Source organism: Agrobacterium bohemicum (assembly GCF_001562555.1).
GTDB lineage: Bacteria > Pseudomonadota > Alphaproteobacteria > Rhizobiales > Rhizobiaceae > Agrobacterium > Agrobacterium bohemicum.
In genome coordinates this window covers 57,135-114,805 of sequence record NZ_KQ961037.1, presented here as the reverse complement: position 1 = coordinate 114,805, position 57,671 = coordinate 57,135, and the positions used below count along the sequence as shown (strand labels likewise).

General features: G+C 56.0%; 48 protein-coding genes and 3 pseudogenes (2 of these 51 cut by a window edge). 17 read left to right on the top strand and 34 right to left on the bottom strand.

The features are described from left to right. A protein-coding gene (locus ATO67_RS20960; RefSeq protein ID WP_067653599.1) for an amino acid ABC transporter ATP-binding protein crosses the window boundary here: on the top strand, positions 1-674 show its 3' portion. Its footprint begins 58 nt before the window's first position; 674 of the gene's 732 nt are visible here — the last part of the coding sequence; the start codon falls outside the window, past its left edge; it ends in the stop codon at positions 672-674. Positions 675-930: 256 nt separating this feature from the next. On the opposite strand, the gene ATO67_RS20955 is transcribed toward ATO67_RS20960, so the two are convergent. From ATO67_RS20955 to ATO67_RS20925, 7 genes are all read right to left on the bottom strand, one after another. Then, a complete protein-coding gene (locus tag ATO67_RS20955) occupies positions 931-2,760 on the bottom strand; it encodes an ABC transporter ATP-binding protein (protein ID WP_067653597.1) in 1,830 nt (609 codons plus the stop codon). Between the two features lie 16 nt (positions 2,761-2,776). Continuing rightward, entirely contained in the window at positions 2,777-3,535 is a 759-nt protein-coding gene (locus tag ATO67_RS20950) for a DUF1028 domain-containing protein (RefSeq protein WP_067653595.1), read from the bottom strand. 4 nt (positions 3,536-3,539) lie between these two features. Continuing rightward, on the bottom strand, positions 3,540-5,324 hold the full coding sequence (locus ATO67_RS20945) for a gamma-glutamyltransferase family protein (protein ID WP_067653593.1): 1,785 nt from the start codon (positions 5,322-5,324) through the stop codon (positions 3,540-3,542). Between the two features lie 20 nt (positions 5,325-5,344). Further along, a complete protein-coding gene (locus ATO67_RS20940) occupies positions 5,345-6,220 on the bottom strand; it encodes an ABC transporter permease (RefSeq protein WP_067653591.1) in 876 nt (291 codons plus the stop codon). Further along, positions 6,217-7,164 (bottom strand): ABC transporter permease, encoded by a 948-nt coding sequence (locus ATO67_RS20935; protein ID WP_067653589.1) that lies wholly within the window; start codon positions 7,162-7,164, stop codon positions 6,217-6,219. Before ATO67_RS20935 ends, ATO67_RS20940 begins: the two co-directional genes overlap by 4 nt. Positions 7,165-7,250: 86 nt before the next feature. Next, positions 7,251-8,714 carry an ABC transporter substrate-binding protein gene (locus ATO67_RS20930; protein ID WP_425352243.1) on the bottom strand — a complete coding sequence of 488 codons (1,464 nt, stop codon included), beginning with the start codon at positions 8,712-8,714 and terminating at the stop codon, positions 7,251-7,253. A gap of 119 nt (positions 8,715-8,833) precedes the next feature. Then, a complete protein-coding gene (locus tag ATO67_RS20925) occupies positions 8,834-9,583 on the bottom strand; it encodes a FadR/GntR family transcriptional regulator (RefSeq protein WP_245304055.1) in 750 nt (249 codons plus the stop codon). A 114-nt stretch (positions 9,584-9,697) separates the two neighbouring features. On the opposite strand from ATO67_RS20925, the pseudogene ATO67_RS23625 reads away from it, so the two are divergent. Further along, positions 9,698-9,951: pseudogene (locus ATO67_RS23625) on the top strand (hypothetical protein); the annotation flags it as partial. Between the two features lie 55 nt (positions 9,952-10,006). Here the strand turns inward: ATO67_RS23625 and pglB are convergent. The 7 genes from pglB to ATO67_RS20890 all read right to left on the bottom strand — a co-directional run bounded on the left by pglB (position 10,007) and on the right by ATO67_RS20890 (position 17,618). After that, positions 10,007-11,350, bottom strand: a complete 1,344-nt coding sequence (gene pglB / locus ATO67_RS20920; protein WP_067653585.1) for a polygalacturonase PglB — start codon at positions 11,348-11,350, stop codon at positions 10,007-10,009. A gap of 63 nt (positions 11,351-11,413) precedes the next feature. Beyond that, positions 11,414-12,385, bottom strand: a complete 972-nt coding sequence (locus ATO67_RS20915) for a mannonate dehydratase (protein ID WP_067653582.1) — start codon at positions 12,383-12,385, stop codon at positions 11,414-11,416. A 33-nt stretch (positions 12,386-12,418) separates the two neighbouring features. Beyond that, positions 12,419-13,312, bottom strand: coding sequence for an SMP-30/gluconolactonase/LRE family protein (locus ATO67_RS20910; RefSeq protein ID WP_082760373.1), 894 nt, complete (start codon positions 13,310-13,312; stop codon positions 12,419-12,421). A gap of 24 nt (positions 13,313-13,336) precedes the next feature. Then, positions 13,337-14,422, bottom strand: coding sequence for an ABC transporter ATP-binding protein (locus tag ATO67_RS20905; RefSeq protein WP_067653578.1), 1,086 nt, complete (start codon positions 14,420-14,422; stop codon positions 13,337-13,339). Positions 14,423-14,461: 39 nt separating this feature from the next. After that, positions 14,462-15,301: a carbohydrate ABC transporter permease gene (locus tag ATO67_RS20900; protein WP_067653576.1), complete on the bottom strand. Its 840-nt coding sequence runs from the start codon at positions 15,299-15,301 to the stop codon at positions 14,462-14,464. Between the two features lie 10 nt (positions 15,302-15,311). After that, the gene (locus ATO67_RS20895; RefSeq protein WP_082760372.1) at positions 15,312-16,253 is read right to left on the bottom strand and encodes a carbohydrate ABC transporter permease; all 942 of its coding nucleotides are present in this window, start codon (positions 16,251-16,253) and stop codon (positions 15,312-15,314) included. A 66-nt stretch (positions 16,254-16,319) separates the two neighbouring features. Further along, the gene (locus ATO67_RS20890; RefSeq protein WP_067653574.1) at positions 16,320-17,618 is read right to left on the bottom strand and encodes an ABC transporter substrate-binding protein; all 1,299 of its coding nucleotides are present in this window, start codon (positions 17,616-17,618) and stop codon (positions 16,320-16,322) included. Positions 17,619-18,004: 386 nt separating this feature from the next. Between ATO67_RS20890 and ATO67_RS22645 the strand changes: the two are divergent. Then, positions 18,005-18,669, top strand: a pseudogene (locus ATO67_RS22645) (IS3 family transposase); the annotation flags it as partial. 160 nt (positions 18,670-18,829) lie between these two features. On the opposite strand, the gene uxuA reads toward ATO67_RS22645, so the two are convergent. From uxuA to ATO67_RS20850, 6 genes are read right to left on the bottom strand one after another with little or no spacing between them, the layout of a single operon-like run. Next, complete coding sequence (uxuA, locus tag ATO67_RS20875; RefSeq protein ID WP_067653572.1) at positions 18,830-20,065, bottom strand: mannonate dehydratase; 1,236 nt, start codon at positions 20,063-20,065, stop codon at positions 18,830-18,832. A gap of 24 nt (positions 20,066-20,089) precedes the next feature. Next, positions 20,090-20,791: a cyclase family protein gene (locus ATO67_RS20870; protein ID WP_245304056.1), complete on the bottom strand. Its 702-nt coding sequence runs from the start codon at positions 20,789-20,791 to the stop codon at positions 20,090-20,092. Positions 20,792-20,831: 40 nt separating this feature from the next. Then, entirely contained in the window at positions 20,832-21,767 is a 936-nt protein-coding gene (locus ATO67_RS20865) for an ABC transporter permease (protein ID WP_067653569.1), read from the bottom strand. After that, complete coding sequence (locus ATO67_RS20860; protein WP_067653567.1) at positions 21,764-22,729, bottom strand: ABC transporter permease; 966 nt, start codon at positions 22,727-22,729, stop codon at positions 21,764-21,766. Before ATO67_RS20860 ends, ATO67_RS20865 begins: the two co-directional genes overlap by 4 nt. Further along, positions 22,722-24,182, bottom strand: coding sequence for a sugar ABC transporter ATP-binding protein (locus ATO67_RS20855; RefSeq protein ID WP_082760370.1), 1,461 nt, complete (start codon positions 24,180-24,182; stop codon positions 22,722-22,724). The genes ATO67_RS20860 and ATO67_RS20855 overlap by 8 nt, the downstream gene beginning before the upstream one ends. Positions 24,183-24,194: 12 nt before the next feature. Continuing rightward, complete coding sequence (locus ATO67_RS20850; RefSeq protein ID WP_067653565.1) at positions 24,195-25,271, bottom strand: ABC transporter substrate-binding protein; 1,077 nt, start codon at positions 25,269-25,271, stop codon at positions 24,195-24,197. A gap of 209 nt (positions 25,272-25,480) precedes the next feature. On the opposite strand from ATO67_RS20850, the gene ATO67_RS20845 reads away from it, so the two are divergent. Continuing rightward, positions 25,481-26,221, top strand: a complete 741-nt coding sequence (locus ATO67_RS20845) for a GntR family transcriptional regulator (protein ID WP_067653644.1) — start codon at positions 25,481-25,483, stop codon at positions 26,219-26,221. 152 nt (positions 26,222-26,373) lie between these two features. Next, positions 26,374-26,890: pseudogene (locus ATO67_RS23810) on the top strand (ABC transporter permease); the annotation flags it as partial. Between the two features lie 579 nt (positions 26,891-27,469). Here ATO67_RS23810 and ATO67_RS20830 read toward each other — a convergent pair. Next, positions 27,470-27,781, bottom strand: a complete 312-nt coding sequence (locus tag ATO67_RS20830) for an ArsR/SmtB family transcription factor (RefSeq protein WP_067653559.1) — start codon at positions 27,779-27,781, stop codon at positions 27,470-27,472. Positions 27,782-27,879: 98 nt separating this feature from the next. On the opposite strand from ATO67_RS20830, the gene ATO67_RS20825 reads away from it, so the two are divergent. The 3 genes from ATO67_RS20825 to ATO67_RS20810 all read left to right on the top strand — a co-directional run bounded on the left by ATO67_RS20825 (position 27,880) and on the right by ATO67_RS20810 (position 30,898). Next, entirely contained in the window at positions 27,880-28,971 is a 1,092-nt protein-coding gene (locus ATO67_RS20825; protein WP_067653557.1) for an NADH:flavin oxidoreductase/NADH oxidase, read from the top strand. Positions 28,972-29,333: 362 nt separating this feature from the next. Next, positions 29,334-30,527 (top strand): TadE/TadG family type IV pilus assembly protein, encoded by a 1,194-nt coding sequence (locus tag ATO67_RS20815; protein WP_106404999.1) that lies wholly within the window; start codon positions 29,334-29,336, stop codon positions 30,525-30,527. A 137-nt stretch (positions 30,528-30,664) separates the two neighbouring features. Beyond that, positions 30,665-30,898 (top strand): hypothetical protein, encoded by a 234-nt coding sequence (locus ATO67_RS20810; protein ID WP_067653551.1) that lies wholly within the window; start codon positions 30,665-30,667, stop codon positions 30,896-30,898. Positions 30,899-30,981: 83 nt separating this feature from the next. Here ATO67_RS20810 and ATO67_RS20805 read toward each other — a convergent pair whose 3' ends face one another. After that, on the bottom strand, positions 30,982-31,332 hold the full coding sequence (locus tag ATO67_RS20805) for an HNH endonuclease (RefSeq protein WP_067653549.1): 351 nt from the start codon (positions 31,330-31,332) through the stop codon (positions 30,982-30,984). 242 nt (positions 31,333-31,574) lie between these two features. On the opposite strand from ATO67_RS20805, the gene ATO67_RS20800 reads away from it, so the two are divergent. Further along, positions 31,575-31,874, top strand: coding sequence for a hypothetical protein (locus tag ATO67_RS20800; RefSeq protein WP_067653547.1), 300 nt, complete (start codon positions 31,575-31,577; stop codon positions 31,872-31,874). Positions 31,875-31,925: 51 nt separating this feature from the next. On the opposite strand, the gene ATO67_RS22630 is transcribed toward ATO67_RS20800, so the two are convergent. The 3 genes from ATO67_RS22630 to ATO67_RS20790 are packed head-to-tail and all read right to left on the bottom strand — an operon-like array spanning position 31,926 to position 34,442. After that, positions 31,926-32,036 carry a DUF2474 family protein gene (locus tag ATO67_RS22630; RefSeq protein ID WP_082760367.1) on the bottom strand — a complete coding sequence of 37 codons (111 nt, stop codon included), beginning with the start codon at positions 32,034-32,036 and terminating at the stop codon, positions 31,926-31,928. Beyond that, positions 32,036-33,040 carry a cytochrome d ubiquinol oxidase subunit II gene (gene cydB, locus ATO67_RS20795; RefSeq protein WP_067653545.1) on the bottom strand — a complete coding sequence of 335 codons (1,005 nt, stop codon included), beginning with the start codon at positions 33,038-33,040 and terminating at the stop codon, positions 32,036-32,038. The genes ATO67_RS22630 and cydB overlap by 1 nt, the downstream gene beginning before the upstream one ends. After that, entirely contained in the window at positions 33,030-34,442 is a 1,413-nt protein-coding gene (locus ATO67_RS20790; RefSeq protein ID WP_106405001.1) for a cytochrome ubiquinol oxidase subunit I, read from the bottom strand. Before ATO67_RS20790 ends, cydB begins: the two co-directional genes overlap by 11 nt. Positions 34,443-35,040: 598 nt before the next feature. On the opposite strand from ATO67_RS20790, the gene hglS reads away from it, so the two are divergent. From hglS to ATO67_RS20760, 5 genes are all read left to right on the top strand, one after another. Beyond that, on the top strand, positions 35,041-36,420 hold the full coding sequence (gene hglS, locus ATO67_RS20780) for a 2-oxoadipate dioxygenase/decarboxylase HglS (RefSeq protein ID WP_067653539.1): 1,380 nt from the start codon (positions 35,041-35,043) through the stop codon (positions 36,418-36,420). Between the two features lie 11 nt (positions 36,421-36,431). After that, complete coding sequence (locus ATO67_RS20775; RefSeq protein ID WP_067653537.1) at positions 36,432-37,850, top strand: FAD-binding oxidoreductase; 1,419 nt, start codon at positions 36,432-36,434, stop codon at positions 37,848-37,850. Positions 37,851-37,890: 40 nt separating this feature from the next. After that, on the top strand, positions 37,891-39,420 hold the full coding sequence (gene amaB, locus ATO67_RS20770) for an L-piperidine-6-carboxylate dehydrogenase (RefSeq protein WP_067653535.1): 1,530 nt from the start codon (positions 37,891-37,893) through the stop codon (positions 39,418-39,420). A gap of 129 nt (positions 39,421-39,549) precedes the next feature. After that, on the top strand, positions 39,550-40,029 hold the full coding sequence (locus ATO67_RS20765; protein WP_342585731.1) for a ribonuclease H family protein: 480 nt from the start codon (positions 39,550-39,552) through the stop codon (positions 40,027-40,029). A 137-nt stretch (positions 40,030-40,166) separates the two neighbouring features. Further along, on the top strand, positions 40,167-40,592 hold the full coding sequence (locus ATO67_RS20760; RefSeq protein WP_067653533.1) for a (R)-mandelonitrile lyase: 426 nt from the start codon (positions 40,167-40,169) through the stop codon (positions 40,590-40,592). Positions 40,593-40,723: 131 nt separating this feature from the next. On the opposite strand, the gene ATO67_RS20755 is transcribed toward ATO67_RS20760, so the two are convergent. The 5 genes from ATO67_RS20755 to ATO67_RS20735 form a co-directional block, all read right to left on the bottom strand. Beyond that, positions 40,724-41,644, bottom strand: a complete 921-nt coding sequence (locus ATO67_RS20755) for an SMP-30/gluconolactonase/LRE family protein (RefSeq protein WP_067653531.1) — start codon at positions 41,642-41,644, stop codon at positions 40,724-40,726. Between the two features lie 29 nt (positions 41,645-41,673). Next, positions 41,674-42,621 (bottom strand): ABC transporter permease, encoded by a 948-nt coding sequence (locus ATO67_RS20750; protein WP_067653529.1) that lies wholly within the window; start codon positions 42,619-42,621, stop codon positions 41,674-41,676. Further along, positions 42,618-43,559, bottom strand: a complete 942-nt coding sequence (locus ATO67_RS20745) for an ABC transporter permease (protein WP_067653527.1) — start codon at positions 43,557-43,559, stop codon at positions 42,618-42,620. Before ATO67_RS20745 ends, ATO67_RS20750 begins: the two co-directional genes overlap by 4 nt. Further along, a complete protein-coding gene (locus tag ATO67_RS20740; protein ID WP_067653525.1) occupies positions 43,556-45,019 on the bottom strand; it encodes an ATP-binding cassette domain-containing protein in 1,464 nt (487 codons plus the stop codon). Before ATO67_RS20740 ends, ATO67_RS20745 begins: the two co-directional genes overlap by 4 nt. Positions 45,020-45,120: 101 nt before the next feature. After that, positions 45,121-46,137 (bottom strand): ABC transporter substrate-binding protein, encoded by a 1,017-nt coding sequence (locus ATO67_RS20735; protein ID WP_067653523.1) that lies wholly within the window; start codon positions 46,135-46,137, stop codon positions 45,121-45,123. 293 nt (positions 46,138-46,430) lie between these two features. Here ATO67_RS20735 and ATO67_RS20730 point away from each other — a divergent pair, with 293 nt between their 5' ends. From ATO67_RS20730 to ATO67_RS20720, 3 genes are all read left to right on the top strand, one after another. Continuing rightward, positions 46,431-47,663 carry a GAF domain-containing sensor histidine kinase gene (locus ATO67_RS20730; RefSeq protein ID WP_067653521.1) on the top strand — a complete coding sequence of 411 codons (1,233 nt, stop codon included), beginning with the start codon at positions 46,431-46,433 and terminating at the stop codon, positions 47,661-47,663. 1 nt (position 47,664) lies between these two features. Next, a complete protein-coding gene (locus tag ATO67_RS20725; RefSeq protein ID WP_067653519.1) occupies positions 47,665-48,387 on the top strand; it encodes a response regulator transcription factor in 723 nt (240 codons plus the stop codon). Positions 48,388-49,166: 779 nt separating this feature from the next. Next, positions 49,167-51,512, top strand: a complete 2,346-nt coding sequence (locus tag ATO67_RS20720) for a methyl-accepting chemotaxis protein (protein WP_157940882.1) — start codon at positions 49,167-49,169, stop codon at positions 51,510-51,512. A 274-nt stretch (positions 51,513-51,786) separates the two neighbouring features. Here ATO67_RS20720 and ATO67_RS20715 read toward each other — a convergent pair whose 3' ends face one another. The 4 genes in view from ATO67_RS20715 to ATO67_RS20700 are tightly spaced (at most 14 nt apart) and all read right to left on the bottom strand, a layout consistent with a single transcriptional unit that may run on beyond the window. Next, positions 51,787-52,965: an alpha/beta hydrolase gene (locus ATO67_RS20715; protein ID WP_342585730.1), complete on the bottom strand. Its 1,179-nt coding sequence runs from the start codon at positions 52,963-52,965 to the stop codon at positions 51,787-51,789. Between the two features lie 14 nt (positions 52,966-52,979). Continuing rightward, positions 52,980-56,051: an efflux RND transporter permease subunit gene (locus tag ATO67_RS20710; protein ID WP_067653516.1), complete on the bottom strand. Its 3,072-nt coding sequence runs from the start codon at positions 56,049-56,051 to the stop codon at positions 52,980-52,982. Beyond that, positions 56,048-57,130, bottom strand: coding sequence for an efflux RND transporter periplasmic adaptor subunit (locus tag ATO67_RS20705; RefSeq protein WP_067653514.1), 1,083 nt, complete (start codon positions 57,128-57,130; stop codon positions 56,048-56,050). The genes ATO67_RS20710 and ATO67_RS20705 overlap by 4 nt, the downstream gene beginning before the upstream one ends. Next, positions 57,127-57,671, bottom strand: the 3' portion of a protein-coding gene (locus tag ATO67_RS20700; protein WP_067653512.1) for an efflux RND transporter periplasmic adaptor subunit. The gene runs 529 nt beyond the window's last position; the window shows 545 of its 1,074 coding nt (coding positions 530-1,074); the start codon falls outside the window, past its right edge; it ends in the stop codon at positions 57,127-57,129. Before ATO67_RS20700 ends, ATO67_RS20705 begins: the two co-directional genes overlap by 4 nt.

Genomic DNA, 57,671 nt, shown 5'->3' with positions numbered 1-57,671 from the left:
AAGGCGTTTCGATGCGCGTGGAGACCGGGCAGGTCGTCGCACTCATAGGCCGCAGTGGTTCTGGGAAAAGCACCATGTTGCGCTGCATTAACGGGCTGGAGGCGTTCCAGTCTGGAAGCATCCATGCGGCTGGTCATCAGGTAGAGCAGGATCAGGCCAAGTTGCGGGCATTGCGTAAGGACGTCGGTATCGTCTTTCAGAGCTATAACCTGTTTCCACATCTGACTGTTGGCGAAAACATCATGCTTTCGCCACGCATCACCCAGGGGGTGTCGAAAGCAGATGCCGATATTTTAGCCCGAAAGGCACTGGAACGCGTCGGCCTTGCCGATAAATTCGCGGTTTATCCGGAAATGCTGTCGGGCGGTCAGCAGCAGCGCGTGGCCATTGCCCGGTCGCTTGCAATGCGACCGAAGGTCATGCTTTTCGATGAAGTCACATCGGCTCTCGATCCGGAACTGACCGGCGAAGTTCTTCTCGTGATTGAAGAGCTGGCTCGGGAGGGCATGACCATGCTGCTGGTAACCCATGAAATGAATTTCGCTCGCAGCGTCGCGAATATTACGGTCTTCATGCATCAGGGTAAGATCTGGGAAGCAGGTCCTTCAGCCGAATTGTTCGCGAATCCCCAAACGCCGGAGCTTCAGGCATTTCTATCGAACGGTGTGAAGTAAGCGCGCTAATTTCTATTCGGAATTGGACGCTCCAAGGTTTGGCCACCCGCGTTGAAGTAGGATCGACCGGACGTCCTGAAGGGTCGGCGAGACCGGTCTTACGACGAAAATGGCCCGTCTGCGAGGACGCACAATTTGCGGCGAGCCACGACGGTGGACAGGAAAGCCGCTCGTCACCCCAATTAGGAATCCAGATGAGAACAAAATCCGGGCGGTCAATTAAAATGACCTCAGTAATAAATCCTTCAAAACAACATCACGATAAAACCTTATGTCCCGGCGACACGTCACGGTAAATTCTTTCCGGGCTGTTGTAACCTAACGGACGAATTGGGCTTTTCAGTTCCTCGATCGCAGCATTGCGGCGCAAGCCTCTGCGCGCGGGATCGGGTACCGGCACTGCGGCCATCAGTTTCTTGGTGTAGGGGTGTTGCGGGTTGGCGAATATGGATGCTCGTGGGCCGATTTCGACGATTTCGCCGAGATACATGACGGCAACCCGGTGGCTCACCCGCTCTACCACGGCCATATCATGGCTGATGAACAGGAAGGCGATCTTGAACTGCTCCTGAAGATCGAGCAGCAGATTGCACACCTGGGCCTTGATCGACACGTCGAGAGCAGACACGCTTTCATCCGCGATGATGACCTTGGGGTTCAATGCCAGTGCACGCGCAATAGCGATACGCTGACGTTGGCCACCGGAAAATTCATGCGGATAACGATCCATCATCGAGGCCGACAGACCGACACGCTCCAGCAAGTCGGTAGCCAGCTGCTTGGCCTGCGAAGACGACGCGATCTTGTGTTTGATCATCGGTTCGGCCACCGCATAGCCCACCGTCATGCGCGGATTGAGACTGGAGAACGGATCTTGAAAAATCATCTGCACGCTGCGTCGCATGTTGCGCAAGGCCACCGGATCAAGCGTCAGAACATTGAAACCATCCAGCGTGACCTGACCACTGCGAGGTTCTACCAGTCGGGCAATGGAGCGCCCCGTCGTTGATTTACCGCAACCGGATTCGCCAACCAGAGACAGGGTTTCGCCCTGAAACAGATCGAAGGAGACATTCTCCACGGCATGCACAGCACCCGTTGCGCGGCCCAGCAGTCCTGAACAGATATCGAAACGTGTCACGAGGTTCTTGACCGAAAGAACCGGCGTCATGCCGCTCTCGACGGTATTTGACACCTCCTTGGCATCCGAGATTTCGCCGCTTGCCATATCGACACGGGGAAAGCGCAGCGGCCATTTATGCCCCTCCATGGAGCCGAGCTTCGGAACTGCCGCCAGCAACGCGCGGGTATAGGGATGCTGGCCACTGTGAAAGACATCGGCAGTTTCGCCGGTTTCGACCTGATCGCCGCGGAACATCACGATCGTGCGGTCGGCAATCTCGGCAACGACACCCATGTCATGGGTGATGAAGAGAACGGCCATGCCTTCCTCTTCCTGCAACTGCTTGATGAGATCGAGGATCTGGCCCTGGATTGTAACATCGAGCGCGGTCGTCGGTTCGTCGGCAATCAGAAGCTTGGGCCTCGATGCCAGCGCCATGGCGATCATCACCCGCTGTCGCATGCCGCCTGAGAACTGGTGCGGGTACTCATCGAAACGGGTCTGGGCATTGGGAATGCGGACCTTTTCCAACAGCCGGATGGTTTCTGCCCGCGCCTGCGCCTTGTTCATGCCCTTGTGACGGGTCAGCACTTCAGAAATCTGGCGGCCGATGGTGAATACGGGATTGAGCGATGTCATCGGCTCCTGAAAAATCATCGCCACGTCATTGCCGCGCACGGTGCGCATTTCCTTCTCGGAAATCGCGAGAATCTCTCTTTCCCCGAGCAGAACCTTGCCTTCGATACGGCTGGAGTGCTTATCCAGCAACCGCATTATGGAGAGAGAGGTGACGCTCTTGCCCGATCCGCTTTCCCCGACGATGGCAACGGTTTCTCCGGCCTTCACCTCGAATGAAAGGTCACGCACGACACTCTTCCATTCGCCATCCACCATGAAGGAGGTGGTGAGGTTTTGAACCGAAAGGACGGTTTCGCGCGGCGATGTTTTAACGGCTTCGGTCATATCGTTTTCCCCGGCATCATGCTGGTTTCAGCGGCGTCGCGAAGGACGAAGAAGCCACGCCCTTCGCTGCCCGCGCGGCTTCCAAAGTTGCTATTTTTTCATCGATTTCAGTTCTGTCACGCATGCCATGCGGATTGGCGCGTGTCGGCATTGTCTCGGCCACGTACAGATAACGTTCCTGCGCCACGGCATAGAGGCGGCGGAGTTCCACCAGGGGATCGGCGTGGTCATCGGTGCGAACGTTGAGCCACGGATAATCCTGATCCCGGTAAACCACTAGTGCCGCCGATTGCCGGCCGCGTTTGTCTCCACCTGCAGCTTCGCCTGCCTCTATGGCGAGAAGCAGACGTTCGGCAAATGGCAGGCCCACAGTGTCCCTGTAGATCCGCATCGTCTGTTCGATCACCTGAGGCCCGGCCAGCATGTTCCCTGCGACGGAGACGTTGTGATCCACCAGATGCCCCGCCCAATCAATGCAGCTTTCTCCGGTGAAAGCTGCATTGTGACCTTCGGCATCGATCATATGCAACTGCCGCTGGGCGCTGCCTTCATCCCGCGAGATGAGGGCATCAATGATCTCTTGCGGCATCTTGCCTTCGGCAAGCTGGGTCAATCCATCCGTGCCATAGGTGGGGTTGATAAAGGCCTGCGTGGCAATCGCGCCAATCTTGCCGCGAATATGCGGAACGAGCGCGCCAACCGCAAAGAAGCGGGTGGCAACGGCAATTCCCAGATGGCCTGTTTCGGGTTCTCGCGCGACGATGGACCAGGTCATGCGATTACCGTCCCACTGCGTAGGCTTGCATCAGGCGTGGAGTGGCGGCAGCCCTCAACAAACCGTCGGCGTCTCGTCGCGCCGCAGTCAGGCGACCAACTGTCCAGGGGTCGGCTGCGGAAATATCATGCCCACGCGTCTTGAGATCGGAAAGTGCTGCCTCGCCAATGCTGCGCTCGATCATGACATTGCCCGGCTGGCGCGTACGCGGATAGAAGGAGCCTGGGAAGTGGGTGGTATGGAACAGCGGCAGGTCGATTGCCTCCTGCAAATTCATGCCAAAATGGGCGTAACGCAGGAAGAAAGACAGCTGCCACTGGTCCTGTTGATCACCGCCTGGCGTTCCGAAGGCCAGCGTCGGCCTTCCCTCAAACAGGGCCAGCGAAGGGGTGAGCGTTGTACGCGGACGCTTGCCGGGTGCCAGAGATGTTGGCAGGCCCGGCTTCATCCAGAACATCTGCGCGCGGGAATTGAGACAGAAGCCAAGACCGGGAATGATAGGCGATGACTGCAACCAGCCACCTGATGGGGTGACGGACACCATGTTGCCGTCACGATCGATGACATCGATATGCACTGTATCGCCGCGCTTTTCGGTCAGGTGTGACATGGTTGGCTCGTAGACGGCACCGATGCCTGCCATCGAATTAAGCATTCCCATGGTGAGATCATGTTGGGTATCGAAACCGGGTATGCGACCGGGGCGCAGGTCCATGGAGGCTTTATCGGTGATCAGCTTGCGGCGTTCGTCATTATATCCGTCCGACAGCAGCGTCTGGGTGGGGATTTGCCCGAAGTCCGGGTCGCCGTAATAAACCTCGCGGTCGGCAAAGGACAGCTTCATCGCTTCGACCACCGTGTGGACGAAGTCCGCGCCTGCGGGGTCCATCGCGCCGATATCGATGCCCTTCAGGATCGCCAGTGACTGGAGCAGCACAGGACCTTGCCCCCATGGACCTGTCTTGGCAATCGTCCAGCCGTGATAATCATAGGTCGTGGGGTCTTCGATGGTCGCCGTCCAATTGGCCATATCCTCGGCGGTCAGCACACCCTTGTGGCGGTTGCCGCTGGCATCCATGACTTCCGCAGTCTTGAGATAGTCGCTGATCGCCTCCGCGACGAAACCCCGATAGAACGCATCACGTGCAGCGTCGATGCCAGCCTCGCGACCGGGCTTGGCCTCAGATTCCGCGATGATGCGTTTCCACGTCTGAGCGAGAACCGGGTTCTTGAAGCTGGAATACGGCTCGGGTGCAAACCCGCCCGGCAACCATGTCTCATAGGAGGTAGGCCATTCCTTCTGGAAGAAATCGGCCAGTCCCTTGATGGTGGCTGCCACGCGCGGCAGCATCGGATGGCCGTTTTCGAGATAGTAGATCGAAGGCTCCAGCACCTCGCGAACGGTCATGGTGCCGTAGTCGCGCAGCATCAGCATCCAGCCATCGAAGGCGCCGGGAATGACGGTTGCAAGCAGGCCATCACCGGGAATGAGATTAATGCCCTCCGCGGTATAATGTTCGATGGTCGCCGCTGCCGGTGCCGTGCCCTGCGCACAGATGACCTCGACCTTGTCTTTCTTTTTCGAGTAGATGATGGCGGGCATATCGCCGCCCGGTCCGTTCAGGTGCGGCTCCATAACCTGCAGGACGAAACCGGTGGCAACGGCGGCGTCAAAGGCATTGCCACCTTTTTCCAGAATGCTCATGCCGACAGCAGAGGCAATCCAGTGCGTTGATGTAACGACGCCGAAAGTACCGAGAATTTCCGGACGGGTGGTGAATGTGGTCATGGTAGTATCCTTTGGAATTCTTAGTTTTCGCGTGGATCGAGCGCATCGCGCAGACCATCGCCAAGCAGATTGAAGCCAATCACGACACAGAAGATCGCGACCCCCGGCCACATCGCCATCCATGGTGCCTGGGTCAGGAAGTTCTTGGCAACGTTGAGCATTGAGCCCCAGCTTGGAGCGGGAGCCTGCTGGCCAAGGCCGAGGAACGAAAGGCTTGCTTCGGCAATGATGGCGGTGGCGACCGTCAGTGTCGCTTGCACGATGATCGGTGGCACGATGTTGGGCAGGATATAACGCAGCATGATATCGCCGTGGCCAAGCCCGATGGAGCGCGCACCCTCGATGTAATCTTCCGTCTTGACGGCGAGCACCTGGGAGCGGGTAAGCCGCACGAAAATGGGCATGGCGGACAGGCCGATGGCGATCATCGCATTCATCAGACTCGGTCCAAGGAAAGCGGCGAGCGCAATCGCCATGATCAGAAACGGCATGGCGAGAAATGCTTCCGTGATGCGTGAAATCACCTGATCGACCCAGCCACCGAAATAACCGGAAATGAGCCCGAAGGGGACGCCCGTCAGAACGGCGATCGCGACCGATATGACGCCCGCCATCAAGGATGCCTGAGCGCCCCAGATCATCCGGGAAAGAACGTCGCGGCCAATATCGTCGGTGCCGAGCCAGTGCGCTGCCGAAGGCGCTTTGCGTATGGCACCCCAGCTCGTGGCGAGCGGATCGGCCAGCGGCAGAAGTGGGGCGGCGATTGCCAGTACGGTGAAGAAGGCAATGATGATGAGACCGGCAATCGCACTGCGATTACGCTTCATCTTCTTCCACGCCCGGTTTTCGCGGGGTTTTGTCTTTGCGGCTGGGGCGACCTGTGCAGACACACTCATATGGCTGCCCTCATGCGTGGATTGAGAAGAACGGTGACGACATCCGCCAGCAGGTTCATGAAGATGAAGCCAACGGCTGTGCACAGCACGACGCCTTGCACCACCGCGTAATCACGGTTGAACACTGCATCAACGATCAGCTTGCCGAATCCGGGGATGGTAAAAATCTGCTCGGTAAGCACTGCACCGGCCAGAAGCTCGCCGAACAGCAGTGCAGTCAATGTAATGACGGGCAAAAGCGCGTTGCGGAACGAATGGCTGAGGACGACTTCACGGGTGGATAATCCCTTGGCACGAGCGGTACGAATGTAATCTGACTTCATCACCGACAGCATGGACGAGCGCGTGTGTCGCATGAGCGTTGCGGCCAGTCCCGTTCCCAAAACGAAGGACGGCATTATCATGGTTTGCAGGGAGCGAACCGGATCAACGAAAATCGACTCGTAGCCCGAAGCCGGTAGCCAGCCGAGTTGAACGGAAACCAGCAGGATCAGCATGATGCCAAGCCAGAAGTTGGGAATGGAAAGCCCCGACAAAGCAACGATGTTGGCGAGGTAATCAATCCACGTGTTCTGCTTCACGGCCGCCAGAATGCCCATTGGCACCCCGATGACGAAGGCAAAAAACATGGACATCAGTGCGAGCTGAATGGTGACAGGCAGCTTCTCAGCCACCAGCTCCAGCACCGGCTGGTTGGTGCGCAAGGATACGCCGAAATCTCCCTGCACCACGGAGCCGAGCCAATAAAAATACTGATACACGACAGGATCGTTCATCCGGTATTTCTCGCGCAGCAGTTCAATCACCGCAGGATCGCGTTCCTCTCCGGCCATGGCGAGAATGGGGTCGCCAGGCAGAAGTTTCTGCAACGAGAAGACAAAAACGGAGATGATCAGCAACGTCGGTATCGCTACCAGCAGCCGCTTGGCGATGTAGATATGCATGAAAGCAAATCCTTATACGGGCAAGGCTTTGGAGTAGGGTTGCGGAATGCGCTGAAGGGCGCATCCCGCACGTGCACAAGGCAGCTTCAGTCAGTCTTCTTGACCCCGGTCAGACGGATCATGCCGTCACCGGATGGCGTGAAGCCGCTGATTTTCTTGGAATAGGCGTAGAGATAGGCCTGATGGCCGAGATAGATCAGCGGCAAATCCTCATCGAGGATTTTGGTGGCGGCGTCGTATTTCGTTTTGCGAACGGCATTGTCCGTCGAGGCACGCGCCTCGTTCAGCAGCTTGTCGACTTCAGGATTGCAATATTTGGTGTCGTTGATACCGCCCTTGCAGGTCACGAACTGGTGGATGTTGCCATCAGGGTCGGAACGGCCGGACCAATCGGAGCGCGACAGAACGTAGTTACCTGCAGTTTGCTCTGACAGCAACGTGGCGAACTCGGTGGCCTTCAGTTTCACATCAAACCCGGCTTCGGCAGCCATGGACTGGATGACCTGCATCGCCTGCGTCTGTGTGGTGTTGTTGGCGTGCTGAAGTTCGATTTCGTATTTGTCGAACCCGGCCTCCTTCATCAACGCCTTTGCCTTTTCAACGTCACGGGCAGGAACTGGTATGTCCTTGTTGTACCATGGGCTGGAAGGCGGCCACGGCTGGTTGCCTGCCATGGCAGTGCCCTCAAAAACCACCTGGTTGATCGCTTCGCGGTCGATTGAAAGGGAGAAGGCCTGACGAAGACGCTTGTCCTTACCGAAAGGGTTGTCTGCCTTGGCGCCATTACCGATGTTTACATATAGCGCCATGTAACCGGGTCCGACGATCTCGCCGTAGTTAAGTTTCGCATCTGCCTTGACGGACGCCACGTCCGACGCAGAAATGCGTTCTGCAAGATCGAGATCGCCCGATTGCAGGTTGGCCAGACGTACCGTTGTATCCGGGATCGGCAGGAACGTGACCGTATCAATGAAAATATTGTCCTTGTTCCAGTAATCGGCGAATTTCTCCAGAACGATACGGTCCTGCTGGATGCGTTCCACAAATTTGAAAGCACCGGAGCACACGGGTTTCGTATTGAACTTGGCGCCCAGCTCCTTACCAGCTGTCGGCGAAATCATCATGCCGGCGCGGTCTGAAAGCTGCGCCAGAAGGCTGGCATCCGGGCTTTTCAGTGTGAACTTGACTTGGTATGGCCCAGTCGCTTCGACCTTGGCAACAGATGCGAGTTCGCTTTTGCGGCGCGATTCCGGCAGCGTCATGTTGCGGTCGATATTGTAAACCACCGCTTCGGCGTTAAACGGCGTGCCATCGTGGAAGACGACGCCTTCACGCAAGTCCATCGTCAACGTGCCGCCATTGTCACCCCAGGCCCATTTGGTGGCCAACTGTGGAATGATGGAGAGATTATTGTCGAGATCGACCAGCTTGTCGCACAGGCTGGTGTAGACGATGCGGCCAACGAATGTGCGCGACTGAGCGGGATCAAGCACATCGGCATCGTCCATCAGGCCAATCCGCAAGTCGGCGGATAGTGCCGATGTTGCCATCAGTGAGCTTACAAAAAGAAGTCCGGAAAGTTTTTTCAGTCGTTTCATGATCTCTGTTCCTCTGGTGATTTTTCAACAAGCCGGTTTTCCGGTCTTTTGTTTTCAAAGTGTGGGCGGCTTTAAGACTTGGTCGTCTCCTCAATGAATGCTGGCTGATCGCTCTGTTCCATCGATGTCTGGCGGATCAGTCGTTCCTGAAGCGTCAGCAGGTGCGTGCGCATGGCCTCTCCGGCCCGCGCAGGATCCCGCGAAGCGATGGCCTCGATGATATCCGTGTGTTGATCGCGCGATTCACGCAGTGTTTTATGCTGCTTGCGAGCGCGTTCGCGCACCGATTGCCAAACCGGGTCCTGACGAACGCGGTTGATGACATCGAAGAGCGAGAGGAAAAGCTGATTGCCAGCCGACTGTGCGATGAGCCGGTGCAGAGAACCGTCCCAAAGCTCGCGCCAATCCGCATCCGTTCGCTCATAAATCTTGTCGCGCAGATCCCGCATGCGCTCAATATCGGCGTCCTTGGCGCGCAGTGCAGCCAGTTGTGCCAGTTGCGGCTCCAGTCTCAGGCGCACTTCCATGATTTCCATGAAATTGGTTCCGGTCACCAGACTGGCAGCGTGATCGCTCCAGCTGTCCGGCCTCTGGCCCAAGAACGTGCCGGCACCCTGCTTGCGCCAGATTAGCCCTTCAGCCTCAAGAACCTCCAGTGCCCGGCGGATTTCGCGCCGGCCTACACCAAATCGCTCTGAAAGCGCTCGCTCTGTCGGCAATTTCCCATCGGCGGCAAGGGTGGTGACGCGCAACAGTTCACGCAAACGCTCCAAAGCGTAGTTGGAATTCTCAACAGCAATGTCGCCTGGTTTCTCGTTCAATGGTTCGCACCAATTTATGATTGGTTCAATGAAGCTGTTCGCGGACCTTTCGTCAAGCCGCTTTTTTCAGCGATACGCAAAATGATGGAAAATGAGGCAGAAAGGGTGGATTGGATGATATTGGTTCGAGGCCAAACACTATTAGATGCGCTGCCTCTGACACTAAGAGAGCCAATCCGTCGAGCATTAAATAGTGAACAGAGCCAGAGAGCGCGTTCGAAGCGGTACGGACCAATCAGAAGCCGGCGGCCAAATGGAGGGAGCCACCTTTGTCGCTTTTCGCAGGCACAGGCTCCCTCCTGTTGACGATTGCCTTTATGCCTTTCAGCCGACAATCCGCATCAACACGCTCTTCCCTACATCGATGCTGTAAAGCGACGAGAAAACTCGACATTGCTCCAAAGCGAGGCAGGATACAGCGCGTTAGTCTTCTACAACGACGATCTCCGAATTCCAGTTTTCCGGCAGTGGATTGGGTCGCGTGATCTGAATGTCTTCTGTGACGAGATCGGAAACGCCCTTGGCGAAAATTCCGGGAATTCCGTTCGGATAGTCTATCAAGCCAATGATTTTGCCGTCAGGACCAAAGCGCCATGCGTTCACGCGGCCAGCACTTTTATCGCCGATGGGAAAGCGGTCGAAGCGGTCTTCGATGGTTGGGCGAATGTCGTAACACAGACCGGTTTTCAGCGGGCCGGCATGTTGTTTCAAGGAAATCCGGCGCAGGACAACATTGGATATGCCGCCTTGCTGTTCGGCCACCATGTTGATCGCACCTTCCATCGATCCCGAAACGTCCTCTATCAAGATGTTGCTGACGGTACCTGCTGGAAACTCTTCTGGTCTGCGATCAAGAACGTTGATGGTAATCGCTTCACCCGAGCCCCAGAATCCCGCCGGTGTCTCGTGGCAATCCACCAAGATACGTACGAAGCGAATGCCCTCAACCAACCCGCCATCCCGCGAGAAGATTCCAAGTCCCCGATTTGATTTTTCGATGCGGACATCTTCAAACGAAATATTGCGGAATGGCGAAAAGCTTTCTGTTCCCAGTTTCAGTGCGCAGGAACGGCTTTCCACGATGCAGTTTCGAACGGTCACGTTTTCGCATGGTCCGGTCAGCGATCCATCTTCGCGGCGTGTCGTTTTCAGGACGATACCATCGTCGGCGGTTCGGAACGTGCTGTCGAAAATTTGCACGTTGCGGCAACCGTCGATCACTATACCATCGGTGTTGGGCATGCGGCGGTCGTTATCGACTTCGACGCCCTTGACCTCGATATTCTCACAACCGGCAAAATGCATTGTCCACATCGGTGAATCGTGAATGCGTAGACCTTCGATGCGGATGTCGCGGCAATCGTCCAGAACAAGAATGCGCGGGCGATAGCGTGACGCGGTAAGGGTTCCCATATCACCGTCATCACCCTGCGTGTATTTCGTTGAACCTGCACAGAAAATGCGCCCGCCGCCAACAAGCGCCATGTTTTTAGCACCCACCGCCGTCATCATGGCCCTGTCGCTTTCCTCGGCGACTATGGCCACGGTGGTCTGTGCGTAGGCGTCGTAATCAGGGATGAAATGGAGCTCCGCGCCATCTGCGATCTCGATCGTCAGATCGGAGCGCAGACGCACCCCTCCGCACCGGTGAATGCCGGGTTCCAGAATAACATGCAGTGCACCCGCATGGCTATCGAACAGGGCTTGCAACTTATAAGTAATTTCATCGGCTTGGGATGAAATACGAACGACTTCAGACTCTGACATGGGTAACCTGCTGGTTTATGCGACATTCAAGAAGGATGGCCCGCAATCTACGGGCCATTTGATTCAGCAACGGGTTTGAAGGAGTGCTGCGATATAGCCGTAGCAAAATGCGAAAGCGACCTGCTGCTGGTTATCACCTGAAAGCGTTGGCGCGTGGTCGGGCATGACCATGTACTGGTAACCGGTGTCGCGCAGTGCATCGAGAACCGCAGGCATGTCGATGTCGCCGTCTTCAAGGAAGCTCTCACGGAAAGAATAGCGTTTGCCGACGATGTTGCGGAAATGGATGTTCATGATCTTGCCGCGTTCGCCGAACCAACGCGTGATGGCAGGCACCTCGGTGACATCCTCGACCATTTCGCCAAGAGTGCCGATGCAGAAATTCAGGCCATGAACCGGGCTCTCATGCATCTGAACAAAGCGCTTCATTCCTTCCACGGTTCCCAACACGCGTGTCACGCCCATAAAGCCGGGTGGTGTCGCGGGGTCATGCGGATGGCAGGCAAGACGGATATTGACGGACTCGGCGACGGGAACCACACGCGCAAGAAAATAATCCACGCGCTCCCAAATCGTGTCCTCATCGATGGCGCCGATGCCATCAGGGGTAGGTTCGTCAGGGTTTGCCAGATCCAGGCGAAAGGCCTCTGCCATATAACCGCCACGGCCCGGTTCCATCGGCGTGCGTGGAATGCCGATATAGTTGAAGTTATAACGCACTGACGGAATGCCTGCAGCCGCGCAATTCTCGATCAGGCGGCAAATGCCATCGATCTGCTTGTCGCGATCAGGGCCGGCCAGCATGATATCCTTGCATGGCACATCACGATCGACGCGGGTCGATGGCAATGGTAACTGTGTCATGTCGAGTATAAGGCCGAAGCTCTCGATCTTCTCGCGGAAGGCCTCCAATGTTGGGCGATCCCAAGTTCGCCAGTCACCCGGCGGCGTTGCCGAAATGTTGTTTACACCAAGCTGCTTCATAACCCGGTAATCGTCGTCATGGCGTGCGGGAATTTGCGTTCCGAGATACATGTGCGTTCCTCTAATTGACATTCGATGGGCCCGTTATCGGCCCGGATTATAGCACGGCTCTGCCAGCCCCTGATAAGGCAGGTCAACGACGTAGACGTCGCCACCCGGACCTGTGCCGCCCGCTCGAAGCGTGGTGATGAAGGCGGTTTTCAGATCGTTGCCGATGAAACAGATATTCGTCGGGTTTGGGACGTCAATGCGAATTTCAGCATCTATTTTACCATTCGGCGTCATACGCAAAACGCGGCCACTATCGCTGGCTGCGATCCAGTAGCAACCATCCGCATCCATCGCCGCACCGTCCGGGCGACCGCCGAGGGTGACTTTGTCCGCAAACAACCGACCATTGGTAAAGTCACCTGTGGCGGGATCGTAATCATGGACCAACACATAGGGATCGAGAGGGTTCGAATCTGACACATACATGGATGCACCATCCGGGCTCCATGCAAGGCCGTTTTGTGTTCTGAAACGCCCGCCCCGTTCCAGAACTTTCCCGCTGGTCTCTATGCTGAACAGCGTACCGAAGGCTCCGGGGGCAGACGTATCCGGAGCCATGGAGCCGGACCAGAACCGTCCCTGCCGGTCGCACGCGCCGTCATTCATCCGCCAACCGGGTGTGAGATCTGGCCCCGCACCAAACTCAAGTTCTACGACACCATCAACTATAGAAAGCCTGGCAAAGCCGCGCTCTGTGGAAGCTATGAAGCCGCCATCTGCATGGACAGCCAGAGCCCCAACGCGCAGCGGCAAGTCAAACCGTTCGACAACGCCATCGGGGTACGTGACCCGGTACAATGCGGCGCCGGGAGAGTCGACCCATGTCACACGCGCATGTTCCGGCTCCCATACCGGCGTTTCCCCAACGGTGCAGCCTGTCCGGGCTATTCGTTCAGCGGTAAAGTGCGTCGGGTGATGTCCTGTCATGCTTTTTCAATCTGCGCTTAGGTCTCAGGCCGACGGCGTCAGGCGACGTTCGGTTTGCTTGTCAAACAACAGTGCCTTGCCGTCTGCAACGCGCAATGCGATGTCTTCCCCCATGTGAAGGGGACTGCGGCTTTTGGATGAAACAAGGATCTGACCAACCGGGCTGTCGCATATCACGGTCGTATCCGAACCGGTCGTCTCAACAGCGCGAACGGTGGCGGGCAAGGCATCGACGGTATCGTGTGACACCACCTCCAGATATTCGGGTCGGATGCCGACCACCACCTCGCGCCCGGCAAAGGCACTGTAATTACCCGGCACCGGCAACCGACTCTGGCTGTCGCGCAGCGCGAGACTTTTTCCGTCGGCATCGATCGTCGCGTTCATCATATTGATGGCCGGTGAGCCGATGAAGCTTGCCACGAAGATGCTGTCGGGCAAATCGTACAGTTCCAAAGGTGTACCGGCCTGTTCGACGCGGCCATCGCGCAAGACGACGACCTTCTGTCCCATCGTCATGGCCTCGACCTGATCATGCGTGACGTAGACCGACGTCGTGTTCAGGCGGTGATGCAGATCGCGGATTTCACCGCGGACCTGGCTGCGCAGCTTGGCGTCCAGGTTCGAAAGCGGCTCGTCGAAGAGAAAGACAGCAGGGTTGCGCACGATTGCACGGCCCATGGCCACACGCTGGCGCTGACCGCCCGAAAGCTCCTTCGGCAAACGGTCCAGAAGCTTTTCGAGCCCGAGCACCTGCGCCACCTGATCGATCTTCTGATTGATCTCGTCTTTGGGGCGTCGCGCAAGGCGCAAGGCGAAGCTCATGTTTTCGCGCACGGTCATCTGCGGATAGAGCGCGTAACTCTGGAACACCATGGCGATGTCGCGCTGCTTTGGCTCAAGGTCGGTGACATCGCGTCCGCCGATGTGGATTTCGCCATCACTGGCCGTCTCCAACCCGGCGATGATCCGCAACAACGTCGACTTTCCAGAACCACTCGGCCCGATCAACACACAAAACTCGCCCTCGGCGATGTCGATCGACACATCCTTTATGACGTCAACGACACCAAACGACTTGGAAACGCCCCGTAGGGAAACTGCACCCATTTCATTCCTCTTAAGATTGTTTCTGCGCAAGTGGCGCGATTAGCCTTTGACCGCGCCGGCCATAATGCCGCGATTGAATTGTCGCTGAAGCAGAAGATAAACGATGACGCTTGGGGCCATGGCGATGAGTGTCGCCGCAACCAGAATGTTCGGCGTTATCGTGTCATCCACTCTAAGCGAACCCAGTGCCACAGGCAGCGTCATCAGTTCCTTGTCGTTCACCACGATGAGTGGCAACAGGTACTGGTCCCAGATCATGATGAAGCCGAAGATCAGCACGGTTCCAAGTGCCGGACGCACCAGCGGAAGAATGACCCGGTAGAAGATTTGCCACTCGCTGGCACCATCGATGCGCGCCGCTTCTTCCAATTCCATTGGTATCGCACGCATGAACTCGGTCAGCATGAAGATTGAAAACGCCCAACCGACGACCGGCAGGATCATTGCCAGATAGGTATTATAGATCGACACATTGATGATCGGTATTTCTTTCTGCATCACCAGATATAGTGGGATGGCAATCACTTCTTCCGGCAGCATCAACGTGCACAAGATAAGCAGGCTGACGATGGCAGCGCCGCGAAATTTCTTGCGAGCCAGAGCATAGGCAGCCAGCGCACTGACCGTGACTTGCAGACCCGTGCCGACAATCACCACGATTACCGAGTTCATCAGATAGCGCCAGACCTTCATGTCGAAAAGCGCGATCCGGAAGTTCTCCAGCGTCGGGTTTTGCGGGATCAGTGTCAATTGACCGGGTTTCAGGCTGACGCCACTGAAGGCGGTAACCAACGCACCCCAGAAAGGGCCGACAAAGATAACGATCAGGATGGCATAGAGGCCATACCGGGCCAGGTTGAGCAGATGAGAAGTTTTCATCGGACGCCTCTTACGCGGTGAGCTTGGATTTGACCTTCATGTGCAGCAACGTCAGCGCGACGGTAAACAGCAGCAGCATGAACGAGACGGCGGAGGCGTAGCCATAATTCAGTTCTTCGAACCCGACTTTGTAGATATGTGTCATGATGGTTGACGTCGAACCAGCCGGACCGCCACCAGTGGTCGCATAGACCTCGGCGAAAACTCGGAAGCCTCGAATGAAAGACAGCATCAGGACAACTGAAATCGATGGGATGATGCCCGGCAGTGTCACATGCCAAAGCTTGCGCCAGGCACTGGCACCATCGACGCTTGCAGCGTCATAAAGCTCCCGGTTCACGCCAACCAGACCGGCGACAAAAATGACCATGTCATAGGGAGCGCTCTTCCAGGCGCTCATCAGGATCAACACCCAGAGAGCCTGGTTCGGATCGGATAGGAAGCCCTGCGGTTCTATTCCGATAAAGCCGAGAATTGAATTGACGAGGCCGTAATCGGCAGAGTTGAACAGAATGCGCCAGATTTCGGCAATGATGGCTACGCTGGTGATCGCCGGAAGAAAGACTGCTGTTCGGATGATACCGAGATGGCGCGCCGGGCCTTCGAGGGTCAACGCCATGAAGAAGGCGAGAACACAAGCCGAAAGTGTTCCGACGATAACGTAGATGGTCGTGTGGATGACCGCGCTGCGCAGAGCAAGGTCGCTGAAGGCACGATAGAAGTTATCCAGCCCGACCCATTTGCTCTCGGAATAGAACTGCACATCGTAAAACGACATGGAGAAACCCGAGACCATTGGATAGAACTTGAACCATGTGAAGATGATCAACGCTGGTGCAAGAAACAGCCAGGGCGTCATCACGGTGCTTAGACGCCGTTTGGCGGGACGCCGCGCCGTGCCAGACTTGGTCTTGACGCTACCGACAGCGGAAGTTTGGGGCGTAACGGACATGTTGACCTCAGAGACAGTGCTCGTTGCATGCGCCGCAGTTTGTCTACCGCGACGCATGAAAGCTGTTTACTGTTGGGAAGCGGAGAGTGCGTTCTGCCCACTTAACTCGATCTTGACCTGTTCGTTCAGGGCCTTCAGTTCGGTCGGAACATCCGCATCGCACTGTGCTAGAATACGGTTGAAACCTTCACCGGTGACAGTGCGGATAGCCGTCCAGTTCGGAACAGCAGGCATATAGTGGCCGTATTTGTCGAAGGTCTCCTTGAACACCATCCAGCGCGGATCTTGACGAACGGCGTTTACGTCGACTTTCGTATTTACGGGCAGACGTACGATCGGGGTCCGTCCTGAGCCCTGCGCCATCGCGATTTCCTGACCCTTCGGCGAGACGAGGAACGCCAGGAACTTGTTGGCGGCGTCTTCATCCTTGACGCTTTTCAGCAGATAAGCGCTGGTACCTTCCGAAAGGGAAGCAATACCACCGGGACCAGCAGGCAACATGACGACTTCCGTCTTATCCTTACCCGGCTCCGCATCGATCTGTGGGATGTGATAGGGGCCGGAAACGAAGATGCCAGTCTGGCCGGAACGGAATGTCGGCAGCGTATCGCCCGTCGTGGCGTTGATGGCGCCCGGCTGAGCCAGCTTGTCGCAGATCATACCACGCACATAGGTCAGCGCTTCGGCAACTTGCGGCGTATCGAGCGTTGGCACGAACCCGTCCGGCAACTGCTTGACGTAATCACCGCCCGCCTGCCAGATGAAGCTGCTCATGAACCAACTCGCATAACCACGCGTGGTTGAGCCGGGAATTGCCATGCCGAACGTATCTGCCTTACCGTTGCCATCCGGGTCCTGCTTTGTGAAGGCTTCGGCCAGCTTGCGCACATCGTCCCAGGTCTTTGGCTGCGGCATATTCAGCTTTTCTCGCCAGTCCTTGCGAATAAACATCGCGAAGGACTGAGCCGAGATCGGCACCGAATAAAACTGACCATCGCTGGCCTTCGCCCCATCCCACGCCGATGTAGAGACATCCTGACTGCCGGCGATCTTCGATGGATCGATGGGCTTCAGAATGCCCATCTGGTTCATCTGACCCATGGCAGTCGTATCATTCAAGACGATGTCGGGGAGAGTGCGACCGGCAGCGGCGCGGGCAAGACGTTGCTCGAAGTCGATGCCCGTATTGAAGGTCTCGACCTTGATCCCGCTATCTGCCGTAAACGCATCCGTCAGCGCCTTCAACACGCTGATCGATTCATCCGTTTGCCTAGACCAAACGCTGATGGATTGGGCCTGTGCGCCATGAGCGCCACACAAAACTGCGCAGCCAACGAGCAGAGACTTCAAAGACGTTTTATGCATTCGCACCTCCCACATTTCGCCGATTGAGGCACAGAACGAAATCCGCCCCAAGTTAGATGATGACTTAAGCTAAGTCATAAGATGATACAAGTAATTTATGTGTTTACATACGATGAATTAGGAACTCCTGTAATAGGCTGGCTCACTTTCCTGACTTTTGAGCATCTGCACGGGCGTCACCGTTGCTTCACCTTTGCCCACCTAATTCAAAGCTGGAGGGACAATACTTTTATCGAAGCGCTGACCACGCAAGACATCGCGAACTTCCGGCTATGACCTGTCTACCGAACGATCTGTCGGATCGGGATCAACGACATTGAACCGCACCGGGTTTGCCGGAGGCTCCAACTTCTGAGAGACCTGAAGTCCGCAACCGTGCCATCCGTATGGTGCTGGACCACGAAGCCGAGCATCCATCACGCTGGGCTGCCATTTCATCTATCGCTGCCAAGATTGGCTGCTCGCGAGCCACCCAGCACGAATGGGTGAAGAAGACTGAGGTCGGCGGCAAGCGAGCAGGTCTGCCGAGCTATGTCGCAGAGAAGATGAAGGCTCTTGAGCGGGAGAACCGCGAGCTTCGCTAGGCCAAGAGATTCTGCGTAAAGCCTCTGCCTGTTTCGCGATGGCCCCTTTCGGCGAATGCAGGCATTCGCCTGTCGGGTGCGAGGAGCTCGACCGCCCCTTCAAACGATGATCTCGTTCATTGACGAGCACCGTGGCGTGTTCGGGGTCGATCCGCGCCCGCAGCGATATCAGCCTGAAGATCGAGATACGTCGTGTCTTCGAGCAGAACTTCCGCGTCTATGGCGTGCGCAAGGTCTGGTGGCAATTACAGCGGGAGGGCTTCGACATCGCCCGCTGTACTGTCGCTCGGCTTATGAGGGCAATGGGGCGGCAGGGCATCATTCGCGGCAAACCGATCAGTATGACGATCGGCGATAAGACCGCCCCATGTCCACTCGACCGGGTGAACCGACCCTGCTTTGCACCAGCGCCAAACATGTTGTGGTTTTCAGATTTCACCTATGTGGCAACATGGCATGGCTTCGTCGATGGGGCCGAAGAACGATATTACGCCATGCTGGACGCACCGACCGTGGCCGCATAACTTAAACGAAATAGCCTCCGGCAAACCCGGTGCGGTTCACCTGGGTCGACATCATCAATACTAATCTTTAGTATCGCCCGATCGAAGAAATGTACCGCGACCGCTATCGGAACAACTCTCTTTCCGCAGCAACTGGTCGTAGCCCAGTCGCGCTCGATGCAGGGTGCGAAAGGGTATGCTCGATGCCGCGCAGCTCGGCAAGACCTTTGAGCCGCCCGATTGCAGGATAGCCTGGTTGTGCCCCACGGGTGAGATCATCGAGAATCTCCTGGCCGTGATCCGGGCGCATGAAAATCTCATGGTCGTTCCGACCGGTCGATTTCCGTCGACGCTCTTCGTCGATGAGGGCCGCGACGACTGCCACCATGTCGGTGTCGCCATCAAGATGGTGGTCTTCGAAGAACGAGCAGGGAAAGCCTTGTGCTTCGCGGCTGACGTTGCGCAGATGAGCAAAGTGAATGCGTGGCGCTAGACGCTGCACCATGGCCGGAAGGTCGTTGTCTGGACGAGCCCCTAAAGAGCCTGTGCAGAAGGTAACACCATTGGCGTTTCGGTCGACGGCGTCGAGTATCTTCACATAATCTGCTTCGGTCGAGAGAATGCGCGGCAAGCCGAGTAACGGCCATGGAGGATCATCGCCGTGGGCGCAGAGGCGCATGTCAAGCTCCTCTGCAACCGGAACGACCTCCGATAGGAAAGCAATCAGATTGTCTCGGAGTTTGTCGGCACCAATACTGTCATAGTGGGAGAGTGCATCGCGTAGTTGCTCTACGCTATAGCCATCGGACGAGCCGGGCAGGCCAGCGCCGATATTCGTAGAGAGGGCGGCGATCTTGCCCGGCGACATCATCGCGAAACGCCTCCGCGCGTCCTCGACCAATTGGTCCGGGTAGTCCTCAGTCGCACCCGTACGCAGCAACACATTGATATCGAAGGCTACGAAATCGACGAGGTCGAAACGCATTGCGCGCGCACCGTTGCGGGTTTCCCAACGCAGGTCCGTACGCGTCCAGTCCAGGACCGGCATGAAATTATAACACACAGTCGAAATTTTCGCCCGTGCGAGCCGGCGAAGAGTTACCTTCCAAGCTTCGATATGGGACTTCCAGTCACCGGTCATCGTTTTGATGGCTTCGGAAATTGGAATGCTTTCTACGAGTTCCCACTCTAGGCCACCTGCACGAACCTCATCCTGACGCTTGAGGATTTCGTCCAAACTCCACGCTGTGCCCGTTGGTACATGATGCAGCGCGCTGACAATCCCCTGGGCGCCCGCCTGTGCAGCATCGCGCACACTCACCTTGTCAATCGGGCCAAACCAGCGCCAGATATGTCGCATTCTAAGTTCCTTTATAGGCCAGGGTTAAATGGCGATGCTGGAGAGAGTGTTTGAATGGGCACCTTTGGCAAAAGCTGCGACAGCTCGGATGGGAGATCCCGAACCGCCGGCGATTGGCAGCGGCAAGGTGATTAGGAATGAGAAGACGGGGACGTCCCCGAGCCTAGCGAAATTCTCGCCAATCAGAACACCTGCTTCCAGCATCATATTGTGCGCCGGGAAATCGGTGCTTCCAAAGCAATCGAGCGAGAGGCAATCCGAACCGACGATGCGAACACGGCGGTCGAGAAGATATTGCGAAGCCTCGCGCGACAGGCCCGGCCAGTCGCTGAGAAAGCTTGGGTGATCTCCCGGATCCTCCCAGAAACGATCCCAGCCGAAATGGAAGAAGACCGCATCACCGGCGCGGATTTCGCCATGCTCGGCTTCAAAAGTTTTTATTCGCTCGACGCCTACGGCTTCCCGCGGTCCACAATCGCGGGCATCTATCTTCGTCATTCGGCCGAAGAAGGTCTGCAAAGCAACGCTATCAATTGCAGCCGCACCCTTGACGAAGTGCAGAGGGGCGTCGAAATGCGTGCCGGTGTGCTCGCTCATACTGAGGGAATGATTGCAGGCCAGGTCGCCATGATCATAGCTCTCCACAATTTCGTGACAGAAGAAGGGATGCGATGGCCATACAGGGACGCTTGGAGTGAGCCTATGGGTGAGGTCGACAAGGGTCATTTCTGAGCCGAATGCCCGTGTTAATGTCGCTATATCCATGTCAGGTGACCTTCGGCCGGGGTACGATTGCAACGATCAAGATGATCAGAGCGCCGGTCAGGACAAAGCGAACACCTACTTGCATCTGGAAGGTATTCAGCATTGTGGCCATCAGGTTGAAGAACAGCGCCGCGCCCCAGATACCCACCGCATTGGCTTGCCCGCCAGCGACACTTGTGCCGCCTAGTACAACAACTGCGATGGCCTCAAGAAGATAGGTATCGCCCATGTTGAGTGCCGCGCCGCCGGAAAATCCAGAAAGAAGGAAACCTGTTAGAGCCGCCGAGACTCCGCAAAAGAGATAGGCAAGCAACCGGACCCGCGTTACAGGCACCCCAGCCAGTCGAGCGGCACGCTCACTTTGGCCAATTGCGAGCAACTGCCGGCCCCAGACACTACGGGCGAGGATGAAGGCGACCGCTATAGTGAGGGCGATAACGGCGATCGGCATGACGCGCATGCCACCGATCGACCACAGGGTGAATGCCGAAAGTGCTGCCGGGGGCTTCAGTGTCGCTTCGCCGCCAAGATTGAAGGCCAGCGACTGGAACACAAAACTCCAGGCAAGTGTTGCAATAATTGGCGGCAGACGTAGAAGGCTGATCGCCAGAAAATTAGCAATACCTGCCAGAGCGCCGACTACCATGGCGACGGCCAAGCCCGGAAGGATCATTTCGTTGCTACCGCTCATCACCGACATCGATAGGTAGGCTGCCAACGTTAGAACTGATGGCATGGAAAGGTCGATATTGCCGGGTCCGGACGAAATCACCAGCATCTGGCCGGTTCCGACCACCACGCTGAACGCGGCAAAGGCAAGAGCTGACGACAAGGTCGGCACAGCACTTCCGAGACCGGAGTAAGAGATGGTTACGATCCACATAACAAGTGCTACGATGAATCCGTAAGTCCAGGGTTTCAGGGCATTTCGGCTCATGACTTTTTCTCCGTGAGCAGGACGCGTCCGGCCAAAACAAGGAAAAGTATTCCTCCCTGAGCGCCGATCTGCCACGTCGACGGAACCTGCAGGAAGCTGAGAAGTGATCCTGCGAGAGCAAGCGTCAGAGCGCCGATAACAGTGCCGACCGGGGATACGATGCCGCCGGTAAATACCCCTCCACCGAGAATGACGGCGCCGACGCCCAGAAGCGTGTAAGCCGGGGCGATGTTTGGATCGCCCGAGGTCGTCAGCCCCGTGAGCGTAATGCCTGCGATGATGCCGAGAGCACCCGCTGCCGAGTAGATCGCCGATCGGATGACGGTGATCGACCAGCCGGCGCGCTGAATGGCCCGCGGATTGCCACCTGCACCTCGTAGCACCACACCATATGAAGAACGGCTGATGATGAAATGACCCACGGCAGCGGCCAGAATGGCAAGCAGAACGGGCAGGGGAATAAATGGCGGGCGCCATGCCATGAAACCCAGCAACCAGGGAGGCGCGGTGCCGCCAGGGGCCGGAAGTATCATAACCGCGCTGCCCAGCCATATGAACGACATGCCAAGGGTCACGATGATTGATGGCAATTGTCTGACATGGATCAGCAACCCGACAACGGCATAGACAACAACGCTTCCTAAGTAGATCGCAATCGCCAGCGTGGGTGCCTTGTCCAGATAGAGCGCGGTTACGCAGGTTATAAAGCCCACGAAAGCGCCGATAGACAGGTCGATATCGCCAAGCATGATGACAAGCATTTGTGCCAGCGATGCGAACATCAACGGGACCGCCAGTTTAAACAATAGTGTGAAGCCAAAATAGCTCATCGCCGTTGGCCGGATCCAGAAAATGACGGCGAGCATGATAACGAGGGCAATTGCTGGCAAGCCGATCTGCAACGCCGGTGCCAGACGTTCTCCCAAGCCGCGGTTCTGCCCAGATGGGATGATCTCAACCATTGGCGCCTCCGAACGATGCTTCAAGAACGCGGTTATGGTCGATCTCATCGCTTCGCAACTCTGCAACGGCTTTGCCCTCACGGAAAACGTATAGGCGGTCGCAGTTCTTCAACTCTTCGAATTCTGTTGTGTACCAAATAAAGGTGCGACCGCGTGCGGCCTCTTCACGGATCAACTTGTAGACCTCCTGCTTCGTCCCGACGTCCACACCGCGCATCGGATCGTCCAGCAGGATGACCTGACCATCAGATGCAAGCGCGCGGGCGAAAAGCACCTTTTGTTGATTTCCGCCGCTGAGTGCCAAGATGGGAGTGTCGATCGTCGGAGCCTTAACCTTCAACCGTTTCGACCATGTTTCGGCAAGCGCGCGTGCTGCCGGACTGGAAATGATGCCACCTTTCTGGAGCGCATTGAGACTGCGGATGGTTAGATTATCGGCAATCGACCAGAGCGGCATGATGCCCTCGACACCGCGATCACCCGCCACAAAGGCTACCGGAATCTTTCTCATGGCCATATAGATGGCGCGCAGCCGCTCGCGTTGACCGTGACCGTCCAGGCCTGCAAATCCTATGATCTCGCCTACGGCAGCCCTGATCGGGAAATCTGCTTCGTCGATACCCGTATGATCGACCACAATTCTATCTTGAATTTCACTTCTGGCCACCATCGCTCTCTCGCCGGGCACTTCGATATTTCCCATCATGCCGACCAGTTTAGAGCGCGTCAGACCGGACGCCGGGCGGTCTGCGACAATCGCGCCATCCATCATCACCACTACGCGGTTGCAGACGTCGAGAATTTCGTTGAGCCGGTGTGTGATCAGGATGCAGGCGACACCGCGCGCAGATGCCATTCGAATGTAGGTCAGCAGCTGTTCCGCTGGCTTGTGGCCCAAAGCCGAAGTCGGCTCGTCGAGAATGACACAGCGGACATGGCCTTGGGTTTCGGTAAAGGCGCGGGCGATCTCGACCATCTGTCTCTCACCAATCGAAAGATCACCGATCTTTGCGTCCACGTCGATTCCATGCCCTGGAAAAATATCGTCCAATGCTTGTGTGACAAGCGCGCGCGCTTTACGCCGCCACGCAAAGCCGCACAGACTGCGGTGGACGATCCTCGTGTTTTCCGTTGCCGATAGATTTGCGCAAAGCGAGAGCTCCTGAAAAACGCAACGCAAACCGTTAGTCTTGGCTTCGGAAGTTCCCCAACGGTCGACGGCGTGCCCATCGTAAACGAACGTTCCCTCCGTCCTTTGGAAGGCACCTGACAGCACGTTCATCAAGGTCGACTTGCCAGCACCATTATGGCCGACCAGCCCCAGGACTTCACCTTTGGAAAGGGTGAAGTCTACGCCGACCAACGCGTGGACTGCACCGAAGCTCTTGCGGACCCCGCGGGCCTCAATAAGAAGGCCCGCGGCGGTGTCTGCGGCAGCTGGGAGGAAAGCCATCGTTTTGTTGCCTTACTTGGGAGCCGGAACCAGTGGAAGAGGCTCCTTTTTCACGTTTGCATCGATGATTTTAGCGACCAGTTCTTGCGGATAGTCGGCATTGACAACGCCGCCATCCGGCACCGTTTTTAGCCAGGCATCGAGATCAGTTTGCTGGATCTGTAGCAACGGCACTTCGATAAATTTTGGCATTTTCTTGCCGGCCAGCAGTTGCTGCGCGACCCAGAAGGCAACCTGGGAGACGGAAGGGGTTGCACCGAGCGAGAACGTTTCATAGCCATTTGCATCGTGCTCTTGTTTCCAGAGCGCAAGCTCGTCCTGTCTGTTGCCCATGATGATAATCGGCAACTGGCGACCAGCAGCTTTGAAAGCCTGTGCTGCGCCGTAGCCATCACCGCCCTGGGTCAGGACACCATCTATCTGCGGCAGGGACGGCAGGATGCCGGACACTTCTTTCTGTGCCACTGTTGCCGTCCACTGGCCATAGACTTCACCAACCTTCTTATAGTTGGGGTGGGCCTGGAAAGCTTTCTTGACGCCTTCATTCAACCGCTTGTCGAAGCCGTCTCCTGCCATCCCGCGGATTTCGAGAATATTCGCAGGTTTGTTACCAAGTTTGCTGGAAATGTAGTCCATTTCCGCCTTGGCATAGGAATCCAAATTGTAATCCACGACATAGGCGCACGGTTCGGTCACGCCGCTGGCAAAAGCAACCACCACAATCCCCGCATCACAGGCGTCTTTGATTGCACCGTTCAGGGCAGTATCAGAACCGGCCAAAACAATGATGGCGTCGTAGCCTTGCAGGATAAGGTTCTGGATTTGTGATGCCTGCTCCGTGACGGAATTATTGGAACTGACCACTGTGGTGCCAGCGATTTTCTTCTCGCCCACAGCCTTGGCGCCCATTGCTTCGAAACTCTTGATCATGACCTGGCGAAATGAATTGCCGGCATAAGAATTGCTGAATGCAATCTTTTTTCCGCTTGTGTCTGTGGTAGCCACGCCATCTTGAGCAGCGGACGCACCCGAAAGCATTGCGCCGGTCATGAGCGACAACGCAACGGTTTTAACGATTCCGAATTTCATGATTCATATTCCTCCCTGAGTCAGATCAAGGCGCTATCGGCCTCAGCTGAACGCTGCCCGAAATTTATCGGCAAGCGTTCCTCTCCATCCCGTGCTCCCGAAAACAATTAAATACTACCATGGCAGTATGTCAACACAGTTATAGATTGTCGGCGAATTATATGCGATTCAGAGTATGCAAAGCCTATTTAATAAGCGGAGATTCAATTTTGGGACGTCGACCGAATCGAGGAGCGGCCAAGGCCTCAAGTCCAGAAATACAGGCGCGATCGGTGCTGCAGGCCATAAACCCTCGCCAACCAATCGCGGCGCAAATCTATGAGCAATTGAGGCGTGCCATCACTTCCCTGTCGATGCTCCCGTCTGAGGCGCTGAGCGAGAAGGAGCTATCTTTGCAATTGGGTGTAAGCCGCACGCCGGTTCGTGAGGCGCTAATTCGTCTAGCAGACGAAGGGCTCATCGATATTTTTCCGCAACGTGGAAGTTTCGTTGCACCTATTCGTCTCCGCGATGTCGAGGAAGCCCAATTCATCAGGGAATCTCTGGAAGTCGCGGTGGCCAAGCGCCTATCCGCGGGATGTTCTTCTCGTTTCCTCGCCGAAGTCAAAAGCAATCTCTCTGATCAAGAGAAAGCCGTCAGCGCTGAAGCCTTGGATCTTTTTCTTGAACTGGATGAAGCGTTTCACAGGAGTTTTTGCGAAGAGGCTGGCTTGTCGAAGAGCTGGCGCGTGATCCAGACTGTAAAGTTGCAGATGGATCGTGTGCGATATTTGAGCCTTCCCGATCTTGGGCATCTGCGGGCATTATTGGTACAACACCGATCGATTGTCGATGCGATAGAATCGGGGGATGCCGAACTTGCGGGAGCCGCGATGGCTCTGCATCTGAAGGAAGTACTAAAAACCGCACAAAAGCTCAGCGAACAAAGGCGCGATCTCGTCGAACACTAAACGCGTGCCAAGATCAATGAATGAATATTTGAATGATAATGCGCCGTCGAGGGTTGGTCCACTGTAGACCCAGCAGAACACTTCCCGAGGAAGGTACTATGCTGCCCGGTAGGTGGTAACTCCGCAGGTCGCTTTGCTTTCCTGTTCGTTCAGATGATCAGGGGCGAGACATGCTGTCGGCCATCCTCTATGGCCTCCGCATAAGCCTGATCGTGGGCTGGGTTCTGCCGCGCTCGCTTTTATCATAGGCACCGCGTTCGGCCTGACAGCCGCATATGTCGGTGGACGGATTGAAAACGCAATGATGCGGCTTGTCGATCTCCAGCTGTCCTTTCCAACGATCCTTTCTGCGCCGATGATCCTTGCACTTTTCGGCAAAAGCGTTGGCAATGTCGTCGTTGCAATCGTTCTGGTGGAACGGGCGACCTATGCTCGCACGGCCCGTGGCGCTACCTTGACCGACTTCGCCGGGAATATGTAGAAGCGGCGCGGTCGCTACGTTTGCCGCATCGCAACATCCTGTTCCGCCAATTGCTGCCGAACGGTCTATCGCCGCTGGTCGTACTGCTGACGATGCAGGTCGCACGTGCGATCACTCTTGAGGCAACGCTGAGCTTCCTTGGTCTTGGTGTCCCTGTGACAGAGCCGTCACTCGGGCTTTTGATCGCCATCCCCCGCGACCTTGCACGATCTGCTAATCAGTAGTTCGGGTGTCTATCATCAGCCAGTAAGTCCGGGCAGCAATACGAAGAATATATCTGAGCGCGGACAGCGGAACTCTCGATCTCGCTTATTCTGGCTCAGTCCCGCAATCTTGTCGAAGAAGCCGACAGTGTGAGGATGGTGGCTGGCAGGTCGGCGTCGGCAGGGACATCAGAGGCGCAAATCTTGGATTTTCGGTCCCGGGACCTCGGCGGGTAGGTAGCCCTCATTGGTTTGGCGCTGGGTATGAATGTCATCGATCACAACAAAACCCGCTCGTGGCATTGCTGGAATCGCCACGCCTTTCTCGTCATGCTCGCCTTCGCAATTATGGCTGTGGTTCAGATATCGTGCCAATAAGCTTGCCCAACGGCGTGTAAAACCCGCCTACGTCATCGCATGGTCATGTTGGAGACGAGCGCATCAAGCTGCCGCGCGACGCACTCATTTGAAACCAAAAAGGCAACTGTAATGCTAGGCAGTCACCATGACGCGGAGACCTGTTTGCCGGAGATTTCATCACAAACGAGACATTATGCTTTGCCGTCAGTCCGGTTCTTCTGATGCGGCCAGTACCGCGTCCAATAGACCAGGAAACCGCTCGTCCATCTCTTCACGACGCAGTTCATTCAGATGCGCTGGTCCATCCGTGCGGGTGAATACCAGACCGCCCTCTCTCAAAACTTTAAAGTGGTGAGACATGCTGGATTTGGGTCGTCCGCCATCCAGCGCGGAACATGTGGCCTGTCCCTCGCTTGACAGCTGACGCACGACGCCTAGCCGTACAGGGTCGCTGAGCGCATAGAGCACCTGAGTGAGTGTCACGTCTTTAAGGGCGGGATGTGGAATGGCGCGCATGAATCAACCTAGCATCAGACGATATTATTTGATAGTTCGATTGTAATCGAACAATCAAATATTTATATGAATATTCCTAATTATCAGTTGGAGCTTCCATGTCATCCTTATTTACCCCCTTCAAACTCAAAGACGTAACGTTGCGAAACCGCATAGTCGTGTCACCCATGTGCCAATATTCGGCCGAGGACGGCATTATCAATGATTGGCATCACGTTCATCTGGCCGGACTCGCGCGGGGCGGAGCAGGCTTGGTGGTTGCCGAGGCGACTGCAGTATCACCGGAAGGCCGTATCACGCCCGGATGCGCTGGCATTTGGAGTGATGAACAGATCGAGCCTTGGAAAAAGGCGGTGAATTTAATGAAGGCTGCAGGTGCTGTTCCGGGGATTCAGATCGGACATGCCGGCCGCAAAGCGAGCGCCAACCGCCCATGGGAAGGCGACGACCATATCTCTGCTTCTGATCCGCGTGGCTGGGAAACATTGGCACCATCAGCCATTGCGTTCGGAGGAAACCTTGGCAAGGTGCCGCAGGCGATGACCCTTGCCGATATAGAGCGGATCAAGGCAGACTTCGTCGCTGCTACGAAGCGGGCGCTGGAAGCCGGCTTTGAATGGCTTGAGCTTCATTTTGCCCATGGTTATCTTGGACAGAGTTTCTTTTCGACCTGGTCAAACAAGCGCACAGACAACTACGGCGGTGACTTTGACGGGCGAGCCAGATTTCTGCTCGAAACGCTGGCTGCTGTTCGAGATGTCTGGCCCGAACACCTGCCGCTTGCCGCACGCTTCGGCGTAACCGAATTCGATGGATCGGATGATCTGGAAGAGGGAATCGAGATGGTTCGTCGCTTCAAGGCTGGGGGCCTCGACATTGTCGATGTCAGCATTGGTTTCTCCACGTCGACCGCCAATATTCCCTGGGGCCCCGCTTTCATGGCACCCATCGCTCAGCGGGTACGGCGCGAGGCTGGACTTCCTGCCACGACAAGTTGGTTCATCAGCGAGCCAAAGCAAGCCGATGCACTGATCGCGGACGATTTCGTAGACATGGTCTCGCTCGGTCGCCCGCTGCTTGCTAACAGCCATTGGCCATATCATGCGGCGCTTGAACTCGGCATCGACAAGCCGTCCTGGACACTTCCCGCACCATATGCTCATTGGCTAGAACGCCACAGAACAGCCTGAATCCGAAGGATTAATCGCAGGTATTGGCCACCGCTGTCGATAAAACCGCGGTGGCTGCTGCACTTCTGGCATGGAAGTTGATCGACAGTAAAACGATGGCGTTCATGCAACGTATGGGCCAACGCTTTTGCGGACAAGATACGATCAGCGGTTCCCGACGGACCGAGATTATACTCATACAGAATCCAAGGGTTTTTAAAATCGAATATAAGTTATTAATATAACGGTTATCCTACATCTTTTTATAAAATTAAATCACAATAATTATTGGGATATGCAAAGGAATTTGTGTTCGAAGGTCCCATGCGATGAAGAAAAAACTCTGTATAGCGCCACACTATATTGCTCTGAGATACAGAGGCATGATCAGAGATAGAGGTGGAAATTTTGCAATGCTCGCGGCGTTGATGACACCAATCCTCCTTGTGATCGCCGGTGGTGCTGTGGATGTCATGGGTGCGTTGACCGAAAAGCAGCACTTGCAAGAGAAGCTTGACGCAGGCGTTTTGTCCGCAGCAACAAAAACGACACCTCAAGCGCAACGAACCGAAATTGAGAATTTTCTGAGCGATCTTGTTTCTGAAGACGATCAGGCGATCAATTTGCAGGATTCCGTCTCTGTGGCATCAAATTCAGACGGAAGTGTCACTGGTAATTTTCATGCCAATTTCAAACCGTCATTTCTTCCCCTCATCGGCATGAACACGATGCCGATTTCCGTGTCGTCGACGGCTATTGCGCCAAAGTCCAAAGCTTCCGGTGCCTGCATCTATGTTCTTGGAAACAAAAATCAGGCAGTGCTGATCAACTCGGGTGCCCGGATAAAAGCGGAAAATTGCGGCATCGACGTACAGTCAGTCAGCAACCCAGCTTTCATCATGAACAGTGGATCAACCATTGATACCACGCGGTTTTGCGTTAAAGGCACGCAGTACATCAAGAATGGCGGCACTTTGACAAACTTGCAGGTTGGTTGCAATGCGTCGACCGACCCCTACGCAGGTAAACTTGCAGAGCCGAAACTACCGACAGCCTGTACAGACAGTGGCACCAAGGACGGCCAGATTCAGTCTATCAAGCCTGGCATGCATTGCGATCTGACATTCAATGGCAGTCCAACTATTACATTCGAACCTGGGCTTCATATTATCAAGGGACGTATGATCATCAACAGTAACTCGACGGTTACTGCTAATGGTGTGACGTTTTATTTCCCAGATGTCGACAGCGAGATACGCGCCAATGGCGGCCTTTCCTTCAAAGCGTCGGCACCCACAAGTGGTGCCTACAAAGGCGTGTTGATGTTTGAGAAAACCAGCAACGTCGCTGTCGGTTCCGATACGCGTCAGTACATTTTCAACGGTTCAAACGGCGAAATATTGGAGGGCATCATCTACCTTCCGAACCGCGACGTCACATACAACTCCACGACCAATCAAGCCAACAAGATTTCGTTGGTTGTGAATACGATGATCGTCAACTCGGCCAATTGGAATCTTAAACCCTATGATGGTTTGGACAGTGGAGTGAAAACGGCGTCACGGCTTGTAAAATAGGACGAAGATCACCTCTCAGTCACCTTCAAACTCAAAGGCGGTATTCCTCTTTTCGCAGAAGTTATCTACAACGCGCGACAGCAGGGTGGACCAGACATATTTGGTAGGCGCCAGCCGAACAATGATAGGAGAGTAGAGTGAACGGACCTGATGTAGCAGATGTGACAGATCGAATTTATGAATCACTCAATACCGATAATGCTGACATCGATGGTCTTATCGCAACGCTTAAGGCAGCATTGGCGCGGGCCGGATTGAAAGAGGCCGTATTCGACCCCGCGAAGCTGGTCCAGAATAACCGTTCTGGCAGAAAGCTCATGCAGGCTTATTTTCGGCAGCGCGGCGTAATTGTAAAATACGTGAACTCGTGATGGCTTTCAGGACGGCTGGTTGGCCGTCCACCGCAATTTGCCCGAGCAGTAGTTTTGTCGTCCAGTATGCTGGGTGACGACTGCTATTTTCGTCCTCTGCTTGAAAAGGGTCCTTGCTTTGAATCCTTTGCTGCATCGGAGAAACCCGCAGGCTTGGTCTTTATCCATGCGACGAATTTCTGCATGGCAGGATCCTCGAGTAGAGCGTCGATGGTGAAGAACGTCTTTGCCAGTTGCCCATCGGTGAAGATGGCGTGTATCTGGCGGTGACAAACATGGTGCAGCACGACGGTCGTCTTGCCACCCTTGCTCTTCGGGATGAGGTGGTGTTTTTCCTTCTGATCATCCGGGACTGTCCGCTCGCATATCGGACAAATCGTCGGCTCTGGTTCGGAATCTGATGAAGCGAACTCATCTCGGATCTTGCGGGCCATTTTGTCCTCGGTCAATTTGACGATTGCGGCTCGTCTGCGGTGTAATTACTCCGCTGACCTTAGCAGCAAATACCATCAGCGCTGGACCGTAGACAAGATAGAAAGTCCGATCAGTTCCAAATGGAGATGGGGGTTGATCCAAGGCGGATTTCAACAGGAAAGTATAAATACGTTGCCGCAGCGCATCGGTTTGGACATAACTGTCTGAAAGAAAACCGCGTTTGTGGATTGAGTGATTTCCAATGGGAAACAAGTCGTTTTGGGTGTGGCTCTTTGTCCTGGCCGTACCTGTATTTTCACTCGTAGCAGTTCAGATCGATACGAATTCCGGAGCCTCGATCGGCGGTGGCGGTTACGATCTTGGACCGTTTCTATATTCCTGGCTGTTGATTATTGTAACCGCTATTTGGTCGCTTTTCACTCTTGCGGTCGCGTTGATTCACCGCGACCGGTCAGCCAAGATGCGGGCCGTGTGCTTGACCGTCATCGGATGTTTCACCCTCATCATCGTTCTGTTTATTTACCGAAAGAATCTTTCCTGAGAATAACGGCCATCGCGTAAAATTCGGAGCCTTTCAACGGCGTACCGACCTCTATCCGATGATGACCAACCGGATCGCATAGGCGACGACGCCGAGAAACAGTACGCTGGCCAGCCAGAGTCCGACGAACCATAATATCCGCTTTGAACGCGAAGACGGCATCAGTGATATCCTTCGTCGGGATCAATTTTGCCGCGAAATACCCAGTATGCATATCCGGTGTAGGCAAGGATGATCGGAACCAGAACGCTTGCCCCGACCAAGAGAAACGCAAGGGAGCTATCCGGTGCCGCAGCTTCCCAGATCGTCAGCGATCCCGGCACGATATAGGGATAGAAGCTGACGCCAAGACCGGCGAAACAGATAACGAAGATGCCGAGTGCTGCCAAGAACGGCTGAAGATGTCTGTCTCTTGTCAATCCCTGCCAAAGTGCGGCTGCACATAGCGCCACGAGCAGCGGCACGAAGGCTGAAAAAAATGCCGTCGGCCAGCCGAACCAGCGCTCGAAATAAACACGGCTGATGAAGGGTGTCCAGATGCTAACGACACCGATGAGGGCAAGTGTGCCGACACCAGACACCATTGCAAGCTTTCGCGCCTGCGCCTGCAAAGCACCGACCGTTTTCAGATTAAGCCATGTCGCACCAAGAAGTGCGTAACCGACGACGACCGCCAGTCCAGTGGTGATGCTGAACGGCGTCAGCCAATCCCACCACCCGCCGGAATAGGCGCGGTTGGTGATCTGGATGCCTTGTATCAGCGCCCCAAGCGCAATTCCCTGCATCATGGCAGCGATTGTCGAGCCGATACAGAAGCCCCAGTCCCACCAAATGCTGCCGCGCGTTGTCCGCCAGCGGAACTCGAACGCAACGCCACGGAAGATCAACCCCAGCAGCATCAGAGTAATAGGCATATAAAGTGCAGGCAGCACCGTGGCATAGGCGACAGGAAAGACTGCCATCAACCCGCCGCCGCCCAGCACCAGCCACGTCTCGTTGCCGTCCCATACCGGAGCGATGGAGTTGGTCATAACGTCGCGGTCATGCCTTCTGGGAAAAAACGGGAAAAGGATGCCTATTCCAAGATCGAAACCATCAAGGATGACATAGGCAAGAACGGCAAAGGCGATGATAGCGGCCCAGATAAACGCAAGATCAAACATCATGACGGACTCCGGAAAGGTCTTGAGTGGGGCCGGGTGTAATGCCGGCTGTTCGCGTCGGAGCGTGATCCAATTCGTGATCTTCAACAAGGACGGGTGTACGGCGCATAAGCCGCAGCAGGTAAAAGACGCCAGCCCCGAAGACGACGAAGTAGACGATGATGAAGGCGAGAAGTGACGCGCCAACGGCAGGTGCGGCAATGGGTGAAAGGCTATCTGACGTACGCAGCAGGCCATAGACCGTATAGGGCTGGCGCCCCACCTCTGTCGTGTACCAGCCCGCAAGTACCGCGATGAACCCCGATGGGCCCATGAGCACCGAAGCCCTGTGCAGCACACGGCTGTCATAGAGACAGCCTTTCCACCGCGCCCAGAGCGACCACAGGCCGACCAGCAGCATCAGCACCCCGAGACCCACCATAATGCGGAAGGTGATGAAGGGAATGAGGGCTTTTGGTCGGTCGTTCTTGCTCCACTCCTTCAGGCCCTTGATCTCGCCATCGAGCGAGTGGGTGAGGATCAGGGAACCGAGTTTGGGAATCTCGACCGCGTATCGCGTTACCTCTGCTTCATCATCGGGAATGCCGAAGAGAATGAGCGGTGCGCCGCGATGGGTCTCATAGTGACCCTCCATGGCAGCAATTTTTGCTGGCTGGTGCTCCAGCGTGTTGATGCCGTGCAGATCGCCCACGAAAATCTGGATCGGGGTGACAAAAGCGGCCATCCACATGGCCATGGAAAACATGACCCGTGCCTGACGGTTGCTTTTATCTCGCAGCAGGTGGTAGGCACCCACGGCGCCGACGCCGAATGCCGTGGTAAGAAACGCGGCCAGAACGGTGTGTACCAGACGATAGGGAAAGGACGGATTGAAGATGATCTTCCACCAGTCCGCAGGCAGAAACTGGCCGTTCTCACCGATGGTGAACCCCTGCGGCGTTTGCATCCAACTGTTGGCGGACAATATCCAGGTGGCGGAAATGAGGGTGCCGAAAGCCACCATGGCAACTGCAAACATATGCAGGCCATCGCCCACGCGTTTGCGCCCGAAAAGGGCAATGCCGAGAAAGCCTGCCTCAAGAAAGAAGGCCGTCAGAACTTCATAACCCATCAGCGGCCCGATGACTGGCCCAACCTTATCGGAGAACACCGCCCAGTTCGTGCCGAACTGGTAGCTCATGACGATGCCGGATACGACCCCCATGCCGAAAGTAATGGCGAAGATGGGTTTCCAGTATTCGAAGAGCTTCAAATAAATGGGATCACGCTTCCACAGCCAGAGCGCATTGAGGACGGCAAGGTAACTCGCGGTGCCGATGGAGAAAGCCGGGAAAATAAAGTGGAATGAGACCGTAAACGCAAACTGTATGCGCGCCAGAAGCTCTACACTAAAACCATCAAACAATTTGACCTCCATCGCGGCACAAGATTGCTTGTCGTTCTATACCTGTTTGTGCCGAGCGACTGCATGCCAAATTAGCGCGTGCCAAAACATCACACGTGTCATTCTGCCGCGTTGGATGACAACGAAGCTTTCACATTTGGAGACAAAGGCTGTTTCTGTCGCCGGACCCTTTTGTTGAGCCGCGGGGGAAAGCGTGACCCGGCATGGGAAATCTCCTCGAGCAGGTCGATCTGGGCAGGAGCAATCCTGGCTTCATGCGAGATGTCCGCATGGCATCGGGCATCCCAATATTAGCCAGCTGGTCCGTGTCGCTGGTCGAAGCTGTGTCTTGGGATGCATTCCTCAGCCTGCAGGGCATTGAGATTAAGCGGAGGATGTTATCTGAGAGAATGCACTTTCAAACATGACGGTGTGGAGGTTTGTCAATGTAGCGCCACTAAGCTGCTATAGTCTGCTGACGCCATCGTCATTCCACATTCGCATCAACATAGTTGGAAAGGTCACGTGATTTGCGTTTATGCAGTCATTATAGTGCCTGTACCGCATGATTGCCGCCTTCAATGCTTCGAGGTAAAACGCCGTGACCTGCATTTCCTTTATGTCTCCAGACGATATCCGTTCAGATTTTTCTCTGGCCATGTCGGCAATGTATCGCGACGAGGTGCCAGCATATGGTACGTTGATGTCTCTCGTCGGCAAGGTGAATGCGGAAACGCTTGGCGCAGATCAGCAACTCAGGGAGCGGCTGGAAGCCACCGATACGCTGGAGCGGATTTCGGAAGAGCGTCACGGCGCCATCCGGCTTGGTACACCAGCTGAACTCCACATGATGCGTCGGGTCTTTGCAGTCATGGGAATGTATCCGGTCGGGTATTACGATCTGTCCACCGCTGGTGTTCCTGTCCATTCTACAGCGTTTCGTCCTGTTGCCGAAAGCAGCCTCAATCGCAATCCCTTCCGCGTTTTCACGTCTCTACTTAGGCTCGACCTGATTGCCGACGAGGCACTGCGTGCGGAGGCTGCGGCGGTTCTGGCATCGCGTAAGATTTTCACGGATGCGGCTGTTGCTCTGGTGGAAAAAGCGGAGAAGAATGGTGGTCTCGATGCTGCGAATGCGGCACGTTTCGTTGAAGAAGTGCTGGAAACATTCCGTTGGCACGATAAGGCCATCGTCGATATCACAATGTACAATCGATTGCTGAATGCGCACCGATTGATTGCTGATGTCGTGTCGTTCAAGGGGCCGCACATCAACCATCTTACGCCGCGCACGCTCGATATCGACAAGGTACAGGCGATGATGCCCGCAGAGGGCATCGCTCCGAAAGCTGTGGTCGAAGGCCCGCCAACACGTCAATGCCCCATCCTTTTGCGCCAGACATCCTTCAAGGCGTTGGAGGAAGCCGTGTCGTTCGTAGGTGCGGATGGCGACTGGCAGGAAGGCTCGCACTCGGCACGTTTCGGCGAAATCGAGCAGCGAGGCATCGCTTTGACGCCGAAGGGGCGGGCTCTATATGACGCTCTGCTCAACGAGACGCGCGCGCGGGTCCGTCCTGCGGCCGATGGTTCGAATTCCGGTGCTTATGAAGCCGCATTGGCAGACGTTTTCAAAGCCTTTCCGGATGACTGGAATGCCATTCGCAAGGCCGGTCTCGGCTATTTCAGCTATTCTCTGACCGCCGCATGCGAGACAGCCAATGTCTCGGCACTTGGCCTCGAAGATGCTATCGAACAGGGCTATGTTCGATTTGATCCTATCGTTTACGAAGACTTCCTGCCCGTCAGTGCTGCGGGCATCTTCCAGTCGAACCTCGGTGACGAGGTTGCGCAGGAATTTGTCGCCAGCCCCAATCAGGTCATGTTCGAGCGGGATCTTGGGGCAGGGGTGCTGGACGAATTCCAGCATTATGCAGGCATCGAACGCGCTTCGCTAGAGGCATGCCTGACAGCCGTGCATAGCGCCGTGGCTGCGGAGTAACGGGTGCTGAGATGACGGAATCCCGACATATCGAAGTGCTGAAGCATATTCTCGGTGATAAGGGTTTGGTGACTGAAGTTTCTGATATGGTGGCCTATGAGACGGGTGCGCGGTATGATCAGGGCCGAGCAGCCTTCATTGCGCGCCCTGTCTCAACGGCTGAGGTCTCGGCGGTGGTTGCCTATTGCGTGAAGAATGGTATCGCGCTGGTGCCGCAGTCCGGCAATACGGGTCTTGTTTCAGGGTCGACACCGGATGGTTCCGGGCAGCAAGGCGTTCTTAGCCTCGACCGGCTGACCGCACCCTATGAGCTTGATCGTGTCAGCCGTACCGTCAAGGCCGGCGCCGGGTTGAGATTGTCCGATCTTAATACGAAACTCGAAAAAAGCGGCCTGTTCTTTCCCATCGATCTCGGGGCTGACCCGCGCCTTGGCGGCATGGTAGCGACCAATACTGGTGGTTCTCGTTTTCTGCGCTACGGCGATGTTCGCCGCAACACGCTGGGTCTCACAGTCGTGCTGGCCGATGAAGCCGGAACGGTGCTGGACCTGTCATCGGCCCTGCGCAAGAACAATACCGGTATCGATTGGAAACAGGTTTTCATTGGTACGTCTGGTGCATTCGGGATCGTCACTGAATGCGTGCTCAATCTTGAGCCCGCGCCTCGACAGACGGCCACTGCACTGCTCGTTCCCGCCTCTCCGGATCAGGTTCCGGACCTTCTGGTGGCCATGGAAGATGCGCTCGGCAGCTATCTCTCGGCCTTCGAGGGCATGTCTGGCAATGCGGTGCGTGCGGCATTGGATCATGTTCCGTCGCTGCGCAATCCGTTCCAGAATGGTGCCGTGCCGGATTTTGTCATTCTAGTGGAAATCTCTCGCTCCAGCGCTTCACGCGAAGGTGAACAGCCGCTGGATGCTGTGTTGGAAGAGGTTTTGGGCGCGATATGGGAGCGGGATGATGCGCCGCTGGCAGATGCATTCGTCGGCCCGCCGCACGAAATATGGGCGCTTCGTCATGCGCTGTCGGAAGGCGTAAAGCACATGGGACGCCTGATTGCTTTCGATCTGTCCTTCCGGCGCGGTGATATCATGCGGTTTCTGGAAAGAATGAAGCTGGAAATGCCCCAAGCCTTTCCGGATATAACCATCTGCGATTTCGGACATATCGGTGATGGCGGCGTACACTTTAATCTCGTAGTCGCTAAAGATGATGTGAGAATGACCGATCCACACTTCGAACACGCGCTGCGTGAGTGGGTCTTTACGGTGGCCGTGGAGGATTTTGGCGGAAGCTTCAGCGCCGAACACGCCCTTGGCCGCAAGAACCAGGACTTTTACGACAAATATACGCCGCAAGAGATTCGCCGTCTGGCGGCGGGCCTTAAGGCGATGACATCGCCCGCACAGCTTGGAACGGTAGATTTCTAACCGCGCGATGATACCGGAATTTTTCAAATAAGGAACGAGCATGATGACGAAGATTGTCGATGTAAAGCAGGAAACGACGAAAATTCTCGATAAGCTTGGCGTGGCACGTAGCGCCTGGAACGATGGTGACATGGCATCTTTCAGCCCTGTTAGCGGTGAAGAAATTGCCTGGCTGAAGACTGTATCAGTTGGCGATGTCGCTGCCATGGTTGAGAAAGCTGATGCGGCGTTCAAGACATGGCGTCTTGTGCCCGCGCCAAAGCGCGGTGAACTGGTGCGTCTGCTGGGCGAAGAGCTGCGCGCGGCCAAGGATGACCTTGGCCGTCTCGTGTCCATCGAAGCGGGCAAGATCACCTCCGAAGGTCTAGGCGAAGTGCAGGAAATGATCGACATCTGCGATTTCGCGGTCGGTCTCTCCCGCCAGCTTTACGGCCTCACGATTGCTACTGAACGTCCCGGCCACCGCATGATGGAAACCTGGCATCCCCTTGGTGTCGTTGGCGTTATCTCCGCCTTTAACTTCCCCGTTGCCGTATGGGCATGGAATGCTGCACTGGCCATTGTCTGCGGCAACTCGGTTGTCTGGAAGCCATCGGAAAAGACTCCGCTGACGGCGCTTGCCGTTCAGGGTATTTTCGAACGCGCTATTGCCCGCTTTGGTGACGCCCCGGAGGGTTTGAGCCAGGTCATCATCGGTGATCGCACCGTTGGCGAAGCCCTTGTCGATCACCGCAAGGTCCCACTCGTTTCGGCAACCGGCTCAACCCGCATGGGTCGTGATGTCGGCCCGCGCCTTGCCAAGCGTTTTGCCCGCGCCATTCTGGAACTGGGCGGCAACAATGCCGGTATCGTCTGCCCCTCTGCCGATCTCGACATGGCGCTGCGCGCTATCGCTTTCGGTGCAATGGGCACGGCCGGACAGCGCTGCACGACGCTGCGCCGTCTGTTCGTGCATGACAGCATTTACGACCAGCTCGTTCCACGCCTGAAGAAGGCCTATGCCTCTGTTTCTATCGGCAACCCCTTGGAAACGTCCGCACTCGTCGGTCCACTGGTCGACAAGGCGGCATTCGATGGCATGCAGAAGGCATTGGAAGAAGCAAAGGCCCATGGTGGTGTTGTTGCCGGTGGCGAGCGCGTGGCTGATGCCGGCAAGGACACAGCTTATTATGTGAAGCCAGCCCTGGTTGAAATGCCGAAGCATGCTGGGCCGGTTCTGGAAGAAACCTTTGCGCCGATACTATACGTCATGAGATACAGCGATTTCGATCAGGCTGTCAGTGATCATAACTCGGTTGTGGCCGGACTTTCATCTTCCATTTTCACCCGTGATCTTCAGGAGGCTGAGCGTTTTCTATCTGTTGATGGTTCAGATTGCGGCATCGCCAATGTCAATATCGGCACATCGGGTGCGGAAATCGGCGGCGCTTTCGGTGGTGAAAAGGAAACGGGCGGCGGTCGCGAGTCAGGTTCGGACGCATGGAAGGCCTATATGCGTCGGGCCACCAACACCGTGAACTACTCCAAGGCACTGCCGTTGGCGCAGGGCGTAACATTCGATATCGAGTAAATCTCAAGGACACGCAGATGAAACCAGACGATGTGGGCTTTCGGCCCGCTTCCCGTATAGCCTCTGTCGGCGTGTCCAAAACCCTTCAAATCGATGTGCGGGCCGCTGTGATGCAAGGATGGCGACGGCGTGCAGATCACTCGTTTAATGGCTGCTTCTGATACACTCCAAGTCTTTACCGACGGCTCCTTCGATGTGAAATCAGGATCCGGCAGGTGGGCATTCATCGTTCTGGAAGATGATCGTTTGGTTCATAGTGCCTGTGGCAACGGTATGGGTCATTCCAATAACACGTTCGAAATTATTGCGGTTTTAGAGGCCTTGCGCTGGTTAGAAGGCTTTGCCGAAAAGCGCGTTACAACACTTTGGACCGACTCATGGCACGTTGTAGAAGGCGCCAGCCATTGGCGCAATATCTGGCGGAACAACGGTTGGAGGCGGATCAATCCGAACATACGAGCTCGGCCCCGCAAGATACCCGACACCGTATTATGGCAGGAGATGGACGGCTTCCTTAACCGCAATCCCAACGTGATTGTGAAGTGGTGCAAGGGACATTCCGGCATTGCAGGAAACGAGCATGCCGACGCGCTGGCCAGGAGCAGATAAGGTTATAGCTCGACAGGAACAACTTCCTTTGCAGACCGGCAGTTTTATGAATAATGGCTTGACGCAGTAGTACCCTTGAAGTGCGCGGAGATAGCGCCAGACTTCAAACAAGCTTTGACGACAGAAAAGGGGAACAGATGAACACTGTTCGGGCAAATCTCGAAATTACTCGTGCCAAAAGTGGGGCTCAGGCTGCTGCCGAGGAGTATTTTACTGGCAAAGTCGAAATCTCGGGCCGTTATCAAGCCGACGCGCCTGCTCGTATTGGTGGAGCGACAGTGTCTTTCCTGGCGGGCGCACGTACCGCCTGGCATACGCATCCTCTCGGACAAACCCTGTTCATCGTGACGGGAACAGGCTGGGTGCAGAAGCAAGACGAAGCGGTGCAGCAGGTCGGTCCGGGAGACGTTGTCTGGATTCCCCCGAATATACGGCACTGGCACGGAGCCTCGAAGGGCGAGCCAATGGTGCATTTTGCCGTGGCTGAAGCCCTCAACGGAAGTTCGGTCACCTGGCTTGAAAAGGTTTCTGACGAGGAATACGACAAGGGCTCAGAGATATGAAATGGGCTGTGGTGTTATGCGAGAGGCCACCGCTTCGTCGGCACGCACCAAGGTCTCATGGGAATCGCTGAGCAGCGACCTATCGAAAGAGGTTGGCTAAATGCTACGGCTGTTATCACAGAACAAAGTCATTACGGATATTGCGCGCCGGCTGCAGCGACGTAAATCGAGTAGAGTGATTTCGTTGCCGTAATGAACAGCCTGTTCTTGCGCGGGCCACCGAAAGTCAGGTTTGCCACGGTTTGCGGGATTTTAATCTTGCCCAGCAGCGTGCCATCCGGTGAAAAGCAGTGTACGCCGTCTCCGGCGCTGGTCCAGAGATTGCCCGCGACATCCAGACGGAAGCCATCCGGCAGGCCATTGTCCAGCGCGCAGAATTCCTTCCCGCCGGTCAGACGCTTGTCATCGATCACATCAAAAACGCGGATGTGGCGTGGACGAGCGATGTCGTGGCTGGAAGAGGAGTCGGCGACGTAAAGCTTGGTCTCATCAGGAGAGAAGGCAAGCCCGTTGGGCTGTCCGAAGTCATCCACCATGATCTCGATTTCACCTGTCGATGGATCGAGCCGGTAGACATTGCGGGTTTGCTGCTCAGGCTCGGATTTGTACCCTTCGTAATCGGAGAGAATGCCATAGGTGGGATCGGTAAACCAGACACTGCCATCGGAACGGACGATGACATCGTTTGGAGAGTTCAGCCGTCTGCCACGATAGCTATCCGCCAGTATGGTGATTGAGCCATCCACCTCCGTGCGCGTCACGCGCCGTGTGCCGTGTTCGCAGGAAACCAGCCTGCCCTGCCGGTCACGTGTGTGGCCATTGGCGAAATTGGATGGTTGGCGAAACACGGAAACGCCGCCTTCTGGCACCCAGCGCATGATTCGCTGGTTGGGAATATCGCTCCACAACAGGCAATTGAGATCCGAGAACCAGACCGGGCCTTCGGCCCAGCGGCAGCCGGAATAAAGCTCTTCCAGCTCGGCATTGCCGACAATCAACTGGCGAAAACGTTCGTCGCGAATTTCATAGAGGGAAGACGTGTCTGTCGGCATGGGCTCGATCCGAAAATTGGGGTTCGCGTTCAGCGCAGCTTTTTGGGGCCGCTTGCAAGAAGAATGACGGAGATGATGATGAGGCCGGTGAGGATTAGGCGGATGCCTGCGCCGAAGCCGTAGGTATTGAGCATGGACACGACGAGGAACATGAACAGCGACGCGCCCCAGATGCCCGGCACATTGGAATCGCCACCCGCAACCGCCGTGCCGCCGATGACCACGACGGCAATCGACATCAGCAAATATTCGGCGCCCATGTTGAGAGCCGCACCGCCGGAGAAGCTGGCCAGCAGATAACCGGCAATGGCGGCCAGCACTGCACAAAGGACATAGGTTATGAACCGTGTACCATCGACCGGTATGCCGGTCATTCTAGCCGCAAATGTGCTTTGGCCGATGGCGGATATCCAGCGTCCGTAGAAGCTGCGGTCGAGGAGCACCCACGCGATGGCCGATAGCAGCAGGGCAACGAGCGCGACGTTGGGAATGCCGAAGGTGCTGGAGATGGCGAAATCGGCCAGCATCTGCGGCGGCTTGATGCGCAGGCCGCGATTGGTCCAGATGGCCGTGGATTGCACGATGAAGCTCATCGACAAGGTAGCGATGATGGGTGGAATGCGCAGAAGCTTGATCAGCGCGTAGTTGCCGATGCCCACCGCGACACCGATGCCGATGGCAACCAGCAGACCCGGCAGGATGAGATGATCGGAAACATCCATGAATTTCAGCGCAACGGTGCCTGACAGAGTCATGGTCGCCGGTACGCAGAGGTCGATATTGCCTGGTCCAAGCGTAATCACAAACATCTGGCCGATGCCGACGATGACCGAGAAGGCCGCAAATGTCAGCGCCGCGTGCGACAGGCCGAAGGAGCTGGCACCGCCGGTAAAGAGAACCGTGATGATCCACACCGCGATGGTGGCGGCAAAAGACCAGATCCACGGCTTCTTCGAAAATCTCTGCAAGGCACTCATTGGTTTTTCTCCCGCTTTTCGAGGCGGTTCAGGAGCAGGCGAAGGCCGAGCACGACGATAAGAATGGCGCCCTGTGCACCGATCTGCCAATCCGGCGAAATGCGCATGAAGGACAGGAACGAACCAGCCAGCGTCAGTGTCAAAGCACCGATGACGGCACCAATAGGCGAGACACGACCTCCAACGAATTCGCCACCGCCAAGAATGACCCCGGCAATCGACAGCAGCGTGTATCGCAGCGCGATATTGGCATCAGCAGAGGTGGTGAGGCCGACAAGCGCTATGCCTGCGAGAACGGCGAACAAACCGGCAAGGGCAAAAGTCGCGGCGCGGATGCCGATAACGGACCAGCCGGAGCGTTCGACGGACCGGAAGTTGCCACCGACGCCGCGCATCAGCACGCCGAATGATGAGCGCATAACGATGTAATGGGCGATAGCCGCGATCACGACGCTGGCAACGATGGCCATGGGGATGAAAGGCGGCTTCGCCGTCATGATCGTGCGAATCCACACAGGTGCTTGACCGCCGGGGGATGGCAGCAACAGAACGGCCAGCCCGCCCCAGACGAAGCTCATGCCCAGGGTAACGACGATGGAGGGAAGCGCGCGGATGTGGATGATCGCGCCCATTGCGGCGTAAACCGCAATCGCGGCTGCGAAAATGAGGATGCCGACCAGCGGCGAACTTTGCAAGAATGTTGCCGTCACGCAGGCGCAGAAACTGACGAAGGTTCCCATGGACAAATCGAGGTCGTTGACCGACATGATCAGCATTTGAGCGATCGTGGCGAGTGCGATGGGAACGGCCAGATTGAACAGCAGGTTGAGGCCCGTATAGCTCATGGTGCGGGGCTGCATGTAGAACACAGCAACCAGCAGCACGGCGAGAGAGGCTGCCGGAATGATGAGGCGCAAGGCGTTGGCGGAAAGCTTCATGCGTGTGCGTCTCCGGAAAAAGATGCAGCAAGCACTGCCTGTTCGTTGATCTGATCGCCTGTCAGTTCGGCCTGGATGATGCCATCGCGAAACACGTAAACGCGGTCACAAAGGCGGATTTCGTCCATTTCGGTCGAGTACCAGATGAAGGTCCGGCCACTGGCCGCTTCGGTTCGCAATATTTCATAGACTTCCTGCTTGGTGCCGATATCGACGCCGCGCATAGGGTCGTCCATCAGAACCGTCTTGGCGGTTGTGGCCAGCGCTCTGGCAAACAGGACCTTCTGCTGGTTGCCGCCTGACAGCGAAAGGATTTTGTTGTCGACATCCGGCGTGCGGATTTCGATGCGCTTCTTCCAGCTTGCGCCGAGTTCGTTTTCCCTGTCGCGATTGACGAGGCCCGCCGGTGAGAAATCCCGCAGCGATGCTATGCTGAGGTTCTTCAGAATGCTCCACAAGGGGAATGTGCCATTGAGACTTCTGTCACCCGCAACGAAGGCGATATCCTGATGCCGCGCGGGAAACCAGCTGCTGTTGCGCGAAAGATAAAGGTCGAGCAATGCTTCCGTCTGGCCATGACCGCCGAGACCGGCAAGCCCGATGATCTCGCCGCGATAGGCTTCGAAGGGTAATCCCCGTCCTTTTCTTGGCGGCATGGACAAGACGGTGGGACCAGCCCTGCGTTCCAATGAACGCTTGCCACCCTGTTCCTTCACGACACTGCCCATAGCTTCAACGAGCGTTTTGTTGGTGAACGCACTAGCAGCACGATCGGCAACTACTTTTCCATCCTTCATCACGACAACGCGGGTGGCGGTGGACAGGATTTCACCGAGAATATGGGATATCAGCAGCACCGCACCGCCATTGCGCACAAAGCGGCGCACGTAATCCATCAGCTGTTCAGCAAGGCCCGCATCGAGCGAGGATGTCGGCTCATCGAGAATCACGAGTTTCGGTTGTTCGTTTACGCCAGCAAAGTTGATGGCAATTTCCACCATCTGCCGTTCGGCGATGGACAGTTCCGAAATCGTCAGATCACAATCGATGCCATGGCCGGGGAATATATCGTCTAGTTTGGTACTGATCATATCAAGCGCGCGGCAGCGCCAGTTGCTGCCCTTCATATCCGGATGCATGACGCGGACGTTTTCGTTAATGGTCAGGTTCGGACAGAGCGACAGCTCTTGAAATACGCAACGCACGCCGCTGGCACGTGCTGCGGCAATGCCATAGGTGCTGGGTTTACCGCCATAGGACACGGAACCCTCATGCGGCGTCAGGCCACCGTTGATAACGTTGACGATGGTGGATTTCCCCGCACCATTGTGGCCAACGAGGCCAAGGCATTCACCAGAGTGGATAACGAGGTCGGTGCCATCCAGCGCCTTCACGGCACCGAACACCACTTTCACGCCACGCGCCGCGACGACTTCCTGTCTCGATACGATTTGATTCATGAGCAGTTACGCCAGTTTTTTGCGGCCGGAGCCACAGCTTCGCATCCATCGCAGTGCCGGTGAACGGCACTGCGATGTCTTGGGAGTGATTAACCCGGCGCTTACTTGGCGGCGGAGATGACCTTCTGTGCGTCTTCCAGGCTGTATTCGACGTTGGCGACGCCACCCTTCTGGGTACCCTTGAGGTTTTCCTCGAGATTGGCCTGATCGATGCGAAGGAACGGGACGGTCAGGTCCTTCTTCACATCCTTGCCGTCTAGAATCTGCTGTGCGACCCAGAAGGCGAGCGTGGAGACGCCGGGTGCGATGGAAACCGACATGGTTTCATAACCGCTGGCATCCTTCTGCTGCTTCCACCACTGCAACTCGTCTTCACGGTTGCCCATGACGATGGTTGGTGTCGGACGCTTTGCGGCGGCAAAAGCCTGTGCCGCACCGTAGCCGTCACCACCCTGCGTGACCACGGCGGCCACTTCCGGAAGGCTCGGCAGAATGCCCGCGACAGCGCGCTGTGCCACATCCTGCGCCCAATCGCCATTCACCGAACCGACAATCTTGAACTGGGTGTTCTTGGCAACGCCGGCTGCAATGCCTGCGTGGATTTCGTCATCCACGGAAACGCCAGCCAGACCACGAATCTCCAGGAGATTGCCACCCTTTGGCATCCTCTTCGCGAGGTAGTCGATCTGGCTTTCGCCCATGGCTTTGAAGTCCACGGCGATGCGCCATGCACAGGGTTCGGTAACAGTGCCGTCGAAAGATACGACGGTAATGCCCGCGTCACACGCTTCCTTGATCGCGCCGTTCAGCGCGGTTGGCGATGCGGCATTGATGACGATGGCATCATAACCTTGTAGAATGAGGTTCTGGATCTGGGCAGCTTGTTCAGTTGCCTGATTTTCTGCTGTGGTAAACGGGTCGGCAGCGGCAACGGTGCCAGCCTTGACCGCGTCCTTGGTGATCTTGTCCCAGCTGGTCAGCATGGCTTGGCGCCATGAATTACCTGCATAATTGTTTGAAAGCGCGATTTTCTTGCCGGATGTATCGGCGTGTGCAGTCATAGGCAACGTCGCACATGCGACAGCAACCGATGCCAGAAGCATCTTCCTGATAGCCATTGATTTTTCCTCCCTAGTGGCCCACCCGTTTCCGGGTAAAGGAACCTTTGCCGCGTCTCCTCGACGTTCAGCTCAGTTTCCCGTTGCACTGAGGCTCCTTTCCCCAGTACTAAACAAGCATGAACGGGAAAGTCTTTGCTGTATAGGCTGTTCCGAGCAATCTGCTTGCGGGTTCCCGCAGAATTTGTGCGGGTTTCCGCAGGACGCAAGCGCTGCTACAGCGCAAGATATGCGCACTGAAGTCTCTTGAGAGATTCAGACCCTATCGCAGACGCTTGGGAGGGCGTCCGCTCATGCTCGACACGCCAAGATCATCGCTGTTTCACCACTATATGGGCATTTCGAGACTGCTGGCCGGGCAGCTTGAATTCAATTCGATCATTCAGGCCGTGGCCACCGAAATCACCCAGATCATTCCGCATGACCATCTGGATGTTTGCATCAAGCTCATCGATGGCAAATATCATATCGCCTATGAAAGCGGCATGGACAGCGCCTGGAGCCAGCAGCCACCCGCGCTTTTGACAGGAAGCCCCATTCGCTCGCTTCTGGCAGGGGAAGTCGATTTCCTGCTGAGCGGCGATGCCTGCTGTGATCCGCGGTTCCATTTCGAGGGTTCGTTCTCCAGCCCGATCATCGAACTCGGTCTTCACAGCCGCCTGCATGTTCCCATGAAGGTCCATGGCGATATAATCGGTGCGCTCAGTTGCTCGTCGCTGGAGGCGGATGCCTATACGATGGAAGATGTGGCCAATGCCCGTGCGGTGGCCGATCTGCTGGCGCCCTATTTCTTCGCCATTCGCGCCGCTGATCAAGCGAAACAATCCGCCATCGTGGAAGCGGAAGCCCATGCCCGCGAAGAAGGGCTGCGGCTGGGTGCGTTGAAACTGACGCAGGCGCTGGAAGCCGAACGTCAGCGCATCGGCATGGATCTGCACGACCAGACGCTGGCCGATCTAACGCGGCTGGCGCGCCGTATGGAGCGAATGACGCACATCCCCGATCTCTCCGGTGAAATGCTGGAGCCGCTGGTGCGCAGTCTCCAGCACTCCATGCAAGACCTGCGGCAGATCATCGAAGAAGCCAAGCCATCCATTCTCCAGCTTTTCGGTGTCGTTCAGGCCATTGAAAACGATCTTGACCGTTCGGTGAGGGATAGTGGTTTGGACATAGGTTGGAGCGTCATCGATGAGACCGAAGGGCGGGTGGAAGCGCTGGAACAGACCGTGGCAACGTCGGTGTTTCGCATCGTGCAAGAAGCCGTCAACAACGCCATCCGTCATGGGCAGCCGCAAAGTATCACAGTGCATATCCGTCATGTCGATGGTCATCTGCGCATAGTGGTCAGCGATGATGGCAGCGGGTTTGGCAAGCAGGCATCCATACACGGCCATGGAATTGGTAATATGAAGACCCGCGCTCGACTGATTTCCGCTCGCTTCGAGATGGGACATAACCGTATGGGTCCGGGAACATTCGTTAGCATCACCTTGCCCGACAGCGCACATATTTTCGAGGAGATGTGAGATGGAAGTTCTGATCGTAGAGGACGACGTTCTTCACCGCTCCTATCTGAATGAAGCCGTGCGTGCAGCACTTCCGGAATGCAATCACGTCATCGAGGCCGAAAACGGCAAGATCGGTGAAAAGCTGGCCCGCGAAAACCGCTCCGCGCACATTGTCATGGATTTGCAGATGGGCGAGCGCAATGGCATCGAGGCCGCCCGGACGATCTGGAAAGAGCGGCCGGATACCCGTATTCTCTTCTGGTCCAACTATTCGGACGAGGCCTATGTGCGGGGTGTTTCCCGGATCGTGCCGGAAGGTGCGGCTTATGGCTATGTTCTCAAATCCGCATCCGATGATCGTCTGCGTCTTGCGCTCCGCAGCATCTTCATCGAGGCGCAATGCGTCATCGACCGTGAAGTGCGCGGCTTGCAGGAAAAAAGCCTTGGCCGCGTCAGAGGTTTCAGCGACTCCGAATATGAAATCCTCATCGACGTCGCGCTTGGCCTGACCGACAAGACGATCGCCCGACGCCGCAACCTGTCGCTGCGAAGTGTCCAGAACAGGCTCCAGAGTCTCTATGAAAAGCTGCATGTCTACCAGACTTCAGGCGAAGACGAGCCGGATGGGCGATATAACCTTCGGACACGCGCTGTGACTGTCGCGTTTTTGAGAAAGCTGCTGAATTACAGCGCGCTGGAACGTGCAGAGCAGGAACTTGCCCAATGGACAGCCGAGCGGTGATGGCAAGGCGTTTTCAGTGCAAGACAACCTGATGGTCTACACCAACCGGATGATGGACAGGGCAGGTGAGTGACAGCCCGATGGTTTTCCGGTGACTTCAGTGGTTAAGTCGTGACATTGGTTTGCCTGCGTTTCACGGGATATGAATTGGGGGCGGAGGGATGTTCAAGAAATGCCGTCGCGGTCGAACATGCCGATTTCAATGGGGGAACCCGATTCTTTAGCTGCAACGACCGAACCCAGCCCTGATTCTAAAAAATAGACAAATTCAAATTTTGATGGGCGGTCTCCAGAGTTTGGCGGAGATAAAGCGTCACGCGTTCCCGTGTGGCATGACGAGTGCGAGATTGGGTTCCCCGACAGGCAACACAGCAATCGGTTTTGAAATGAGCGTACCTCGGGCAAGTGTATGGGTCTCTCTTTTTTGAGGGAAGGCATTATCAACTCACAAGCGACGGTGCAATTGCGTCACCATCGACCATAATACTATGGCGTTCAATATTGACTTATATCAAATACAGTTGTGCGAATTTGTAAAATATCCAATTTATATTATATACTTTAGTTGTGTTTTTAGGCCTGCGTCGCAATTTTGCGACAAAATTCAAATACAGTTTTATTTAATACTAAGATATTTAACTTTAGCGAGCCACCCTGAAAATCTTCAGGCTGCATAATGCGCCGAGAAACAGGAGTGGTATACTGTGCGCGTTCGATCAATTCAGCTAAAAATTGTCCTGCTCGCGGGCGTCTGTGTCGTTGCGGCAAGCAGCGCACTGGTGGGGTATAGCATTATATCCGCCGCAAATAGCAAGGCGTTCGTCGGTGAGAACCTTGATACATTGACGGAAGACAGCACCAAGAACCATCTGAAGACACTTGCACTTGCTCAGGCAGCCTTGATTAAGTCGACGCTTGACCAGGCTTTTGGTTCGGCACGCAACATGGCCCGGATGTTCGAAGTCTCGGCGATGAATGACAAGATGGCCTCAACTTCTGTTGGCGAGCGCCGCACGGAATTCAACGACATTCTCCTCAACGTCCTGAAAGATAATCCAGGGTTCAACGGCACCTACAGCGCCTGGGAGCCCGATGCCCTCGACGGGCAGGACCAACTCTTTCGCGACAAACAGAATGTCGGTTCGGATGCGACCGGTCGTTTCCTGCCCTACTGGACACGGAGCGCCGATGGAAAACTGGCTGTCCAACCCCTTGTCGAATATGACAGTGCAGAGTTGCACCCGAACGGTGTGATGAAGGGCGGATGGTATCTCGGCCCGAAGAGCGGCGCCGGGGAGAGCATCCTCGACCCATTGCCTTATGTCGTTCAAGGCAAGGACGTTTACCTGGCCACCATGTCGGTACCCATCACCATCGGCGGTAAATTCGCTGGTGTTGCCGGGGCCGATTTCGATCTCACCTTTGTCCAGAAGCTTGCGCAGGACGTGAAGGCATCGATCTATGATGGCAAGGCAACGGTCGCCATCGTCAGCTACAAGGGTCTTGTCGTCGCATCCAGTGATCATCCTGATGCCATCGGCAGTCCGTTCGGCCAGACCAGCGCTGCGGCCACATTACAACTTCCCTCGATTCAAGCCGGCCTTGATACCGTCGAGGGAAACTCGGAGACGTTTACGGCTCTTTCGCCGATCGTTATCGGTCGGACGAATACGCCATGGTCGGTCATCATCACAGTGCCGAAATCGGTGGCAATGGCGGAGGCGACGGCCCTCACATCATCGCTGGCAGACCGTAACAACGCTGACACTCTGTTCCAGATTATCGTCGGCATCATCATTGCAGCCAGCGGCATCACGGCGATGTGGTTCGTTGCGCGCAGCATTGCATCTCCCATCAAGCAAATGACGGCCGCAATGGGTCGGCTGGCACAGAGCGACGTCTCCATAGAAGTCCCCAGTCTCGACCGCGTTGACGAAATCGGAGCAATGGCAGCCGCGGTCTCTGTATTCCGTGAAAACGCGATACAGAAAACGGCGATGGAAGAAGAGGCCCAAGCCAATCGTTCCATGAGCGAACGGGATCGCTTGGAGCGGGAAGCGGAAAAGGCGCGCGAGGCGGCGGAATCCCAGTTTGTCGTCGATTCCTTGGCAACCGGACTGCAGCGGCTGGCTGACGGCGACGTCGCCTATCGGATCGTGACGCCCTTCGCGGCACATCTGGATACGTTGCGTCTCGACTTCAACAACTCGCTGACCAAACTGCATGAGGCGCTCCAGGCTGTCATGGAGAATGCCCGCGGCATCGATGGTGGTGCCAATGAAATTCGATCGGCTGCCGATGACCTGGCAAAGCGGACCGAGCAACAGGCGGCCTCCGTTGAAGAAACAGCGGCTGCCCTGGAACAGATCACGACGACGATGCGTGACTCCACAAAGAGGGCGGAAGAGGCAGGTGTTCTTGTCTCACGCACCAGAATTGGTGCGGAAAAGGCTGGCGAAGTGGTGCGCAGCGCTGTGCATGCCATGCATCAGATCGAAAAATCCTCCGGCGAGATCAGCAATATCATCGGTGTAATCGACGAAATCGCCTTTCAGACTAATTTGCTCGCGCTGAATGCCGGCGTGGAAGCTGCTCGTGCAGGCGATGCCGGCAAGGGCTTTGCGGTCGTCGCCCAGGAGGTGCGTGAACTCGCGCAGCGTTCGGCCAACGCTGCCAAGGAAATCAAAGCGCTCATCATCACATCCGGAGAGCAGGTCCGCACGGGTGTTGCCCTTGTCGGCGAAACGGGGAAGTCTCTGGAAGTTATGGTCGGTGAGGTTCAGCAGATCAACAGCCACGTCACTGCCATTGTGGAATCGGCACGCGAGCAGTCGGTCGGCATTCAGGAGATCAACACCGCCGTCAACACCATTGACCAAGGCACGCAGCAGAACGCGGCCATGGTCGAGGAATCCACAGCCGCCAGCCATACCCTTGCCGGCGAAGCAGATGCCCTGAACAGGCTGATCGCACAGTTCAATCTTGGCGGTCAGACAGCAAATCATCAACCAGTGCGGCTAGCGTCGAACAACCCACGCTTGGTCGCATCACCCGCAAAAGCGCTGGGACGCAAGATTGCCAGTGCGTTCGGCACGTCTTCTGAACAATCCTGGAAGGAATTCTGAGCCACTGCCGCCGGACCTTCGTCGGCACGGCGGTATTCGCCTCTATCAGACGGCGGCCCCGCTTTTCAAGAATGCGTGGCCGCCGTATGCAACATGAAACGGCTGTTCTTACCCCAAGGTGAAGGAGATGCTGAAACGTATAGGCAAGATTCAGTTGCGAGCCGGAATGTTTATCGAGGCGGTGGAGGGCTCTTGGCTCGACAGGTCGTTTGCCAGCTGTCGCTACATGTCACGAAACAGTGTCGATAATCCAGATGAAACTCTTAAACGTAGATCACTGTCTCGCAATATGGCCGACGAGGCGGAAAGGGCTGGCGACTGCCGCACCTGCTGCATCAAACACGAATGCCCCGACATTGGTCCCGCTGTTACGCATCCGGGCATCCGCCTTGGTGATATCGCCGGCGAACTGGGCAAGTGAGGCAAAACGGTCATGGCCTAGTCCATCCGACGATTTCAGCGCGGAGATGTCGATAACCCGGACATTCTCGGACTTCGCAGTCTTCTGGATAAAAGGGTCGTTGATGTCGAGTAGTCCAATGCGAGGTCGCTCGCCGCCCACAAAACTTGAAACGCTCAAAGCGCGATCGGTGCCTGACACCAGAACAGTGATCGGAATTGGTAAACGGCCGATATCGCGAAGTTGAGATTGAAAGACATCAACATCAATATCGGCAGCAGCAAGAACAATCTGCAGCTTGGACAGAACATCGTCGTGGCCCTGAAGCTTGAGTTGTCTGGCCACTTCCATGGCAAGAAAACCGCCCATGCTGTGGGCGAAGACGATGACGCGTTTGACCTTGGGCGTCTTGGAAAGCGTCGTTAGAAGACTGTCGAGCTGGGTCCGCGAATACAGAACGGCATCCTTATCGGCCACGTACCCGGTCACACTGGCGGCAGATGGCCAGGAAAACATGACAGGGGCAGCGATCTGGCCAGCGTCCGCTGCCATCTGCGCAGTGCGAAACAGCGCCTCCTGGTAGGAGTAGTTGTAACCGTGGACGAACACGGCCGCAGTCCCATCAAAATTGGCTGAACCGGTAACTTTGGAAACGAGATCGCCATCGCTCAAAGTCTCGCGTTTCGTCACAATGAACTGGCGAGACGGATCTGGCTTGCTTGATGGATATTGGATGGTAGCCCCATCTCTGTTTCGCGGAATAGAAAATGTGAACCGGTCGTAGCTTGTGGTCGCAGCCCTTCCGTTTCCGAAAGAAGCATCTTTCGTTTGCCGGTCACGGTTCGTGACGGCAACGACGCTGACTTCCTTCGCTCGGTCGCTCTTTAATGCAACCGGTTGCAATACCGCCGCTGTGGGACGTGAGGCGCAGCCCGACAAGGCGACCGAAACGACAATCCCTGCGAAAATGGCAGGCGCGCCGCTACGGCATCGTGACGAAAAGAGAAACATGAAGGCCGTGCCTTTTACCGAGGGTGGGAAGAGGGCATTCACTTGCCCTCCATCTTTCAAACTGTTGCTGGTTCCTGCGATACTTCCCTATCTTCAGCGGGTATCCTGAACCACGCCACGTAAAGAGCGGGTAGGAACAGAAGGGTCAGAACCGTTCCAACGACGATGCCACCCATCATGGCATAGGCCATGGGTCCCCAAAAGATTTCACGCGAGATCGGTATGAGGGCGAGGGTTGCTGCAGCAGCTGTCAGCATGATCGGTCTCATACGGTGTTCCGTCGCATCGATAACAGCCCTCCACGGCGGGACCCCTTCCTCACGCAGATGCTCTATCTGGACGACCAAAATCACCGAGTTTCTGATAAGAATACCGATCAGAGCAAGAATACCGAGAATAGCCACAAAGCCCATCGGAGCATTGCTCAGAACCAGAGCGGCAACGACGCCAATCAGTGCAAGCGGAGCGACTGCGAAAACCAGGAACAGCCTACTGAAGTTCTGAAGCTGGAACATCAGGATAGTCGCCATCGCAAACAGCATAAATGGTCCAACCGCAACGATAGGTCCCTGCGAGTCCGCGCTTGATTCAACCGACCCGCCGATTTCTACCTTGTAGCCGGCTGGAAGCGCGGCCGCAAATTTCTCTACGGCCGGTTTCAACTGCTCGACAACAGTTGCAGGTTGAGTAGAGCCGATGACGGCCGCCTTTAAGGTAATGGTTGGAATGCGGTCGCGGCGCGCAATCATCGGCTGCTCAAGTTCGTAACGGAACTTGGCGACGGCCGACAGCGGCACCGACTTCCCGTTTGACCCCGAAAGCTGCAGGTTCTTGAGCGTTTCAATCGATCCACGCTCCACATCCTCGGCACGGCCAATCACATCTATGAGATAGATGTCGTCCCGGATCTGAGTGGTCGATGTTCCCTCGACGACATCGTTTAGTACTGTGGCGATATCCTGAGAGGAAACCCCCAGTTGCCGGGCCTTGTCCTGCAGGACATCGACTTTGACCACTCTTGCAGGCTCGTTCCAGTCATAGGTCATATTCGAAAGTAGAGGATTGGCATTGACGATTGCGCCAAACTGATGGGCCAGATCGCGGACTTTTTGGATATCGGGTCCACTGAGACGATACTGGACGGGCTTGCCGACCGGAGGACCTATATCAAGAAACTTCACGAAGGCGTCCGTGCCAGCGAATGTCTTTGTCAGGTAAGCCTGAAGATCAGCCTTTAGGCGATCTCGCGCTTCCAGATCTTTCGCGACGATGACGACCTGACCAAACCATGCAGACGGGCTCTGAACATCATAGGAAAGAATAAAGCGCGGGGCTCCCTCTCCGACATAGGTCGACCAGTGATCTATATCTGCATTACCGGCCAGCTTTTCCTTTTCGAACTGCGCAATCTGCCTGTCGGTTTCAGCGATGGTGCTGTTTTGAGGCAAGCTCCAGTCGATGATCAATTCGACGCGGTCCGATGTCGGGAAAAATTGTTGTTGCACCAAACCCATACCGCCGAGCGACAATGCGAAAACAACAATGGTCGAGATGATTGTCACCCACCGCCACCGCATCGCCAGAAGAAGCAACCAGGCAAAGGCCCGGGCCACAGGACCCTTCTGTTCATGATGCGATTTCATCGTTTTCGGCAGAATGACCACGCCCAGCAACGGCGTGAACACGACAGCGACGACCCATGACACCACGAGCGACACGGCAATGACAACGAAGAGTGTGAAGGTGAACTCGCCAGCCGCGCTGCTGTTGAGGCCGATCGGAATAAAACCGGCAACCGTGACAAGCGTCCCCGTCAGCATCGGAAAGGCCGTCGAGGTATAGACGTATGTGGCAGCCTTGCGCAGATCGTCGCCGACCTCCAATCTCGACACCATCATTTCGACCGCAATCATTGCATCGTCCACGAGAAGGCCGAGGGCAATGATGAGGGCACCAAGTGAAATTCGCTGCAGCGATATGCCAGTGTATTCCATGAAGACGAAGGTGATGGCAAGAACGAGCGGAATTGAGATCGCAACGACCAGACCGGCGCGAACGCCCAAGCTGATAAAACTGATCGCAAGAACGATGACGATGGCTTCAAAGAGAGCTGTCGTGAAGCCGGAAACGGCCTCATCGACCACCGCGGGCTGGTCCGAAACGCGCTCGACCGTCACGCCAATTGGAAGGTCGGCGACCACACGCTTCATTTCAGCGTCGAGCTCCTCACCGAAATGCAACAGGTTGGATCCTGCAGTCATGCCGATCGCAAGGCCGATCGCAGGTTTTCCCTTGAAACGGAACAGCGCAGACGGCGGATCGACATAGCCCCGTTTGATCGTTGCGACGTCAGTCAGCGGAAAGTAGCGATCATTGACGCGCAGATTGATCGTTTTCAGGCTCTCCTCGGATGCGAATGCACCCCCGACACGGATCGCTATCCGCTCGGGTCCGGCATCGATGAAACCCGATTGCGTCACGGCATTCTGGCTCTGAAGCGTACTGACGATGGATTGCCGATCAAGGCCAAGCGCGGCGATCTTGCGCGTTGAAAACTCGAGATAGACCGCTTCGTCCTGCGCGCCAATGACGTCAATTTTACCCGCATTTTCAACAGTCAGGAGCCGTGCACGGGCATCCTCGACCAGATCGCGTAATTGCCGTTGCGACAAGCCATCGGAGGTGAAAGCATAGATGTTGCCATACACATCACCGAATGTGTCGTTGAAGAAAGGCCCGATCACGCCACTTGGCAGGTCGCCCTTTATATCGTTGATCATGTTGCGGACCCGGACCCAGTTTCCTGCGACGTCCCTGGCCTTCGTTGTCGGCAACAGTTCCACGTAAATCGTTGTCTGCCCGGCCTTCGTTTCGCTGCGCGTATAGTCCAGCGCGTCGAGTTCCTCGAGTTTTTTCTCGATTCGATCGGTGACCTGGTTCGTGACTTCCTCTGCGGATGCTCCAGGCCACTGCGCGTTGATGATCATTGTCTTGATGGTGAAGGACGGGTCCTCTTCACGACCAAGGTTCAAATAGGAGAAAACACCCGCTATCACGAATACGATCATGAAGTACCAGACCAGAGAGCGGTGGTTGAGTGCCCAGTCAGAAAGATTGAACGATTTCACTGGGAAACCTCCTGGTCGATACGAACGGCCTGGCCGTCTTGCAGTTGGTTGACGCCGGCAACCGCGACACGGTCTCCGGGATTGACGCCTGTCGCAACAACGACAGTTCCACCCGGCACGGAAGCCTTGTCGAGCGTCACGTCACGGGATGAAACACGTCCTGCCTTGTCGTCGACGATCCAGACGGAGGTCTTCGACCCGTCGGTCTTGATGGCAGACGACGGGAGACGGATGACTGGCTGAGAATCAACGGTGGCGGTTGCTGTAATGACCGCACCGAGCCTGAGGGCCTCGGGTGGTTGGACAAGGGTCAGCTTCGTGCGTCTGGTGCGAGTGGCATCGTCTGCCTCCGGCGCAACCTCACGTATGAGACCCTGGGCATGCACCGTTGGATCCAACTGGAGGGAGACATCAAAGCTGGTGCCGGACTTGAGAAGCGCGGTCGATTCGGGAACATCGATCACGGCGTCACGTTCCTCAGGCCGCGCGACGGTCACAACGCTCTGTCCTGCCGAAACAACCTGACCAACCTCCGCAGACGTGCCGGTGATCACGCCATCGAACTCAGATAGAATTCTGGAATAACCCAATTGTTCGGAGGCCTTGTCCAGATTGGCCTGTGCCTTGTTAAGGTTGGCCTCTGCCGTCTGGCGTTCCTGTTGCGCAGTTTCGAATGTGGCTTTTGCGGCGGACTGGCGTTCGAAGAGCGTCCGCTGTCTTTGTTCGCTGGTGATCGCATTGGCAAGTTGCGCCTCGGCATTTGCGCGGTCAGACTGCGCGCTTCGTACGGCAAGCTCGAGCGCGAGTGGATCAATCGCGGCAAGAATATCGCCCCTTTTCACCACATCGCCCACCTGAACATTGCGAGCGACGATGCGTCCGAGAATGCGGAACCCAAACTGCGTTTCGAAGCGTGCCGCAACAGTGCCAGGAAGCGTCAGCGTTGCAACGGGTGCAGGCGCGACCACGACGGACAGAACGGGCCGAGGCTTTTCAACTGGCGTGTCCTCCTCTTTCTGGCAGGACACAAGCACGGTGCTGGCCAGCAGGAGCGTCAGTACGCTCTTCAAGTGTTTCATTGTGCGGCTCCTTTATATGCCACCATTTCGCCCGCGGTCAGGAACTTCGTTCCGTTTGCCACGACGATCTCGCCTTCGGACAGGCCGGAGCGAACCGAAAAATGCTCATTGACATAAGTGCCGACCTTGATTTCGCGCAAGGATATCGAGTGATCCTTCTGATCGACGACCCACACGGCGGGACGGCCAGAAATGGATGCCATGGCAGACCACGGCAACTCGATCGTGTCGACGGGCTTGTAATAAGCCGTCGCTACCACCGGGCTTCCAAGACGCACATCGGCGGTAGCATCGAGCGCCAGCTTTATCCGGATGGTTGCCGTCGTCGTATCGATCGTTGGCGAAATCTCGCGGACGGTTGCCTTTATCGGCTCTCCGCCAGACAACATCTTGACATAGATGTCGCCTTGGAGTTCTCCGCCAAGCAGCGTGGCCTCATCGGCATTGATAACAGCATCGCGCGGGCCATCATGGGCAAGTGTAAAGACGAGTTGCGCAGCTTGTGCCACCTGACCCACCTCCGCGTTACGCGCTGTGATGA

Bases quoted from the DNA above. Each gene is read 5' to 3' on its own strand.
- ATO67_RS20955 (WP_067653597.1), bottom strand. From the start codon at position 2,760: ATGACCGAAGCCGTTAAAACATCGCCGCGCGAAACCGTCCTTTCGGTT.
- ATO67_RS20950 (WP_067653595.1), bottom strand. From the start codon at position 3,535: ATGACCTGGTCCATCGTCGCGCGAGAACCCGAAACAGGCCATCTGGGA.
- ATO67_RS20945 (WP_067653593.1), bottom strand. From the start codon at position 5,324: ATGACCACATTCACCACCCGTCCGGAAATTCTCGGTACTTTCGGCGTC.
- ATO67_RS20940 (WP_067653591.1), bottom strand. From the start codon at position 6,220: ATGAGTGTGTCTGCACAGGTCGCCCCAGCCGCAAAGACAAAACCCCGC.
- ATO67_RS20935 (WP_067653589.1), bottom strand. From the start codon at position 7,164: ATGCATATCTACATCGCCAAGCGGCTGCTGGTAGCGATACCGACGTTG.
- ATO67_RS20930 (WP_425352243.1), bottom strand. From the start codon at position 8,714: ATGGCAACATCGGCACTATCCGCCGACTTGCGGATTGGCCTGATGGAC.
- pglB (WP_067653585.1), bottom strand. From the start codon at position 11,350: ATGTCAGAGTCTGAAGTCGTTCGTATTTCATCCCAAGCCGATGAAATT.
- ATO67_RS20915 (WP_067653582.1), bottom strand. From the start codon at position 12,385: ATGTATCTCGGAACGCAAATTCCCGCACGCCATGACGACGATTACCGG.
- ATO67_RS20910 (WP_082760373.1), bottom strand. From the start codon at position 13,312: ATGACAGGACATCACCCGACGCACTTTACCGCTGAACGAATAGCCCGG.
- ATO67_RS20905 (WP_067653578.1), bottom strand. From the start codon at position 14,422: ATGGGTGCAGTTTCCCTACGGGGCGTTTCCAAGTCGTTTGGTGTCGTT.
- ATO67_RS20900 (WP_067653576.1), bottom strand. From the start codon at position 15,301: ATGAAAACTTCTCATCTGCTCAACCTGGCCCGGTATGGCCTCTATGCC.
- ATO67_RS20895 (WP_082760372.1), bottom strand. From the start codon at position 16,253: ATGTCCGTTACGCCCCAAACTTCCGCTGTCGGTAGCGTCAAGACCAAG.
- ATO67_RS20890 (WP_067653574.1), bottom strand. From the start codon at position 17,618: ATGCATAAAACGTCTTTGAAGTCTCTGCTCGTTGGCTGCGCAGTTTTG.
- uxuA (WP_067653572.1), bottom strand. From the start codon at position 20,065: ATGCGACATATCTGGCGCTGGTTTGGCCCGATTGACAAGGTGAGTGTG.
- ATO67_RS20870 (WP_245304056.1), bottom strand. From the start codon at position 20,791: ATGACCCTTGTCGACCTCACCCATAGGCTCACTCCAAGCGTCCCTGTA.
- ATO67_RS20865 (WP_067653569.1), bottom strand. From the start codon at position 21,767: ATGAGCCGAAATGCCCTGAAACCCTGGACTTACGGATTCATCGTAGCA.
- ATO67_RS20860 (WP_067653567.1), bottom strand. From the start codon at position 22,729: ATGGTTGAGATCATCCCATCTGGGCAGAACCGCGGCTTGGGAGAACGT.
- ATO67_RS20855 (WP_082760370.1), bottom strand. From the start codon at position 24,182: ATGGCTTTCCTCCCAGCTGCCGCAGACACCGCCGCGGGCCTTCTTATT.
- ATO67_RS20850 (WP_067653565.1), bottom strand. From the start codon at position 25,271: ATGAAATTCGGAATCGTTAAAACCGTTGCGTTGTCGCTCATGACCGGC.
- ATO67_RS20830 (WP_067653559.1), bottom strand. From the start codon at position 27,781: ATGCGCGCCATTCCACATCCCGCCCTTAAAGACGTGACACTCACTCAG.
- ATO67_RS20825 (WP_067653557.1), top strand. From the start codon at position 27,880: ATGTCATCCTTATTTACCCCCTTCAAACTCAAAGACGTAACGTTGCGA.
- ATO67_RS20815 (WP_106404999.1), top strand. From the start codon at position 29,334: ATGATCAGAGATAGAGGTGGAAATTTTGCAATGCTCGCGGCGTTGATG.
- ATO67_RS20805 (WP_067653549.1), bottom strand. From the start codon at position 31,332: ATGGCCCGCAAGATCCGAGATGAGTTCGCTTCATCAGATTCCGAACCA.
- ATO67_RS20800 (WP_067653547.1), top strand. From the start codon at position 31,575: ATGGGAAACAAGTCGTTTTGGGTGTGGCTCTTTGTCCTGGCCGTACCT.
- ATO67_RS22630 (WP_082760367.1), bottom strand. From the start codon at position 32,036: ATGCCGTCTTCGCGTTCAAAGCGGATATTATGGTTCGTCGGACTCTGG.
- cydB (WP_067653545.1), bottom strand. From the start codon at position 33,040: ATGATGTTTGATCTTGCGTTTATCTGGGCCGCTATCATCGCCTTTGCC.
- hglS (WP_067653539.1), top strand. From the start codon at position 35,041: ATGTCTCCAGACGATATCCGTTCAGATTTTTCTCTGGCCATGTCGGCA.
- ATO67_RS20775 (WP_067653537.1), top strand. From the start codon at position 36,432: ATGACGGAATCCCGACATATCGAAGTGCTGAAGCATATTCTCGGTGAT.
- amaB (WP_067653535.1), top strand. From the start codon at position 37,891: ATGATGACGAAGATTGTCGATGTAAAGCAGGAAACGACGAAAATTCTC.
- ATO67_RS20760 (WP_067653533.1), top strand. From the start codon at position 40,167: ATGAACACTGTTCGGGCAAATCTCGAAATTACTCGTGCCAAAAGTGGG.
- ATO67_RS20755 (WP_067653531.1), bottom strand. From the start codon at position 41,644: ATGCCGACAGACACGTCTTCCCTCTATGAAATTCGCGACGAACGTTTT.
- ATO67_RS20750 (WP_067653529.1), bottom strand. From the start codon at position 42,621: ATGAGTGCCTTGCAGAGATTTTCGAAGAAGCCGTGGATCTGGTCTTTT.
- ATO67_RS20745 (WP_067653527.1), bottom strand. From the start codon at position 43,559: ATGAAGCTTTCCGCCAACGCCTTGCGCCTCATCATTCCGGCAGCCTCT.
- ATO67_RS20740 (WP_067653525.1), bottom strand. From the start codon at position 45,019: ATGAATCAAATCGTATCGAGACAGGAAGTCGTCGCGGCGCGTGGCGTG.
- ATO67_RS20735 (WP_067653523.1), bottom strand. From the start codon at position 46,137: ATGGCTATCAGGAAGATGCTTCTGGCATCGGTTGCTGTCGCATGTGCG.
- ATO67_RS20730 (WP_067653521.1), top strand. From the start codon at position 46,431: ATGCTCGACACGCCAAGATCATCGCTGTTTCACCACTATATGGGCATT.
- ATO67_RS20725 (WP_067653519.1), top strand. From the start codon at position 47,665: ATGGAAGTTCTGATCGTAGAGGACGACGTTCTTCACCGCTCCTATCTG.
- ATO67_RS20705 (WP_067653514.1), bottom strand. From the start codon at position 57,130: ATGAAACACTTGAAGAGCGTACTGACGCTCCTGCTGGCCAGCACCGTG.